Below are 57671 nucleotides of genomic sequence, written 5' to 3'. Positions count from 1 at the left end.
CCTGCGGCCTGATCCGCAGCACCTGCTGCCGGATCTGCGCCAGCAGATCCTCCTCGCGGGCCTCCTCCAGCGCCTCGTCTATGGCCTTCTTCTCGGCGTTCTTCTCCGCGCGCAGCGACTTGCGGTGCGCGCGGCCCCCCGCCGACTGCGGTTCGGCCCCGTCCCGGGCCCTGGCCGCCCTGCGGCTGCGGGACGCCTCGATGACGGCCTCGCGCTCGCGTTCGGCGCGCTCCTTGGCCAGCCGCCGCAGAGTCGTGCGGGTGCTGCGGCTGAGCGCGATGGGCTGGAGCAGCGGCAGGCTGTCCGCGACGGCGTCGGGCCCCAGCACGTCCACCGCGGTCGAGGCGGCGCGCTCGGCGCCCACCCGCAGCCCCAGCGTGGTCAGCAGCTGGGCGATGTCCATCCGCAGGATCAGGTCCCCGGCCGCGATCTCCCCGCCGCGCAGGTCCGTCAGGTAGACGGCGCCGGAGCGGTCCACCAGCAGCGCGTCGCCCACCAGCCTGCGGTGGGCGATCCGGCGCGACTGCAGTGCCTCGACCTGGCGCCAGGTCGTGCGCATCAGCCCGTCGGTGATCTCCTCGTCCGGCAGCGCGTCCAGGCTGCGGCCCCCGATGTGCTCGTAGACCAGCATCACCGCGTCCGGGCCGAGCTCCGAGGTGGCGATCAGCCGGGGCGCGTTGGCGCCCGCCGAGATGGCCGCGTAGGCGAGCAGCGCCTCCTGCTCCAGGGCCTGCCGCAGCGACTGGAGACTGCGGCGCTGGGTGATGCCGCGCAGGGCCAGCCGCCGCCAGACGCGGTAGAAGAAGCCCTGGGCCTGCTGCTCGCGATCGACGACGGTGACATCGAGCGGCGGCCCGTCCTCCAGCGTGACCCGGTAGCGGCGCCCCCGGTCGTTGTGGTCGCGCCGGTCGGCCTCCCCGGCGTCCTCCACCCGTACCGCGCTGACCGGGGAGAAGCCCACGCGGCGCAGTCCCGCCAGCAGCGTCTGGCCGGTGGGCCGGACGTTCGGGGTGCCGACGGCGTACAGCGTGCCGTAGGCGGTGGTCCAGCCGATCAGGACCGTCACCACGATGGAGAACGCTGTCGTGTACCCGGGCACCAGCACCGCGGTCGCGTTCAGCAGCAGCACGCCCCACAGCACCACACGCCAGCGCGGCCGCCGCGCCATGCCGACGGCGGTCATGTACGCGATGACCGGCGCGAGATAGCTGTGCACCGGGGTGGTGGCATCCTGCGGGGTGATCGCCTTGGTCAGCGCGTCCCGGATCGAGTCCGGCGCCGCCTGGGCGACCCACAGATCCACGGCGAGCGAGGCGCCGTGCGCCAGGACGGCGGACAGCACGCCGTCCGCGATCCGCAGCCCGTCCCGCTTGATCAGCCGTTCGATCGCGAACGCGACGGGCACCAGCAGCACGGCGATGCTGGACGCCAGCCCGGTCAGGCTGATGAGCAGATCGGGAGCTTCCGCGGTGCCCTTGTCGATGTCCTGTTCGAGTCCCGCCGTGGTGCCGTGTGCGAAGTTCGCGATGACCAGCACCAGCGCGATGCCCAGCAGCCCGAGCGCCATCCGCAGCAGATCGGAAGGGCGGTGCACCCGCGCCGAGAGCAGCGGTTCGTCGCTCTCGATCTCGACCCGGTCCCCCTCCGCGACGACCTCCAGCTTCTCCGGCGGCTCCTCCGCGGCCGGCGAGCCGCCTGCCCCCGACCCCGGCGCCCGCCCGGGCCGGGGCTCCGGCTCGGACTCGGACTCAGGCTCGGGCTCGGGCTCGGGCTCGGGCTCGGGCTCGGGGAGACCCTGCCGGGCGGACTCCCGACCGGTACCCGCGTCGGGCCGGGCAGCACTTCCGGCGGCGGGTGCGCCCTCCTCGGAGGCTCCGTCACCGTGCCGCTGTCCTGCCGCTGCCGTCTCGTCGTGGTCCCGTATCACTCGTCACCGCCCGGAAGATGGTGGCACGAGGGGCGGGCCGCCGGGAGCACGAGGGTGCATTCCGGTGGCGCGGGGGACGAATCGGCGCCCGGGCCCGGCCGCACCCGGCCGGAGCGGCGCCGCTGTCGGTGGCATGCGGCACCATGGCCCGCATGGCTGGAAACCCCCGAGAGGCGGAGCCGGACGGCGCCTCTGCCGCGTTTCGGGACACCGACGTGCCCGCGCTGCCCGATTACGCGGAGCGCGTACTCGAGGTCGCCGAGCTGATCCCGGCCGGACGAGTGCTGACATACGGGGACATCGCCGAGTGGCTGGAGGAGGGCGGCCCCCGCCAGGTGGGCAGAGCCATGGCGCTGTACGGCGGTGCCGTCCCCTGGTGGCGCGTGGTGCGCGCGGACGGGGTCCCGCTGCCGGGCCAGGAGCAGCAGGCCCTGGCGCACTACCGCGCGGAGGGCACTCCGCTGCGCGAGCCGGCCGCCGCATCCCGCCGCCGGGGCGAGGTCCCGCGTCTCGACATGCGCCGGGCCCGCTGGGACGGGACGGTCGGGTGACCCCGCGCTGCGGCTCCTCACAGTCCCCAGCTTCCGCCATGCCGCCCGGCCCGATGCGCTGGGCGGTCCGTACGGGGTACAGCAGCCGTACGGGGCACGGGAGCGAGGCGCTGCGACACGTGTGTCCGCAGGCGTAGCGTCTGTACCGCTCCGCACAGACTTCCCCCTAGGCGATCCACGTGAGTACCTCCCTTGCTGCCGACACGCGTCAGCGGTCCCGCGAGCCCGGTGCGTACCGACTGGTGCGCACCGGCGCGGGACCGGTCGATCTCCCTGCCTCTGACGCGGCCCAGCGTGCTGTGGTTGACCACCGCGGCGGCCCGCTGCTCGTCCTGGCCGGACCGGGCACCGGCAAGACGACCACCCTGGTCGAGGCGGTCGCGGCCCGGGTGCGGGAGGGCGTGGATCCGGAGCGCGTCCTGGTGCTGACCTTCAGCCGCAGGGCCGCCGTCGACCTGCGCGACCGGATGGCGGACCGGCTTGCCGCGGCTGCGGGATCGGCACCCGCCCGGCTGCCCCGGCAGACCCCGGGCCCGGGCGCGCCGGCGCGGCGAGCCGGCGGGGGCTCCCCGGGCGGCGCCCTGCGCGCTCCCGCCGCGACGACGTTCCACTCGTACTGCTACGCGCTGGTGCGCGCGCACCAGGACGCCGACCTGTTCGCCGAGCCGCTGCGCCTGCTGACCGGCCCGGAGCAGGACCTGCACATCCGCGAACTGCTGGAGGGGCAGCTCGCGCTGGCGGCGCGGGGGCGCGCGACGGTGCGCTGGCCCGACGAACTGCGCGCCTGCCTGACGACCCGGGGCTTCGCCGACGAGGTCAGGGCCGTGCTGGCGCGCGGGCGCGAACTCGGACTCGGCCCCGCCGCGCTCGACGCCTTCGCGCGCCGTGCCCGGCGCCCCGACTGGAGCGCCGCGGCCGGGTTCTTCGCCGAGTATCTGGACGTACTGGACATGCAGGGTGTGCTCGACTATGCCGAGCTCGTGCACCGCGCCGTCCTGCTCACCGAGCGCCCGGAGGTGGCCGCCCGGCTGCACGACGCGTACGACGCGATCTACGTCGACGAGTTCCAGGACACCGACCCCTCCCAGGTGCGGCTGCTGCAGGCCCTGGCGGGCGGCGGGGCCCGCACCCTGGTGGCGTTCGGCGACCCCGACCAGTCGATCTACGCCTTCCGCGGCGCGGACGTGAACGGCATCCTCCGCTTCCCCGACCTCTTTCCGCAGCGCTCCGGAGCCCCCGCGCCCGTCCGGGTGCTGCGCACCGCCCGGCGCTCCCGGCCCCGGCTGCTGTCCGCCACCCGCGAGCTGACCGCGCGGATGCCCCTCACCCGGCTGCCCGCTGAGACGGTCCGCGCCCATCGCGCCCTGCGTCCCGGGCCGTCCGGCGGCCGGGACCCGGTGGGCGCACCGGACCCGGCGGACGCGGACGGCCTCGACCCGGGCGCAGACGAACCGGTCGGGGCGGAAGCGGACGCCTCCGGCCGGGCCGGGGAGGGCGGGGACGCCTCCGGCCCGACCCGGGACGGCGCGCAAGCCCCCGGCCGGGTCGAGGTGTACACCTATGCCACCGCAGGCGCTGAGCTGGACAACGTCGCCGACCTGCTGCGCCGCGCCCACCTGGAGGACGGCCTCCCCTGGGGCGAGATGGCGGTCCTGGTGCGCGCGGGCGGGCGGTCCCTGCCCGTGGTCCGCCGGGCCCTCGTCTCCGCCGGCGTGCCCGTGGACGTGGACGGCGACGACGTACCGCTGCGCCACGAACCGGCTGTCGCGCCCCTGCTGACGGCGCTGCGCGTCGCGGCCACCGGCGCACTGGAGGAGTCCGCCGCGCTCGGTACCGAGACCGCGCTGACGCTGCTGACCTCACCGCTCGGCGGGATGGACGCCGCCGACCTGCGCCGCCTCGGCCGGACACTGCGCGAGGAGGAGCGCGCCGCCGGCGCCAAGGTGCCCCGCCCCTCCGACACCCTGCTGGCCGAAGCCCTCGCCGAGCCCGAACGCCTGGTTGCCCACACCCCGCACTCCGGCGCCGCGGCCCCGGCACCCGGCGGGCGCTCCGTCGAGGGCGCACACAGCCTCGGCCTGCTGCTGCGCAAGACCCGCGAGCTGCTCGCCGGCGGCGGCACCGCCGAAGAGGCCCTGTGGGCGCTGTGGAGCGGCACCGGCTGGCCGGACCGACTGGAGCGGGCCGCGCGCCGCGGCGGCCCCGCCGGCCGCAACGCCGACCGTGACCTGGACGCCGTCTGCACCCTGTTCGCCGTCGCGGCACGCGCCGAGGAGCGAGGCGGCGGCCGGGGAGCGCTCAACTTCCTGGAGGAGCTGGAGGCCCAGGACATAGCGGCCGACACGCTCGTCCAGCGCGCGGTGCGGCCCGAGTCGGTACGGCTGATGACCGCGCACCGCGCCAAGGGCCGCGAGTGGCGGCTGGTGGTCGTCGCCGGGGTGCAGGAGGGGCTCTGGCCCGACCTGCGACGCCGCGGCTCGCTCCTGGAGGCGGACCGCATCGGCAGGGACGGCATCGCCGAGCCCCTCTCGCCGGGAGCCCTGCTGGCCGAGGAGCGCAGGCTGTTCTACGTCGCGACGACCCGCGCCGAGCAGCGCCTCGTGGTGACGGCCGTGGCGGCCCCCGCGGAGGACGGCGACCAGCCCTCGCGGTTCCTGGGCGAGCTGGGCGTCCAGCCGCAGCCGGTCGGCAGCCGCCCCCGCCGTCCGCTCTCGGTGCCCGCGCTCGTCGCCGAGCTTCGCGCCACAACCGTCGACCCGGCGGCCTCGCCCGCGCTGCGGGACGCGGCCGCGCGGCGGCTGGCCAGGCTGGCGGCCGAACGCGACGAGGAGGGTTATCCGCTCGTTCCGGCAGCGCATCCGCAGCGCTGGTGGGGACTGGCCGAACCCACCCGCTCCGCAGTGCCGCTGCGCGAGCGCGAGGCGCCTGTCGCCCTGTCCGGCAGTGCACTGGAGCAGCTCGGGCGCTCCTGCTCCCTGCAGTGGTTCCTGGCCCGGGAAGTCAAGGCGGACGAACCGGCCACGGCCGCGCAGGGCTTCGGCAACGTGGTGCACGTACTGGCCGACGAGGTGGCCTCCGGCAGCAGCCCCGGCGACCTGTCCGCGCTCATGGAGCGGCTGGACGCCGTCTGGGACGGCCTGTCCTTCGAGGCGCCGTGGAAGTCGCGGCAGGAGAGGGAGAACGCGCGCGCCGCCCTGGAACGCTTCCTGCGCTGGCACGTGATGGAACGGGGAGAAGGCCGCGAGCCGGTCGGCAGCGAACACGGCTTCGATGTGACGCTGCGCGCCGGTGAGCACGCCGTCCGCATCCGGGGCAGCATGGACCGGGTCGAACGTGACGCGGCGGGCCGCGCCTACGTGGTCGACTTCAAGACCGGCCGCAGCCGCCCCACCGGGCCCGAGGTCGAGCGCCATCCCCAGCTCGCGGTCTACCAGCGCGCCGTGCAGGAGGGCGCGGCCGACGCCCTGTTCGACGGAGTACGGCCGGAGCCGGGCGGGGCCGAACTGGTGCACCTGCGGCTCGGCGCCGCCCGCCGCGACGGCGGGGACGCGCTCCCGGTCGTCCAGCAGCAGGAGCCTCCGCCGGAGCCCGGACCGGGACTGGAACCGGGACCGGGGCCGGGACTGGAACCGGGACCGGGGCCGGAAAGCACGCCGGAGCCCGGCGCAGCGTCGCAAAGCGGAACGGAAGGAGTATCCGGACCACAAGCCGCATCCGGGACAGCCGGGGACGGGGACGGGGACTGGGTCGGCGAGTTGCTGGCCACCGCCGCGGCACGGGTCCTGGACGAGCGCTTCACGCCCTCGCCGGGCCGGCAGTGCACGCACTGCGCCTTCCGCGCGGCCTGCTCCGCCCGCCCCGAGGGCCGCCAGGTGGTCGAGTAGCGGGCTCGTCCGGCCCCCGCGCACGCTGTCGGCCGCGGGCGCTAGCGTCTTACGAGTGCCCGCACCTCTCACCGACCCCGCACAGCTCGCCGAGCTGCTCGGGATCCCGTTCACCCCGGAGCAGACGGCCTGCATCACCGCGCCGCCCGCTCCGCAGGTGATCGTGGCCGGAGCGGGCTCGGGGAAGACCACCGTCATGGCGGCCCGCGTGGTCTGGCTGGTGGGCACCGGGCAGGTGGCGCCCGACCGTGTCCTGGGACTGACGTTCACCAACAAGGCGGCCGGAGAGCTGTCCGAGCGGGTACGCAAAGCACTGCTGCGCGCCGGGGTGAGCGATCCCGACCCGGCGGGACCCGACGGCGCGGAACCGGGAGAACCGCAGATCTCCACCTACCACGCCTTCGCCGGACGGCTGCTGACCGAGCACGGACTCCGCCTCGGGCTGGAGCCGACCGTACGGCTGCTGGCGGACGCCACCCGCTTCCAGCTCGCCGCCTCGGTGCTGCGCACGGCGCAGGGCCCCTTCGAGGCGCTCACCAAGTCCGTACCGGCGCTCGTGGAGGACCTGCTGGCGCTGGACGCCGAACTGTCCGAACACCTCGTCGCGCCCGAGGAGCTCCGCGCGCACGACGCGGAGCTCCTCGCGGACCTGGAAGGCGCCCGGCTGACCAACGAGAAGCTGCGCAAGGTGCCGCAGGCCGCGCTCGCCCGTCAGGAACTGCTCGGCCTGGTGGCGGAGTACCGCGCCCGCAAGCACGCGCAGGAGCGGATCGACTTCGGCGACCAGATCGCGCTGGCCGCACAGCTCGCCCGGATGCCGGAGGTCGGCAGGGCCCTGCGGGACCAGTTCTCCGTCGTCCTGCTCGACGAGTACCAGGACACCTCCGTCGCCCAGCGCGTCCTGCTGGCCGGACTCTTCGGACAGGGCACCGGCCATCCGGTCACCGCCGTCGGGGACCCCTGCCAGGCGATCTACGGCTGGCGCGGCGCCTCCGTCGCCAACCTGGACGACTTCCCCCGCCACTTCGCACACTCGGACGGCACCCCGGCCCGCCGCCAGTCGCTGAGCGAGAACCGGCGCAGCGGCGGCCGGCTGCTGCACCTCGCCAACACGATGGCCGCACCGCTGCGGGAGCGCCACGAGGGCGTCGAGGCGCTGCGCCCCGCACCCGGCGCGGAGCGGGAGGGACGGGTCCACGCGGCGCTGCTGGGCACGCACGCCGAGGAGATCGCCTGGCTGGCCGACTCCCTGGCACACCTGGTGCGCACCGGAACCCCGCCCGGCGAGATCGCCGTGCTGTGCCGCAGCGCCGGCGACTTCGCCGAGATCCAGGGCGCACTGGTCGAGCGCGACCTGCCCGTCGAGGTCGTCGGCCTGTCCGGACTGCTGCACCTGCCGGAGATCGCCGACCTGGTCGCCGTCTGCGAAGTGCTGCAGGACCCCACCGCGAACGCCGCACTGGTGCGGCTGCTGACCGGACCGCGCTGGCGGATCGGCCCCCGCGACCTGGCACTGCTGGGACGCCGCGCGGCGCTGCTCGTCGCACACCAGCGCGCACACCCGGACGACGGCCCGGACGAGCGGCTGGCAGCGGCCGTCGAGGGCGCCGACCCGGCCGAGCTGCGCTCCCTGGCGGACGCCCTCGACACCTTCCTGGAGTCCGACGGCCACGACGACGGCCTGCCGTTCTCCGCCGAGGCGCGGGTGCGCTTCGCACGGCTGGCCGCCGAACTGCGCGACCTGCGCCGCTCGCTGGCCGATCCGCTCATGGACGTACTCCACCGGGTGCTGGCCGTCACCGGCCTGGAGGTCGAGCTGGCCGCCTCCCCGCACGCGGTGGCGGCACGGCGGCGCGAGACGCTCGGCCGGTTCCTCGACATCGCGGCAGGCTTCGCCTCGCTGGACGGCGAGGCCACCCTGCTGGCCTTCCTGGCGTTCCTGCGGACGGCCGTGCAGTACGAGAAGGGGCTGGACAGCTCGCTCCCCGGCGGCGAGAACACCGTCAAGGTGCTGACCGCGCACAAGTCCAAGGGGCTGGAGTGGGACGTGGTCGCGGTGCCCGGCCTGGTCGCCAAGCAGTTCCCCGGTGAACAGGCCCGCGAGACCTGGCTCACCCAGCCCAAGGTGCTGCCGTACGCGCTGCGCGGGGACGCGGAGACCCTCCCGTCCCGGCCCGAGTGGACCGCGAAGGGCCTCAAGGACCAGGAGAACGCGCTGCGGGCCCACCAGTCGACGGAGGAGCTGCGGCTCGGCTACGTCACCTTCACCCGCCCGCGCAGCCTGCTGCTGGGCTCCGGACACTGGTGGGGGCCCGCGCAGAAGCGCCCGCGCGGCCCCTCTGCCTTCCTCGAGGCCCTGCGCACCCACTGCGAGGCCGACCCGGCGCACGGCGAGGTCGAGCACTGGGCCGAGCCGCCGGAGCAGGACGCGGTCAACCCCGCACTGGAGGAGCCCGCCGAGGAACGCGTGTGGCCGCTGCCGCTGGACGAGGAAGCGCTGGCACTGCGTCGTGCGGCGGCGAGGCGGGTACTGGCCCACCTCGCCGCCGCCGACGCCTACGACGCCGCCGCCGACGCCTACGACGCCGCCGCCGACGCCTACGACGCCGCCGCCGGACCGGAGACCGCCGGGGCCGCCGATGCGGACCCGGCCGCCGTTCCGGGCACGGAGGCGGCGTCGGACCGGGACGCGGGGCAGGCGATGGATCCGGACCCGAACGTGCCCGGCATCCCGGACCCGTCGGCCCTGGGGCCCGCCTCGGACCCGTCGGCCGCGGGCTCGGACCCGGATGCGGACCTGCCCGCCCCGGACCCGGACCCGGATGCGGACCCGGACGCGGCGGCCGCGCCCGGCGGCCTCGACCCCGAGGAGGCCCGGCTGGCCGCAGCCTGGGACCGGGACCTGGAAGCGCTCACCGGAGAGTTGCGCCGCTCCCGCGCCGCGGTACGCGACGTCCCGCTGCCGCGCACGCTGAGCGCCTCCCAACTGCTGCGCCTGGCCGCCGATCCGGAAGGCTTCGCCCGGGAACTGGCCCGCCCCATGCCACGCCCTCCGCAGCCCGCGGCCGCCCGCCGGGGCACCCGCTTCCACGCCTGGGTGGAGTCCCGCTTCGAAGAACTCCCGCTGCCACTGCTCGGCCCCGAAGAGCTGCCGGGCGCGGACGGCGAGGGCCGCTACGCGGGCGAGCCCCCGCAGATCACCGACGAGCGGGACCTGGCCGCCCTCAAGGAGGCGTTCGAGCGCACCCCCTGGGCACACCGGACACCCCACCGCGTCGAGGCGCCCTTCCAGCTCGCGCTGGCCGGACGGATCGTCCGGGGCCGGATCGACGCCGTCTACCGCAACCGCGCACCGGACGGCAGCGTGACCTTCGACATCATCGACTGGAAGACCGGCCGCAGCCGCGAGGCCGACCCGCTCCAGCTCGCCGTCTACCGCCTCGCCTGGGCCGAGCAGGAGGGCGTACCGCTCTCCTCCGTCGGCGCGGCATTCCTCCACGTGCGCAGCGGCGAACTGGTGCGGCCCGCGGAACTGCCGGACCGGGCCGGACTGGAACGGCTGCTGCTGGACGGCGCCCCCGCGCAGCGCGCGCACGACCCCCGGCAGCCCCCGCGGCACCCCGGTCACGAGCCTCCGGCCGACGGCTGACCCCGCCCGGCCCGATAGGCTCGAGGTCATGAGCACCACCCCCGCTCCCCCGGACAGCGCTGTCCGGACCTTCATCCAGGACCAGCGACCCGCCTTCCTCGGCGACCTGTGCGACTGGCTGCGCATCCCGTCCGTCTCCGCCGATCCGGAACGCGCGCCGGAGGTGCGGCGCAGCGCCGACTGGCTCGCCGCCGCGCTGCGCGCCACCGGCTTCCCCGTCGCGGAGGTCTGGGAGACCGAGGGCGCGCCCGCCGTCTTCGCCGAGTGGCCCTCCGACGACCCCGCGGCACCCACCGTCCTGGTCTACGGCCACCACGACGTCCAGCCGGCCGTCCGCTCCGACGGCTGGCACAGTGAACCGTTCGAGCCCGAGGAGCGGGACGGCAGGCTGTACGCGCGGGGCGCCGCCGACGACAAGGGGCAGGTCCTCTTCCACGTACTGGGCCTGCGCGCGCACCTGGCCGCCACCGGACGGAGCGCCCCGGCCGTCGGCGTCAAACTGCTCGTCGAGGGCGAGGAGGAGTCCGGCTCACCGCACTTCCCCGCGCTGCTGCGCACCCACGCGCTCAGGCTGGACTGCGACGCCGTGGTCGTCTCGGACACCGGCATGTGGGACGAGGACACTCCCACCGTCTGCACCGGGATGCGCGGCCTCACCGACTGCCAGATCGACCTGTACGGACCGGCCCAGGACGTGCACTCCGGCTCTTTCGGCGGAGCCGTCCCCAACCCGGCCACCGAAGCCGCCCGGCTCGCCGCAGCGCTGCACGACGAGGACCGCAGGGTCACCCTTCCCGGCTTCTACGACGGCGTCGTGGAGCTGACCGAGGAGGAACGCGCCCTCTTCGCCGAGCTGCCCTTCGACGAGGACGCGTGGCTGCGCACGGCGCACTCCCGCGCAGCGCTCGGCGAACGCGGCTACACCACACTGGAGCGGGTGTGGGCACGCCCCACAGCCGAGGTGAACGGGATCGGCGGCGGCTACCAGGGCCCCGGCGGCAAGACGATCGTGCCCGCCACGGCCGAGCTGAAGCTGTCCTTCCGCACCGTCGCCGGCCAGGACGAGGAGAAGATCCAGCAGGCGCTGCGCGACTGGGTCGCCGACCGGCTGCCCGCCGGGATCCGGCACGAGATCACCTTCTGGGGCGCCACCCGCCCCTGCCTCACCCCGCTCGACCACCCCGCACTGCGCTCCCTCACCAGGGCCATGGGACGCGCCTTCGGCACCCCGGTCCGCTTCACCCGCGAAGGCGGCTCCGGCCCCGCGGCCGACCTGCGGGACGCACTCGACGTCCCGGTGCTCTTCCTGGGCATCTCGGTCCCCTCGGACGGCTGGCACGCGCCGAACGAGAAGATCGAACTCGATCTGCTGCTCAAGGGCGCCGAGACCGCCGCGTACCTCTGGGAGGACCTCGCGGCACACTGGAGCGAGGGCTGACCCGGACGACACCCCGCCCGGGCGCCGCTCGCCGCGCCCCTCCGACCGACTCACGAACGCTCGCCAACCGCCCCCCGACCCGGCTGCCGGGCGGGGAGCCCCGACCCAGGGGGAGTAGGAAGCAGAAGTGACCATCCCGACCTCGACAGACCCCAGCGCCGACCCGACCGCCGAGCCCGGCGGCGGAGCCGGCCGGCCCGGACCCTCCGGCGACCCGGCCATCAGCCTCACCAGTACCGGAGGCATCGACCGGGCCTCCCACCACCGGCTGGACGAGGCATGGCTGGCGGCGGCCTGGAGCCACCCCAGCACCCGGGTCTTCGTGGTCTCCGGCGGACAGGCCCTGATCGAGGACCAGGAGGACGGCACGACGGAACTCGTCACGATGCCGTCCTTCGACGCCCCCTTCACCGAGGCCCATCGCTACTTCCTGGGCACCGACGAGGACGGAGTGCGGTACTTCGCGCTCCAGAAGGACTCGCTCCCGGGCCGGATGGACGACATCGCCCGCCCGGCCGGACTGCGCGAGGCCGGCGTGCTGCTCTCGGACCGCGACAGCGAACTGCTGGTGCACGCCGTCGGGCTGGAGAACTGGCAGCGCACCCACCGCTTCTGCTCCCGCTGCGGCGAGCGCACCGTCATCGCGGCAGCCGGGCACATCCGCCGCTGCCCGGCCTGCGGGGCCGAACACTACCCGCGCACCGACCCCGCCGTGATCATGCTGGTCACCGACGACCAGGACCGCGCACTCCTCGGCCGCCAGGTGCACTGGCCGGAGGGCAGGTTCTCGACGCTGGCGGGCTTCGTGGAGCCGGGCGAGTCCCTGGAAGCCGCGGTGCGCCGCGAGGTCGCCGAGGAAGCCGGGGTGGCCGTCGGGCCCGTCAGCTACGTGGCGAGCCAGCCCTGGCCGTTCCCCTCCAGCCTGATGCTTGGCTTCATGGCGCGCGCCACCTCGTCCCGGATCCAGGTGGACGAGGACGAGATCGAGGAGGCCCGCTGGTTCTCCCGCGAGGACCTGCGGGCGGCGATCGACTCCGGCGAGGTGCTCACCCCCTCGGGCATCTCGATCGCGGCCCGCCTGGTCGAGCTGTGGTACGGGCAGCCGCTGCCGCAGCCCCGGCGCCACGACTGAGCCGCCGCAGCCCCGGCGCCACGTCTGAGGCGGGCGGTGGGCCGGCCCGGTACGCCGAACCAGTCCCGCCGCCGCGGTCAGCTCCCGACCCGCTCCTTGACCTGGGCCAGCGAGGGATTGGTCAGCGTCGAACCGTCGGGGAACAGCACGGTCGGTACCGTCTGGTTGCCGCCGTTCGCCTTCTCGACGAAGTTCGCCGACTCGGGGTCCTGCTCGATGTTGATCTCCGTGTACGCGATGCCCGCGCGTTCCATCTGGCCCTTCAGCCGACGGCAGTAGCCGCACCAGGTGGTGCTGTACATCGTCACAGTGCCCGTCATCTTCTCCAGTGCTCCTTCGTCTCGTCCGGGTGCGGTATCTGAACGCGCGACGGCCCGGGGACATTCCCCCGGGACATCCTCCCAGGGCCCCCGCGCCGGAAGGGCAGCGCGATTCGTCGGACCGCAGGGGCACGGCTGTGGACAGCCGTGCCACCCCTCCCGGCCGGGCTGGCAGCATGGCGGGGTGACAGCAGCAACGGACTCCACTCTCTTCCCGCGGGTTCCCGACTCTCCCGACGCGGTGCTCGAGGGGCTCGACCCCGAGCAGCGCGCCGTGGCGACGGCGCTGCACGGTCCGGTGTGCGTGCTGGCCGGTGCGGGCACCGGCAAGACGAGAGCGATCACCCACCGCATCGCCTACGGCGTCCGCGCCGGCATCCTGCCCCCGGGAGGGGTGCTCGCCGTCACCTTCACCCAGCGCGCCGCCGGGGAGCTGCGCGGCAGGCTGCGCGAGCTCGGCGTCCAGGGCGTCCAGGCGCGCACGTTCCACTCCGCCGCGCTGCGCCAGCTCCAGTACTTCTGGCCGCGCGCCGTCGGCGGCGAGCTGCCGCCGCTGGTCGAGCGCAAGGCGCAGCTCGTCGGGGAGGCAGCGGCCCGGTGCCGGATCCGGCTCGACCGTAGCGAGCTGCGGGACGTCACCGGCGAGATCGAGTGGGCCAAGGTGACCCAGACCGTGCCCGAGGACTATCCGGCCGCCGCCGCGGCGGCGGGCCGCGCGGCCCCCCGCGACAGTGCCGAGACCGGCCGCGTCTACGCCCTCTACGAGCAGCTCAAGCGGGAGCGTTCGCTGATCGATTTCGAGGATGTGCTGCTGCTCACGGTCGGCATCCTGCAGGACCGACCGGACATCGCCGAGACGGTCCGCGGCCAGTACCAGCACTTCACGGTGGACGAGTACCAGGATGTGAGCCCGCTGCAGCAGCGGCTGCTGGAGTTGTGGGTGGGGGAGCGGGGTGGTCTGTGCGTGGTCGGCGACGCCAGCCAGACGATCTACTCCTTCACCGGCGCCACCCCCGATCACCTCCTCGATTTCCGCTCCCGCCACCCGGAGGCGACGGTCGTCAAGCTGGTCCGCGACTACCGCTCGACCCCGCAGGTGGTGCACTTCGCCAACGGGCTGCTCGCGCAGGCCCGGGGCCGTGCCGCCGAACACCGATTGGAGCTGGTCTCCCAGCGGGAGCCGGGCCCCGAGCCGGTGTGTGCCGAGTACGCCGACGAACCCGGCGAGGCCGAAGGGGTGGCCCGGCGGGTCCGGGATCTCATCGCCTCGGGAGTCCCCGCCAGCCAGATCGCCGTGCTCTACCGGATCAACGCCCAGTCCGAGGTCTATGAGCAGGCGCTGGCGGACCTCGGGGTCCCCTGCCGGCTGCGGGGTGCCGAGCGGTTCTTCGAACGCCCCGAGGTGCGGGAGGCGTTCGTGGCGCTGCGCGGAGCGGCCCGGGCCGGCGGCAACGACGCGCTGCTGGACGACGCGGTGGATCTGCCCTCGCAGGTGCGTGCTGTGCTCGGTACCAAGGGCTGGAGTCCGCACGCACCGTCCGGGTCGGGGGCCGTCCGGGACCGGTGGGAGTCGCTGGCGGCGCTGGTGCGGCTGGCCGAGGATTTCGCCGGGGCCCGGCCAGGTGCCGGGCTCGGCGATCTGGTCGCGGAGCTGGACGAGCGGGCCCGGGTCCAGCACGCGCCCACCGTGGAGGGCGTCACGCTGGCCTCGCTGCACGCGGCCAAGGGCCTGGAGTGGGATGCCGTCTTCGTGGTGGGTCTCACCGACGGGATGCTGCCGATCACCCACGCCAGGACCGAGGAGCAGACGGAGGAGGAGCGCAGACTGCTCTATGTCGGGATCACCCGCGCCCGCCGGTCTCTGACCCTCTCCTGGTCGCTCGCCCGCTCACCGGGAGGCCGGCCCAGCAGGCAGCCCAGCCGATTCCTCGCGGGGCTGCGTACCGGTTCCGGCGCGAGCGCTGCCCGGACCGGTGCGGGGACGGGCGGCAGCGTCACCGGCGGTGGGCGCGTTCCCGCTCCGTCCGGGAGCCGGGGGCGGGTGCGTCGTGCGCCGGCGCGGTGCCGGGTGTGCGGCCGGTCGCTGACCCAGCCCGGTGAGGTGAAGCTGATGCGTTGCGAGGACTGCCCCTCGCAGCTGGACGAGGTGCTGCACGAGCGGCTGCACCAATGGCGGGCCCGGCAGGCGGCGCTGCTGCGGCAGCCGGACTACTGCGTCTTCACCGACAAGACGCTCCTGGCCATCGCCGAGGCCGTCCCCGGCGACGCGGCGGAACTCTCCCGCATCTCCGGGGTCCGGCACCGCAAGCTCCAGCAGTTCGGTGCCGACGTGCTCGCGCTGTGCGCGGGGGAGGAGCTGCCCGCGGACCCGGACGAGGAGCCTCGGCAGGGGTGACGACCGGCAGCGGAGTGTGCGCGGGGCCCATGTCACAGAAGCTGTGACAGAAAGCCGTGAAAAATAGTTTGCGCGGGCCGTACGGAGCCTCATAGCCTTCCGGACATGGAGAGGGCGGGCCTTTTCGCTCTTCCTCTTCCATGCTGTACTACGTCCTGAACATCCACGGACCAGCCCCAGTGGCGGGTCCTCCGAGGCGCCGAGAGGAGGCGAGACCAGTGGCCACGATCATTTCGGAGATCAAAATGACCGATCACTCGGTCATTCGCGCCTGCCTGCTCGGCTCCAACCTCCACGGCACCGGTCTGTCCGGTGTCAACCCCGGCGGCAACGAGCGACCGAGCAAGGCACCCGAGGTAGCAGCACAGGCACAGGCAGCCGCCTTTGCCGGTGGCTCCGCGGCCAACGGTGCCGGCGAAGGACGCCAGAAGACGCAGCGCTACACCATGTGGGCCTTCCGTGGCCTCCGACCCTGGAGAGATCCAGCCTGATCGGCGAGATCAGGTCGGCACCTTCCAGGGCCGCGGAACCCACATCGGGATCCGCGGCCCTTCTGTTTGCCCCGGCCGGCCACCAGCCGGCCCGACACGACAACAGACATCCAACAGACAGGAAGAACCGCAGTGCACACCGAGACGCACCCTGACACGTTGCGCCCCGCGCCTTCTCTGCCGCCTGATCTCACCACGGAGGACTCCTTGACCGCCCCGCAGATCACCCTCACCGAGCTCGACGACGCCATCGAGCGGCTCGGCGTCGATGTTCCCTGCCGCTCCTACGACCCCGAGGTCTTCTTCGCCGAGTCCCCCGCGGACGTCGAGTACGCGAAGTCCCTCTGCCAGACCTGCCCGCTGCGCGAGGCCTGCCTCGCCGGGGCCAAGGACCGCCGCGAGCCCTGGGGTGTCTGGGGCGGCGAGCTGTTCGTACAGGGCGTCGTGGTTCCGCGGAAGCGTCCGCGGGGCCGTCCGCGGAAGAACCCGGTGACCGCATGAACCCCCGTCGCCGCCATGGATCGCCCGCCCGCCGCAAGGCGGTTGCCGGAACGATCGACAGCCCGTCGGCGCTGGATCCCCGTACGCGCCACCTCACGAAGCAGGACCCGACGATGACACCCGTCCACGAGACCACCGCACGTACCCGCTCCGACGCGACAGTCGTCCGCCAGAACAGGACCCGCGACATGCAACTCATGCCAGAAAGCCTGGCCAGAGCACAGATACAGCAACGAATGCACGAGGCCGAATCCGAACGCAGGGCGCTGCGGCTGAGGACCGCGCGGCGCCTTCAGCGGCGCGCCGAGCGTGCGACGCTCCGCGCGCGGCGTGCCCTCGCGATGGCCGTGATGCAGTGATCCGGTCCGTGTGACCTGAACATCCGGTCCGTGTGACCTGAACACCGGAGAGCCGGGGCGGAGCGCCCCGGCTCTCCGTCGTCACAGGCTCTCCTCGTCATCGCCTCCGCCGGGGCGTGCGCCGCCCCGCGGCCGGGACGCGGACCCTGCTCACAGGGCGATCTCCGGCTCCTCCTCGGGCTCTGCCGTCTCCCCGTCCGGCGGCTCCTCGGACCACCCGGGCTGCGGCGCCTCCGCGGTGGCGAACCCCGGGACCCAGGTCTCCATGTCGTGCCGCATCCCCACCGTCGCGCCGAGCTGGCACAGGACGCCGATGGTGCTGAGTGTCACCCGGTGGATCAGCAGATAGGACGGCGGCAGGTTGAGTTGCCGCCCCAGCTGGTGGGCCGCGGAGCGGGGGTCGGCGATCCGGGCTGCCTGTTCGCGCATCCAGTCTCTGCTGAAGGTGAACTCCTCCACGCATGCGGGCTCGACGATCGGCAGCAGATACTCCCGTACCGCTTCCGGTTCCAGCTCTATCTCCTGTTTGACGAAGCCCTCTTCGCGCAGCAGTGCGTAGGCCGTCTCCGCGTCGCCGTCGAGCATCATCCGCAGCACCTCGCCGATCGTCGGGGGCAGCCCTTCCGGCAGTCGGTCCACGGTGCCGAAGTCCAGCACTCCCAGCCGCCAGTCGGCGGATGTCCCGGTGTCCCCGGGGACCAGCCGGAAGTTTCCCGGGTGCGGGTCCGCGTGCAGCAGTCCGGTGCGTACGGGGCCGGAGAAGAGGAACCGACTCAGCAGCCGCCCGGCGCGGTCCCGTTCCTCCTGGCTGCCGTCGGCGATCACCTGGGAGAGCGGTACGCCCTCCAGCCACTGGGACACCAGCACCCTGTCGGCCTGGTGGACCACGTGCGGGACGACGACGTCCTCGTCCGCCTCGTACTCCTCCGCGTAGGTGCGCTGGGCCTCCGCCTCCAGGCTGTAGTCCAGCTCCTCCGCGATCCGCTCGTGCAACTCCGCGATGAGCGGTTTGATGTCCATTCCCGGTATCAGCGGGCTCAGCAGCCGGGCGAATCGGCTCAGTTGGGTGAGGTCGGAGACGAGGGCCTCGCCGGCGCCCGGGTACTGGACCTTGACGGCGACGTTCTGCCCGTCGTGCCAGACGGCGCGGTGCACCTGGCCTATGGAGGCCGCTGCGGCGGGTTTGTCGTCGAACTCGGCGAAGTACTCGCGCCACTCCTGGCCCAGCTCCTCCTCCAACACCTTGTGCACGGTGCCGGCGGGCATCGGCGGAGCGGCTTCCTGGAGTCGGGTCAGCGTGGCGCGGTAGGGGCCCGCCAGCTCGTCGGGGAGGGCGGACTCGAAGACCGAGAGGGCCTGCCCGAACTTCATTGCACCGCCTTTCAACTCGCCGAGCACCTTGAAGAGCTGCTCGGCGGTCCGCTGCTGCAGCTCCTGGCCGACGAGATCGGCGGAAAGGCCCCCGAGGCGCTTGCCGAGCCCCCATGCGGAGCGGCCCGCGAAGCCCAGCGGCAGGGCGGCCAGCTTGGCCGTCCGCGTCACCGCCTTGCGCGGAAGATCAGACATGCGTCCCTCCAACTCCCTGACAGCTCAACCGAGACAGCACCGAGGACGTCGGCCACCCGGTCATTGTCGCCTGCCGCCGGCCGTTCGCGGCCGTGCGGGGTGCGCGGTCACCGAAGCGGCACCGCACGGACACTCCGGATGCGCCGCGAACTGCTCGGTGTCCGGCAGCAGGTGGGGCAGTGCGAACCGCAGCCGATAGCCCACCGCGCAGGCTCCGTCCCCGTCCAGATAGCTCAGCGCGTAGGAGGTGACCGCGCCCGCCACCATGGTGGCCAGTGCCGTGTCGCAGGCGGGGACCCCCGTACGCCGTCTGCTCGCCGTCCGCCACTGGCCCACCAGCATCGGCCAGCTGGGCTCCCGTTCCGCCCGGGTGCGTGCCAGGCACTCCGCGCACGGCGCGGAGCCGGGGAGCACCAGGGGGCCCACCACTCCGGTGGCCTCGACCACGCCGCCGAACAAATGGGGTGTCCCTGCCTCCATGAAGCGCTCGGTGGCCTCCGGGTCGGGGGCGTAGGCGTCCAGGCCGTCCCGCGGTGTCACCACCACCAGGCCGGTCTCGGAGCGGGCGCCGCTACGCCGGGGGCGGGAGCGGCGGACCACGCCGCGGGCTGCCACATCGCGGCGCGTGCCCACCTGCTCCGCGGGCACCCCGCCCGGCGCGGTGTCCCACTCCTCCACCACGCCCCCGTCCGCCACGTCCACCTGGCCCACCCCCGCGGCCGACAGGGCGGCGGCCACCGTGGTGCCCACCCGGCCCAGTCCTCGCACCTGGACGCGCGCGGCCTGCCGGGCGGCGAGTCTGCGCACCCCGCCGCCGGGTTCGTGGTGCACCACGGACAGTGACGCCAGATCCGGCCGCAGCCGGTCGCTGACGTGCGCCGCGGCTTCGCGGTCGGCCGTCGCGTCGTCCAGCACCCCGGCAGCGCTGAGCCGCTCGGTGATCCTCGCCGGGGTCGGGGGCGCCAGGCCGAGCCGGTCTGCTTCCTGCTGGAGCCGCTCCATGCTGCGGGTTCCGTCCATCATCTCGATGAAGGCCGCCGCCGCGTCGCTCAACGGTCCCAGCAGGACCGCGTGCGCGGGCGCCACACCGCACTGCACGGTCTGCCTGTCGCGCCAGCCCCGCCGCAGCGCAGGCTTGATCATCGGGTGCACGTTCCCCCCTGACGTGCCGGGACTCGCCCCGGCTCGGCTGTCGATCACTGGGGACAGCATGCCGTCGCCGGTGGATTTCGCGGAGTGAGTTGTCCACAGGCGACGGCATCAGTCATACAAGCGTGAGCCGTTCGCCCTCGCCGTGCCCCCGTCCGTTGTCGCCTTTCCCCCTCGAACAAGCCTGGAGGCGGGACTTCCGCCGACCGCAGCGGGTAACGTCGTGGCGTGCCCGCCGACCCGCTGAACAGCACCAGCCGACGCGCGGTCGAGGTGCGCCGCAGCACCCGCCGACGCCGCACCGTCTCCGCCTACCGCGAAGGCGACCGCACTGTCGTGCTGCTGCCGGCGCGCATGACGGCGGACGAGGAGGCGCGCTGGGTCGGCGTGATGCTCGACAAGCTCGCCGCCCAGGAGAGCAGGCGCATGCTCGACGACAGCGACCTCGCCCGGCGCGCGGCGACCCTCTCCGAGCAGTATCTCGACGGGCATGCCCGGCCCGCCTCGGTGCGCTGGGTGACCAACCAGAACACCCGCTGGGGCTCCTGCACGCCGGCGGAGGGCAGTATCCGGCTCTCCCACCGGCTGCAGGGCATGCCCGAGTACGTCATCGACTACGTGCTGCTGCACGAGTTGTCACATCTGCTCGTGCCCGGCCACGGCCCGCGGTTCTGGCGGCTGCTGGAGGCGTATCCGCGCACCGAGCGGGCGCGCGGCTATCTGGAGGGGGTGGCGGCAGCCGAGCGGCTGCCGCACCAGCCCGTCAGGGGAGAAGGCTCCGGACCCGTCCCGGGGGAGGGCTCCGACACCGTCACGGAAGAGGGTCCCGGCCGGGGCTGACCGCGACGGCCGCGGCCGAGAGCCGGGCGAGCCGCACCACGGACTGGTCCTCGACCCCGGCCACCTCGTCGAAGCCGAACCAGCGCAGGTCCAGGGACTCCTCGCTGAGCGCCGCGACGGCGCCCTCGGGGGCGAGAGCCGCGTACTGCACATCCAGATGCCAGGCGCAGGGCGTGCGGTGCTTGTCGAGCCGGAGCGGGCCGCCGGGCAACAGGGAGAGCCCCGGGATGCCCGACTCCTCCGTGGCCTCCCGCAGCGCGGCACCGGCCAGGGTGGTGTCCTCCGGCTCGCAGTGGCCCCCCATCTGCAGCCATCTGCCCAGCTTGCGGTGGAGCGTCAGCAGCACCCGGTCCTTCCGCGGGTCGACGACCATCGCGCTGGCGGTGATGTGCCCCGCGGAGCACGCCTTCCACATGCCGTCCGGCCGGTCGGCGAGATGGCGCAGATACTCCTCGCGCAGCTCCTCCTGGGCGGGGTCGCCGTCCTTGCTGCGCCACCGGATCAGGACACGCTCCGCATCCGCGCGGAGGTCGCCGGGCGACGCGCTCACCGCGTGCCTTCGCCCTCGCCGCCCTCGCCGCCGTCGCTGTCGTCCGCGCCGGGCTGCTCCCCGGAGCGCTTCTCCTGCGACCGGTCGCCGGCGGAGGGCTCGTCCCCGGTGCCGCCCTCCCGCCTGCCGTCGGCGCCGGTGCCGCTGTCCGCGGCGGCCGCGTCGCCCAGCATCTTGTCCAGCTCGGAGAAGTCCGGCTGCTCGTGGTGGACGAAGGCGTCCGGGTCGTCCAGGTCGGCGGCCGTCGGCAGCATGTCCGGGTGCTCCCACACGGCGTCGCGGCCCTCGGCACCCCGCGCGTCGGCCAGCGAGGCCCACAGCCGGGAGGCGTCGCGCAGCCGCCGGGGACGCAGCTCCAGGCCGATCAGCGTGGAGAAGGTCTGCTCCGCCGGGCCGCCGGAGGCGCGCCGCCTGCGCAGCGTCTCGCGCAGTGCGGAGGCGGACGGCAGGTGCGGTTCGGCCGCTGCGTGCACCACCGCGTCCACCCAGCCCTCGACCAGCGCCAGCGCCGTCTCCAGCCGGGCGAGCGCCGCCTTCTGCTGCGGGGAGTCCTCCGGCTGGAACATGCCCTGCTGGAGTGCTTCCTGCAGTTCCTCGGGGCGCTGCGGGTCGATCTGCCCGACCACGTCCTCCAGCTTGGCGGTGTCCACCTTGATGCCCCGGGCGTAGCCCTCGACGGCGCCGAAGAGGTGCGAGCGCAGCCAGGGGACGTGCGCGAACAGCCGCTGGTGTGCGGCCTCCCGGAGGGCCAGGTAGAGGCGGACCTCCTCCAGCGGGATGCCCAGTCCGCCGCCGAGCGCCTCGATGTTGACCGGCAGCAGGGCCGCCTTGTTGGCGGGCCCCAGCGGGAGTCCGATGTCCGTGGAGCCGACGACCTCGCCCGCCAGCACGCCCAGTGCCTGGCCGATCTGGGTGCCGAACATGGCGCCGCCCATGGAGCGCATCATGCCGAGCAGCGGGCCGGCCATCGCCTGCATCTCCTCGGGCAGCACATCGCCCATGGCGGCGCCGACACGCTCGGCGACCGGGTCGACCAGGTCCTTCCAGACCGGCAGGGTGGCCTCGATCCACTCCGCGCGGCTCCAGGCCACCGCGGCGCCGGAGCCGGAGGGCAGGGAGGTCACTCCGTCCAGCCACAGGTCGGCCAGGCGTACGGCCTCCTCGACGGCCGCGCGGTCGTGCGGGCTGACGGAGGCGTCCTTGGAGCCGTCCTGGGCTCCCGACGCGACCGTCTGCCGTGCGATGTCCTTGGCCATGTCCCAGTTCACCGGGCCGCCCTCGTAGGAGAGCATCTGGCCGAGCTTCTGGAAGGCGGCGCCCAGGTCGCTCGGGTCGAGCTGGCCCTGTCCGCCGCCCAGCGAGCCGAACATCGCCGCCAGGGGGTTGTCGGCGCCGCCGGAGCCCGGGGCGCCGCCGAAACCGAACGGGTTCGGCTGGTCGCCGCCCGGCTTCTTCTCGCCGTCGTTCCCGTCCTCGGGCTCCTCAGGAGGTACGCCGAATCCGAATGGGGTGTCACTCACGGGTTTCCTCGGCTCTGTCTCGTAGGACGGTCTGGTGGTTCGTGGACGGTCTGCATGTCCTGGGTGCGGTCGGGTTCTGCGCCGGTATGTCCCGGGGGCATCTGCGGGCTCTGCCTCCAGCCTAGACACGAGTCAGGCAGGATGGAGCCTGCGCACCCCGTACCAGAAACAACCACTGGAGACGCCCGGTGAGTTCCTCCGAGTCCCACGTTCGCGCAGCGCGAACCCCGACCGTCGCCGTCACCGGCGCCGCCGCGGGGGTCGGCGCGCTGCTCACCGAGCGGTTGGCGGCGTCCGAGGAGATCAAGCAGGTCATCGCACTGGACGAGCGCAGGGGCGAGGTGACCGAGGCCCAGTGGCACACCCTGGACGTGCGGGACCCGGCCATCGCCGACCGGCTGCGCGGCGACGGCGACCCGGTGGACGTGGTCGTCCACCTGGCGCTCGATCTGGATCTGGAGACCGACCCGGTGGCCCGCACCGCCTTCAACGTGCGCGGCACCCAGACCGTGCTGACCGCCGCGGCGGCCGCCGGCGTCCGCCGGGTCGTGCTGTGCACCTCGGCGATGGTCTACGGAGCGCTCCAGGACAACGACGTGCCGCTCTCGGAGGACGCCGAGCTGCGGGCCACCGCGGACGCCACGGGGGTGGGCGACCTGCTGGAGCTCGAACGCCTGGCCCAGCGCGCCCCGCGGGCCCACCCGGGCCTCAACGTGACCGTCCTGCGCCCCACAGTGCTGGTCGGCGCCGGTACGGACACCACCCTCACCCGCCACTTCGAGTCGCCGCGGCTCCTGGTGGTCGCCGGATCGCGCCCCTGCTGGCAGTTCTGCCATGTCGAGGACCTGGTCAGCGCGCTCGAGTACGCCGCGCTGGAGAAGGTCGAGGGCGAGATGGTGGTGGGCTGCGACGGCTGGCTGGAGCAGGAGGAGGTCGAGCAGCTCACCGGGATGCGGCGGATGGAGCTGCCCTCCAGCGTCGCGCTGGGCGCCGCCTCCCGGCTGCACCGGCTCGGACTGACCCCTTCGCCCGCCGCTGACCTCGCGTACACCATGCACCCCTGGGTGGTCAGCGGCAGCAGGTTGCACGATGCGGGCTGGCGTCCGGCCTGGACGAACGAGGAGGTGCTCGCCGCGCTGCTGGAGGACGTCTCCGGCAGGCACACCGTCGCGGGGCGGCGGCTGGGCCGTACGGAGGCGGCCACCGCGGCCGGCGCCGCGGGTGCGACGGTGGCGCTTCTGGGCACCGCCGCGCTGGTGCGCAGGGCACGCAAGCGGCGCGGGCTGTGAGCGGCGCCCGCGGGCTGTCAGCGGCGCCCGCGGCCGCGGCCAGGCGGCGCGGGTACGACACGGCGGGCCCGGCAGGCGGGGTGTTCCGGATCCGGGGCAGGTAGGGCAGCATGACCGGCATGGCACAGACGTACGACGGCGAGCACGGCCCCGGGCACCGGCACGTGAACTCCGACCACCCCGGCGAACTGGGGGCCGAGGACCCGATCCGGCTGCTGGAGATCCGCGAGGACCCGCTGTCCGTGGACGAGGTCTTCGCCGCGGTCGGCGACCACGCCGCGGGTGGTACGGCGCTCTTCGTCGGCACCGTCCGCGACCACGACGGCGGGGCCGACGTCGCCCGTCTGGGCTATTCCTCGCACCCCACGGCCGAGGCCGAGCTGCGCCGGGTCGCCGAGAAGGTCGTCGCCGACCACCCGGTGCGCGCCCTCGCCGCGGTGCACCGCGTCGGGGACCTGAGGGTGGGGGACCTGGCGGTGGTCGTGGCCGTCTCCTGCCCGCACCGCGCGGAGGCGTTCGACGCCTGCCGCAAGCTCATCGACGACCTCAAGCACGAGGTCCCGATCTGGAAGCACCAGACGTTCGCCGACGGAGCCGAGGAGTGGGTGGGCGTCTAGGCGGCCCCCGCAGCCCCGGAATCGCTCCTGGACCGGGCCGGATCGGCGATCCCGCCGCGCACGCGGGTGCAGCTCGTTCCGGTTGCGTAACCGGCCCCTCGCCCCGACCGTTGAGACACCGACGGTTAATCTGCTCATCGGCCGGTCTGCCGGTCGCCGGGCCGTGTGCCCGGGAGGCACCTACGAGGGTCGGGAGGTTCCGGATGGCTGCTCTCGCCTGGTTGCTGATTCCGTTGGTCGCCGCTGTCGCCACGAGCATGTGGGGAAGCTGGGTCGGGCGGCGCCGGGTCAAGACGCCCGACGCCGCAGGGGTGGCCGGATACGAGCGCTTCCGGGTCGCCATGGAGCGCTCCCGCGCCGACGACGCCCCCGACGCCTCTGCGGTGGCCGACGAGCCCGAGGCCCGCAGGGACCTCCGGTGGTGGAGGCGGAAGGGGGATCTCGAACTCGCCTCCGCCGGGGCGGCGGCCCGCACGACCCCGGACGGACCGGCCCGGGAAGCAGGTTGACAGACCCTTCCCGTACTGTCGTGCCATGCCTCGCCGCACCGCGACCCTGCTGACCTCTGCGCTGCTGCTCATAACGATGTTCTGCGTAGGAGCGCTCCTGAACGTGCCCTATGCCGAGATGTCACCGGGTCCGACGGTGAACACTCTCGGTTCGCACGACGGGGATCCGGTGCTCAACGTCAAGGACGAGCCGGGCCGCAAGGGGCGTCCCGAGGTGTACGACACCTCGGGCAACCTCAATATGACGACCGTCCGCGTCACCAGCTCCCAGTACAAGATGACCCTCTTCGGGGCACTGTCCGGCTGGCTGCGCCATGACAGCCTGGTCGTCCCGCACCACACGCTCTATCCGGATGACAAATCGGCCCAGGAGGTCGACGAGGAGAACGCCGAGGAATTCACCGCCTCCCAGGAGAGCGCCAAGGCCGCAGCGCTGAAGGAGCTGGACCTCCCGGTCAGCACCCACATCCTGGTCGGCTCCGTGGAGAAGGGCGCCCCGGCGCACAAGCGGCTGCACGCGGGAGACGTCATCACGGCGGTGGACGGCACACCGGTCGGCGGGGCGCAGAGCGTGGGCAAGCTGGTCACCCGGCACAAGCCCGGTGAGAAGGTCACCTTCACCGTGATCCCGGCGGCCCGGGTGAAGGCCGCCCAGAAGCGGGGCGAGAAGCCGCCCGCCGAGGACGCCGAGAAGGTCACCGTCGGCACGCGCAAGGCCGCGGACGACGGCCGCGCGGTCGTGGGCATCCAGCCCGCGGTGGGGCACACCTTCCCGTTCGAGATCGACATCAAGCTCGCCGACATCGGCGGCCCCAGCGCCGGACTGATGTTCGCGCTCGGCATCGTCGACAAGCTCACCCCCGCCGACCTGACCGGCGGGAAGTTCGTCGCCGGGACGGGCACCATCGACGACGACGGCAAGGTGGGCGAGATCGGCGGCATCCAGATGAAGACCGTCGGCGCCCGCAAGAAGGGCGCCGAGTACTTCCTCACCCCCGCGGGCAACTGCGCCTCCGCCGCCAAGGACAAGCCCGAGGGCCTCACCCTGGTGAAGACCGCCACCATCGACGACGCACTCAGCGCGCTGAAGAAGATCCGCAGCGGCAGGACCGACGAGCTCACCCGCTGCAAGGCGCCCTGACCGCCGCACCGCGCGCCTGGGCGCGCTGAGGCGACCCCGGCCCCTCCGCCCCTCCTCCGTCCCCGCCGCGCGGCTCCTGCGGCCGCCCCCCGGGCCGGGCGGCGGCGCGGTGCGGCGCCGCCCTCCGGCCCCGGCTACTCCGCGAAGGTCGCGGCCAGCGCCTCCGCGAGACCGGGCACCAGATCGCCGCCGGTGAGCACCTCCGTGGCGGAGTCCTTCTCCCGCAGTCGCAGCGCCGACTCGCGCTCCCCGTCCCGCAGGACCGCCACCGTCATCCGCACCTCGCTGCGCTCGGGGTGCTCGGCGACCCAGCGGGCCAGCTCCTCCTCGCCGAGGTCCTGCGGCACCGCCGCCTCGGCAGACGGCGGCAGCATCAGCCGCTCCACGGTCACCGCGCAGCCGTCGACCGACGGGGGCCAGGCGATCGTCCCCAGGAACTCGTCCAGCGCCACGTCCGCGGAGATCTCGTCCTGCTCGACGGGGGTGAAGGAGGCCCCGCGGGCGCTGTCCGGCTGCCGGTCCAGCCCCAGCTGCCCGGCCAGAGTGGGCTCCTCGGCCCGCAGCCGCTCGGTGTTCACCAGCGCGAAGAGCCGTGTGGGCTGGTTCCAGCCCAGGCCGGAGGCGTATTCGTCGATCTCCAGTACCGCGCGGGTCAGGGGTCCGGAGGCGAGGGGCGTGCCCTCGGGAGAGAGGTTGTCCATCCCCATATCGTGCCGTCCCGGTGCCGGAAAGCGTGACTCGGACCCCGGAACCGGGAACTGGGTAAAGCTTCGTTAAGTTGCTTAGGTGGGCCTACGATGCGGGCCCAGCATCATCGCTTCATAAACTGCGAATCTTTGAGGTGCGCACCTTGGCTTTCCAGATGCCGGACCGGGGCTCAGGGGGTCCCTCCGGGCCACGGATCAGAGTGGGTCGGCCTTCCCGGCGCGCCCGGACGCTGTTGATGACAGCGGGCGTGCTGGTGGTCCTGGCGATGCTCTTCGTCATGTTCTCCGGGTTCTGGACGGACTGGCTGTGGTATCGCTCGGTCGACTACAGCTCGGTCTTCACCAAGACTCTGTGGACCAAGATCGGCCTGTTCGCGGTCTTCGGACTGCTGATGGCCGTGGCTGTCGGGTTCAACATCTGGCTGGCGCACCGGCTGCGCCCGCCGCTGAGCGCGATGTCGATGGAGCAGCAGAGCCTCGACCGCTACCGCATGGCGCTGGCGCCCTACAAGAAGTGGGTGCTGCTGGGGGCCACGGCCCTGATCGGGCTGATCTCCGGCGCCTCCGCGGCAGGCCAGTGGCGCACCTGGCTGATGTGGGTGAACGGCGTCCCGTTCGGCTCCAAGGATCCGCAGTTCCACAAGGACATCTCGTTCTTCGCGTTCGACCTGCCCTTCTACCGGTTCCTGCTGGGCTTCGGCTTCGCTGCCGCGATCCTCTCGCTGCTGGCCGCCGCCCTGGTGCACTACCTCTACGGCGGGCTGCGGGTGACGACCCCGGGCGCGCGGGCGACGGCGCAGGCGACCGGGCACCTGTCGGTGCTGCTGGGCGTCTTCGTCGCGCTGAAGGCGGTGGCCTACTGGCTGGACAGGTACGGCCTGGCGGTCAAGTCCGGCGACTTCAAGGCGACCGACAACTGGACGGGTCTCAAGTACGTCGACGCCAATGCCTACCTGCCGGCGAAGACGATCCTGTTCATCATCGCCATCATCTGCGCGCTGCTGTTCTTCGCCACGATCTGGCGCCGCACCTGGCAGCTCCCGGTGATCGGCTTCGGGTTGATGGTGCTCTCGGCCATCCTGATCGGCGGGCTCTACCCGGCGCTGGTGCAGAAGTTCCAGGTCTCGCCGAACGAGCAGGCCAAGGAGACGCCGTACATCAAGAAGAACATCGAGGCGACGCGCAAGGCGTACGACATCGACGACGCCGAGGAGCAGGACTACCGCGGCACCAGCAAGGCGAGCAACGAGAAGCTGCGCAACGCGGCCGACACCACCGCGAGCATGCGCCTGCTGGACCCTAACGTCGTCTCGCCGACTTTCCAGCAGAAGCAGCAGGTCCGCGGGTACTACCAGTTCCCGGCGACCCTGGATGTGGACCGCTACAAGAAGGACGGCAAGGAGCAGGACACCGTCGTCGGTCTCCGGGAGATCAACACCAACGGCATCCCGGAGAAGAACTGGATCAACGAGCACTTCAAGTACACCCACGGCTTCGGCATGGTCGCCGCCAAGGGCACCTCGGTGGACAAGGACGGCGCTCCGGACTTCACCGAGAAGGACCTGCCGCCGGAGGGCGACCTGGGCAAGTACCAGGGCCGGGTCTACTACGGAGAGAAGACGACGCAGTACTCCATCGTCGGCGGTCCGCAGAAGGAACTGGACTACGCGGACGACAACGGGGAGAAGACCTACACCTACAAGGCCGACAGCGGCGTCAACCTCTCCAACCCGCTCAACCGTGCGGCCTACGCGGTCAACTTCAACGAGCCGCAGATCCTCTACTCGGGAGCGATCGGCGAGGGCTCGCGGGTCCTGTACAAGCGCACCCCCAAGGAGCGCGTGGAGGCGGTCGCCCCCTGGCTGACCATCGACGGCGACCCCTACCCCGCGGTGGTGGACGGGCGCATCAAGTGGATCGTCGACGCCTACACCACCTCCAACGGCTACCCCTACTCGTCGCGGACGACCCTGGGGGACACCACGGAGGACTCGCTGACCGACGGGCAGCGCGCGGTGGTCGCCCAGCAGAACCGCGTCAACTACATCCGCAACTCGGTCAAGGCGACGGTGGACGCCTACACGGGCAAGGTCGAGATGTACCAGTGGGACAAGAAGGACCCGGTACTGAAGACCTGGATGAAGGCGTTCCCCGACACGGTGAAGCCCAAGAGCGCCATCAGTGGCGATCTGATGGACCACCTGCGCTACCCGCAGGACCTCTTCAAGGTGCAGCGCGACCTGCTGCAGACCTACCACGTGACCTCGCCGTCGCAGTTCTACAGCGGCAGTGAGCGCTGGCAGGTCCCGGACGACCCCACGCACAAGGGCAACGCAGTCCCGCCGTACTACCTGAGCATGAAGATGCCCGGCCAGAAGGAACAGCAGTTCCAGCTCACGACGACGTTCAACCCGAACAAGCGCGAGACGCTGGGCGCGTTCATGGCCGTCGACGCGGACGCGAAGAGCGGTGACTACGGCAAGCTCAGGCTGCTGAGACTGCCGCCCAACACCACGGTCGCCGGTCCCTCGCAGGTGCAGAGCAAGTTCAACTCCGACCCGGTGATCGCAGACAAGATCAACATTCTGAAGAAGGGCGACTCCGAGGTCGAGTACGGCAATCTGCTGACCGTGCCCGTGGAGGGCGGCCTGCTGTATGTCGAGCCGGTCTACGTCCGTGGTGCCGGCACCAACTACCCGCGGATGCGCAAGGTCCTCGTCGCGTACAACGAGCGCATCGCCTTCGAGGACAGCCTCGAGCAGGCGTTGAACAAGGTCTTCGGTACCGAGGGCCGGCAGCAGGACGGCGAGCGGACCGGCCCCGGCGACCAGGAGAAGGACAAGGGCAAGGACAAGGAGAAGAACCCGCCCAACGCCTCGGTCGCCGACGCGCTCAAGGACGCCCAGACCGCGTGGGACAAGAGCGAGAAGGCGCGCGAGAAGGGCGACTGGGAGGAGTACGGCAAGCAGCAGAAGGCTCTGGCGGACGCGTTGGACGAGGCGGCCGAGGCCGAGAAGAAGGGCAGTGGCGAGAGCGGATCCGGCAGTAGCGGGTAGCGGGTGAGACCACCCTGCCGAGTGGTGTAGAGTTGTACTCACAACGGCGCGGGGTGGAGCAGCTCGGTAGCTCGCTGGGCTCATAACCCAGAGGTCGCAGGTTCAAATCCTGTCCCCGCTACCACTCGGGAGAGGCCCGGAGTCAACAGACTCCGGGCCTCTTTCGCTTGTGCGGGGGACAGTTGGACCAGAGGGTTTGGGTAGTCTCTTCGTCGGGAAGTCGACAAACCTCTGAAGTGACCTCACCGGCTGCGGTATACGAGGTGTACGCGGGTTGCGGGTGGTGCGACGATGGAGCTTATGGGGGAGAAGGCAAGGCTGACGGACCCGGTGCGTCCCGGTCCGGGCCTGAGCGTGGAGGAGTACACCGAGCAGACCACAGCAGCCGTGCGGATCGCAGCAGTCGAGGAGACGACGGCAGTCGGGAGGACGACAGCGGACGAGAGCGCAAGGGCGCCGGCCGAGACGACCGCAGCCGACAGCGTGCTGGGCGCCCAACTGCTGCGCCGGGGGGACCTGAACGGCGCCGAACCGCATCTGCGCGCGGCCACCGCCGCGGGGGACCGCGCGGCCGCCAACAACCTGGGGGTGCTGCTGCACCAGCGGGGATACCCGGAGGAGGCCGCGGAGTGGTGGCGTACCGCGGCCGTCGCCGGCTCCGCGGCCGCCGCGCACGCGCTCGGCCGCTACCACCGGGAGCGCGGCGACGAGCCCGCGGCCTTCTACTGGCTGCGGCAGTCCGCCGAGTCCGGCCACGCGCTGGGCGCCTACGCGCTGGCGGACCTGCTGGAGCACCACGGGGAGGACGGCGCCGAGGAGTGGTTCCGGGCCGCCGCCGAGCGCGGGCACAGAGAAGCGGCCTACCGCGTCGCCCGGGCGGTGAACGCGCGGGCCGAGGGGCTGGCCGCCCGGAGCGGGCCCACGGCCGCCGCGGTGCGGGAGACCGCGGAGGAGGCAGAGCGCTGGTTCCGGCAGGCGGCCGCCCGCGGCCACCGCAGAGCGGCGCTCCGGCTCGGCGCGCTGCTGGAGCGCCGCGGCGAGCTGAAGGAGGCAGGCCGGTGGTACCTCACCTCCGCCAAGGACGGTGAGGCGCGCGCCGCCTGCGCACTCGGCTTCCTGCTGCGGGACGCGGGCGACGAGGAGAGCGCCGCCGTGTGGTGGCGCCGGGCGGCCGAGGACGGCGACGGCAGTGCGGCGAACGCGCTGGGCGCGCTGCACGCCGACCGGGGCGAGCGGCAGGCCGCCGAGCGCTGGTACCGCGTCGCGCTCGACGCCGGTTCCGACAACGGTGCCTTCAACCTCGGGCTGCTCTCCGCGGCCCAGGGCCGCACCGCGCAGGCCGAGCAGTGGTACCGCCGAGCCGCCTACGCCGGGCACCGGGAGGCCGCCAACGCGCTCGCCGTGCTGCTTCTCCAGCGCGGGGACGCCGAAGGCGCCGAGCCGTGGTTCTCCAAGGCCGCCGAGTCCGGCAGCGTGGACGCGGCCTTCAACCTCGGCATCCTGTACGCCGGACGGGGCGACGAGCCCACCGCCCGCCAGTGGTACGAGCGCGCGGCTGCTTCCGGCCACGCGGAGGCCGCCCTCCAGGTCGGCATCGCGCTGCTGCGTGAGGGCGAACTGCACACCGCGGAGCGGCATCTGCGCTGCGCCGCGGGCGGCGGCAGCGTCGAGGGCGCTTTCCGGCTCGGTGCGCTGCTGGAACGGGTCACCCGGCACGGCACGGGGGAGCTGGGGTCGGAGCACGAGCTCGGCCGTCCGGACGGCGCCAGACCCGAGTACGAGGAGTGGTACGAACGTGCCGCCGAACACGGCCACCGCCGCGCCCAGGTGCGGCTGGGCATGTGCGCCGCCGCGCGCGGCGAGGTCGTGGACGCGGCCCGCTGGTACCGCGCCGCGGCCGAGTCGGGTAGCCCGAACGGCGCGTTCAACCTGGGCCTGCTGCTGGCCCGTGAGGGCAGCGAGCCGGAGGCGGCCGTGTGGTGGGCCCGCGCAGCCGAGGCCGGGCACGGCAGGGCCGCGCTGCGGCTGGCACTGATCAGCGCCCGAGGCGGCGAGCTGGACGAAGGACAGTTCTGGTGCGCCCGTGCCATGGAGCTCGGTCCGGCCGAGGTGGCCGAACGGGCCGCGAAACTCCGTGAGGCCCTCCGCTCGGAGCTGACGGCCTGAGAGCTGAGGGCCGAGGGCTGAGGGCCTGGCGACCACCAGACGGCCCGGGAACCGGACGGCCTGAGGACCGGACGGCCTGAGGACCGGACGGCCTGAGGGCCTGACGGTCTGGGGCCTTCCCGTCCTCGCCCGGGGCCCATCCTCGCCCGGGTCCGTCCTCGCCTCCCCGTCCTCGTCGGGGCGGGGGGCGGGGATGTTCTCCCGCGGCCCAGGGCGGCGGCCCACCCTCGGCCGCTGTCGTGACGTCGGAGGCGGCAGCGGCGGCCCGGGGGCGGCCGGGATCGCCTCGGCGCACGGGCCTCGGCCGCCATCGGGATCTCGATTTGCGCTGGTCGTCGGGCCGGGTTAGAGTTGTGCACACAACGGCGCGGGGTGGAGCAGCTCGGTAGCTCGCTGGGCTCATAACCCAGAGGTCGCAGGTTCAAATCCTGTCCCCGCTACTGAAGGCGAAGGCCCGGATCCTGAGGATCCGGGCCTTCGCCCTTTTCGGTTGGCTTCCTCTTCTCCCGCCCCGGCGGCTCGGTACACGACGGCGAACGGCCCCGCACCCGGGCGGGGTGCGGGGCCGTTCGGGCCGTGAAGGGAAGCCTGCCGACTCCGTGTGACCGTCGGCCGGGAGCGCTCAGGCGCCGGCGCAGTTCGGGCAGACGCCCCGGTAGGTGACGGTGGCGTCGGCGATGGCGAAGCCGTAGCGCTCGTTCTCCGGGAGTGTCGCCAGCGGGTCGCCCGTGGGGTGGACGTCGCGGATCGTCCCGCAGCGGGAGCAGACCAGGTGCTGGTGGGTGTGTCGCGCGTTCGGGTCGTAGCGCTTGGCGCGCCCGTCGGTGCTCACCTCCAGCACCTCACCGAGGGCGACCAGCTCGCTCAGGGTGTTGTAGACCGTCGCGCGGGCGATCTCGGGCAGGCGGTCCGTCGCACGGGCGTGGACCTCGTCCGCCGTGTAGTGCACATGGTCGCCGTCGAGCACCTCGGCGACGACTCGCCGCTGTGCGGTGAGTCGCCAACCGCGATCGCGCAGCCGTTCCAGCAGGTCACTCATAGGCCCAGCCTAGCAGCGGCGGGTCCATGAGCAGAACCCGTACGGGTTTTGTCTTCATCTTGACTTGGACAATGTCCAATGTAGGCTGTCGAGTGGTTGGCCCACAGGACAGATGTGATGCACAGGAGGCGCACGTGACCGTGCAGGACGAGACGGCCGGACCCATGACGACGGAGGCCGGTGCGCCGGTCGCGGACAACCAGAACAGCCAGACCGCCGGAGTGGGCGGACCGGTGCTCGTCCAGGATCAGCACCTGCTCGAGAAGCTCGCCCACTTCAACCGCGAGCGCATTCCCGAGCGCATCGTGCACGCCCGGGGCGCGGGCGCGTATGGCAAGTTCACCGTCACGGCGGACGTGACCGAGTACACCCGGGCGAAGTTCCTCTCCGAGATCGGCAAGGAGACCGAGGTCTTCCTGCGGTTCTCCACGGTGGCCGGCAACCTCGGCGCGGCGGACGCGGTGCGTGACCCGCGTGGGTTCGCGCTGAAGTTCTACACCGAGGAGGGCAACTACGACCTGGTCGGGAACAACACCCCGGTGTTCTTCATCAAGGACGCCATCAAGTTCCCCGACTTCATCCACACCCAGAAGCGGGACCCCTACACCGGCTCGCAGGAGCCCGACAACGTCTGGGACTTCTGGGGTCTCTCGCCCGAGTCGACCCACCAGGTCACCTGGCTCTTCGGCGACCGCGGCATCCCCGCGTCCTACCGCCACATGAACGGCTACGGTTCGCACACCTTCCAGTGGACGAACGAGGCGGGCGAGGTCTTCTGGGTCAAGTACCACTTCAAGACCGACCAGGGCATCGAGAACCTCACCGCGGCCGACGCCGACGCGCTGGCCGGCAAGGACCCCGACAGCCACCAGCGGGACCTGCGGGAGTCCATCGAGAACGGCGACTTCCCGACCTGGACCGTGCAGGTCCAGATCATGCCCGCGGCGGAGGCGGCGCACTACCGCTTCAACCCGTTCGACCTGACCAAGGTCTGGCCGCACGAGGACTACCCGCCGATCGAGATCGGCAAGCTGGAGCTGAACCGCAACCCGCGGAACATCTTCGCCGAGACCGAGCAGTCGGTCTTCTCCCCGCACCACTTCGTGCCGGGCATCGGCCCCTCGCCGGACAAGATGCTCCAGGGCCGGCTGTTCGCCTACGGCGACGCACACCGCTACCGGGTCGGGATCAATGCCGATCTGCTGCCGGTGAACGAGCCCAAGGCGACCCAGGCGCGCACCTACGGCCGGGACGGCGTGATGTACGACGGCCGGCACGGCGGTGCGAAGAACTATGAGCCGAACAGCTTCGGCGCGCCGACCGAGACGGGCCGCCCGCTGTGGCAGCACGCCACCGTGAGCGGTACGACCGAGGACCACCCGGCGGCCGTACACGCCGAGGACGACGACTTCGTGCAGGCGGGGAACCTCTACCGGTTGATGTCCGAGGACGAGAAGCAGCGGCTGATCGACAACCTGGCGGGCAACATCGCCGGCGTCTCCCGCGACGACATCGCCCAGCGTGCGATCGAGAACTTCCGCAAGGCGGACCCGGACTACGGCAAGCGGTTGGAGGCCGCGGTCCAGGCCCTGCGCGGCTGATCGACCGCTCGCCGTACGAGCCCGGAGGGGCCGGACGCCATGGGGCTCCGGCCCCTCCGGTGCGTCCGGCCCCTCCGGTGTGTCCGTCCGGCGCGGCCGGTCCCGGTGGGGCCCGGCCCCCCCGGGTGCGCTAGACGGCGACCTCCTCGGTGGGCTCCGGCGCCGCCGGGACGCGCTGGTCCGACCAGGTGCGGACGATGTCGCGTACGGACAGGACGCCCACCGCCTCCCGTTCGTCGAGCACGATCAGATGTCGGAAGCCGCCGCGTGTCATGGCCTGCGCCGCCGCCTCCAGCGTCCAGTCCGGCGTGGCGAAGACCACGTCGTCGGTGGTGTGGTCGTGGGCCCGCTCCCGGTCCGGGTCCTGACCGGCGCCGAGGGAGTCGAGGATGTCGCGCTCGGTGAGGATGCCGAGCCCGCTGGTGTCGGGGTCGAGGACGACGGCGGCACCGACGCGGCGGGCCGACATCAGCCGGGCCGCCTGGCGCAGGGTGTGGGCGGGGCCGATGGTGAGGACGACGGTGCTCATGGCGTGCTGGACGTGTCCGGGCATGAGAGGGCTACCTCCTTGGCGGAATGCCTCCCGAGGGCCCGGCGAGCAGTCGGCCGGGACCTCGAGAAGCGATTCACAAGAGCACAAGCGAGCGAATTCTCATGTTCACATGTGCTGGAGGTCACAACAAGGACGTGTGTAGGGACCACCCGGACGAGGGGCGGGATCAGGCCGTCAGATAGCTCAGCAGCGTCTCGTGCAGCAGTCCGTTCGACGCCGCCGCGCTGCCGCTGTGCGGTCCCGGCTTCCCGTCCAGCCCGGTGAAGACGCCGCCCGCCTCCTCGACGATCACCGCGCTCGCCGCCATGTCCCACAGCGACAGTTCCGGCTCGGCGCAGATGTCCACCGCCCCCTCGGCGACCATCATGTACGGCCAGAAGTCGCCGTAGCCGCGGGTCCGCCAGCAGTCCCGGGTCAAATCCATGAAGCCGCCCAGCATGCCGCGCTCCTCCCAGCCGTGCAGCGAGGAGTAGGCGAAGGACGCGTCCCGCACCTCGGAGACCTTCGAGACCTCCATGCGGGTGGCCTTGGACAGGCTGCGGCCGGTGTAGGCGCCCGCGCCCTTCGCCGCCCACCAGCGCCGGTTGAGCGCTGGTGCCGAGATGACGCCGACCACCGGCCGGTCCCCGCCCTCGCCCATCTCCATCAGCGCGATCAGCGTCGCCCACACCGGAACGCCGCGCACATAGTTCTTCGTCCCGTCGATGGGGTCGATCACCCAGCGGCGCGGCCCATGGCCCTCGGTGCCGAACTCCTCGCCCAGTACCGCGTCGCGCGGCCGGGTGCGCTGGAGCGAGACGCGGATCAGTTCCTCGGCCGCCTTGTCGGCCTCGCTCACCGGCGTCATGTCCGGCTTGGTCTCGACCTCCAGGTCGAGAGCCTTGAACCGCTCCATGGTCGCGGCGTCGGCGGCGTCGGCCAGCACATGGGCGAGACGCAGATCATCGTGATAGTCCAGCATGTCCGAACAGTATCGAGCGGCGAAACCCCCGGCCACAGGGCCATGCGCGTGCGCCGCGTATTGACACCTCTTGGCGGTGCGTCAATTCTGTGCCGCACACCGGGCTGCCGGTCAGCCCGTCTGCGGACGCCTCGCGTGCACGGGCCGCCAGCACAGGCCGGGGCAGCGGGGTGCGGGCCGGGGAGGCGACGATGCCTGCTGCACGCGAGACCCTGCTGGACGCCGCCCATGTGGCGGTACGGGCGCGACCCTGGACGGCGGTGCGGATGGTCGACGTCGCCGCGGCCGCCGGGGTGTCGCGGCAGACGCTCTACAACGAGTTCGGCAGCAAGGAAGGGCTGGGCGCCGCACTGGTCGACCGGCTGCTGGACGACTTCCTGGACGGCGCGGGCCGAGCGGTGGCCGAGGCGTGCCGCAGCGGAGCCGACCCGGCGGCCTGCTGCGCCGCCGCCGCGCACTGGATCCTGCGGACGGCGCGGGCGGAGCCCATCGTCCGGGCGGCCCTCACCGATTGCTGGGGCGCGCGGATGCCGCTGCCCGCCCGTCCGGTCCCCGGCCACGGGCCGGGTGGCGAGCCGGGCGGACTCGCCGCGGTGCTGCGCAGCCGCGCGCTCGCCGGGCTGGAGCGGAGCGGGCGGGTCCCCGTGGGCGGTCCGGTGCCCGGCGGTCCGGCGCGGCGCGGCGCCGGGCGGCAGGAGTTGGAGCGCGCCTACGAGGCCGGGCTGCGGATCGCGCTCTCCTACGTCGTCGCGCCCGAGCACGGCGACGAGGAGCCGTGCGGACGGGTCGACGAGGTCGTCCGCGCCTTGCTGGCGGGCTGACCCGGTGCCCGCAGCGAGGGCACCGAGGCACCGGCCCGGGCCGCGAGAGGTGCTCGGGGCGGGCTCAGTGCGCGCTGCCGGAGAGCTGGAGGCCCATCACCCCGACGATGACCAGCGTGATGGAGACCAGCTTGAGCGCGGAGATCACATCGCCCATGAAGACCATGCCGTAGATCGCCGTCCCCGCGGCGCCGATCCCCGTCCAGACCGCGTACGCCGGACCGACGTCCAGCCGCTTGAGCGCGAGCGTCAGCAGGCCGAAGCTGCCCAGTGCGAAGGCGCAGAACGCGACCGTGGGCCACAGCCGGGTGAAGCCGTGCGAGAGCTTCAGGCACACAGCGAAGCCCGTCTCCAGCAACCCCGCGACCATCACCAGCAGCCACGCCATGTGCTCTTCCTCTCGTTGCTCCGGTGGGGCAGCAGGTCAAGCGCAGGAAGCCCAGTATGCAGCGGGAGCCGGGTGGAATCGGTCAGTCCCCTTCGCGCCTCTCCCGCGTCGCCAGCAGGCGGCGCAGCGAGTGCAGGCGGGCCGGATCGGCGTGCCCGTCGGCCACCCACTGGTCGAGCGCGCAGGCGGGCTCGTTGTGGCTGCACGCACGGGGGCACTCGGCGGCGCCCTCCTCCAGATCGGGGAAGGCGTGGATGACGCGCGAGAGCTGGATGTGGTTCAGGCCGAAGGAGCGCACCCCCGGGGTGTCGATCACCCAGCCGTCCGCACCGACCGGGGACGGCGGCAGCGGCAGCGCCAGCGCCGAGGTCGTGGTGTGCCGCCCGCGCCCGGTGACCGCGTTCACCACCCCGGTGGCCCGCTGCCGCTCCACCAGCGCGTTGACCAGCGTGGTCTTGCCGACACCGCTGTGCCCCACGCACACCGTGGTCCGGCCGCGCAGCAGCTCGCGCACCTCCTCGGCACCCGGGCCTTCGGCCAACTCCGCCCGGCTGGTGACGACATGGCGCACGCCCAGTGGCGCGTACGTCTCCAGCAGCGGACCGGCCGGTGCCAGGTCCGCCTTGGTCAGCACCAGCAGCGGCTCCAGCCCCGCGTCGAAGGCCGCCACCAGGCAGCGGTCGATCAGCCGGGGGCGCGGCTCGGGGTCGGCCAGCGCCGTGACGACGGCGAGCTGGTCGGCGTTGGCCACCACGACCCGCTCGTACGGGTCGTTGTCGTCCGCCGTCCTGCGCAGCACCGAGCTGCGCTCCGCCACCCGGACGATCCGGGCGAGCGTGTCCTTCTCGCCCGACAGGTCGCCGACCACGGCCACCCGGTCGCCCACCACCACCGCCTTGCGGCCCAGCTCGCGGGCCTTCATGGCGGTGACCGTGCGCTCCTCCACCAGGCAGGTCAGCCGGCCCCGGTCGACGGTCAGGACGAGGCCCTCGGCCGCGTCCTCGTGCTTGGGCCGGGTGTGGGTGCGCGGGCGGCTGCCCCGGCGCGAGGGACGGACCCGGATGTCGTCCTCGTCGGTGTGCTTGCCGTAGCGGCGCATCCCGGGCGCCCTCTCAGGCTCTCTCTCCGGTCCCGGACGGGAGTCCCAGCAGCTCGCCCCACATCCGGGGGAAGTCCGGCAGGGTCTTGTACGTCGTCGCGATGTTCTCCACCTCGACGCCCTCGACCGCCAGGCCGAGCACCGCGCCCGCGGTGGCCAGCCGGTGGTCGTCGTAGGTGTGGAAGACGCCGCCGTGCAGCGGGCGCGGCCGGATCCGCAGTCCGTCCTCCGTCTCGGTCACGTCACCGCCCAGGCCGTTGATCTCCTTGACGAGCGCCGCCAGCCGGTCCGTCTCGTGCAGCCGCAGATGCCCGACACCGCGCAGCACCGACTCGCCCTCGGCCAGCGCCGCGACGGCGGCGATGCCCGGCGTGAGCTCGCCCACCTCGCCCAGATCGATGTCGATGCCGTGGATCCGGCCGCTGCCGGTGAAGGTCAGGCCCCGCTCGTCCAGCACGCAGGAGCCGCCCATGGCGGTGAAGATCTCCCGCAGCGCGTCACCGGGCTGCGTGGTGTGCTCGGGCCAGTCCGGGACGGTGACCCGGCCGCCGGTCACCAGCGCCGCCGCGAGGAAGGGCTGCGCGTTGGACAGGTCCGGCTCGACCGTCAGGTCCCGGCCGAGCAGCGCCCCGGGCGTCACCCGCCACACGTTCGGCGCGCCCCCGTCCTGCGGCGCGTCCACCTTCGCGCCCGCGGCACGCAGCATGTCCACGGTCATCCGGATGTGCGGCATGGACGGCAGCGTGCGGCCGGTGTGCCGGACCTCGACCCCCTGGTTGAAGCCCGGACCGGACAGCAGCAGGGCACTGACGAACTGGCTGGAGGAGGACGCGTCGATCTCGACCGGGCCGCCCGCCAGCGAGCCGTTCCCGTGCACCGTCATCGGCAGTGCGCCGCGCCCCTCGTCCTCCACCCGGGCGCCCAGCGTGCGCAGCGCGTCGATGACGCCGTGCAACGGCCGTTCGTAGGAGCGCGGATCGCCGTCGAACCGGATCGGCCCCCGGGCGAGCGCCGCCAGCGGCGGCAGGAAGCGCATCACGGTGCCCGCGTTGCCGACGTCCACGGTCGCCGGGCCGCGCAGCGCCGTCGGGATCACCCGCCACGCCTCGCCCCCGGGGCGTTCGCTGTCGGCCGCGGTGGCCGAGTACGCCGAGTACGCCGAGGATGAGGACGAGACGGTCTCCTCGATCCCCACCCCCAGGGTCCGCAGCGCCTCCGCCATCAGCAGGGTGTCGCGCGAGCGCAGCGGGCGGCGCAGCCAGCCCGGTTCGGAGGAGAGCGCGGCCAGTACCAGGGCGCGGTTGGTGACCGACTTGGAGCCCGGCACGGTGACGGTCGCCTCGACCCGGCCCGGTGCGGTGGGTGCGGGCCAGAGTGCGGTCTCTGCGGGGCTGGTGCGCTGGTCGGTCATGGGGCCACTGTAATGGCTGGTGGCCGGCCGCCCCGCTGGTCGGCACCCTGTCCGCGGCGCGTGGCCGGGCCCCGGCTAAAGCCCCAGCAGCCAGCGTCCGCCGCCGACGAGGGAGCACAGCGCGACCGCGTGGAAGAGGAACAGCCACGCGGCTGCCGGGAGATGGCTCAGCCGGGCGAGCTGGTCGGCGTCCGAGTCCGGCAGACCGGGCCCGGCCGGGCCGCGGTGCGCCCCCTGCCGCCGCCGCTTGCCCTGCAGCTCGAAGACCGGCCGCACCCCACCCAGCAGCAGGAACCACACCACCACGTAGGCGAACGCCGCCTGCACCTGGGGGCCGGTCAGCCAGGAGATGAGCAGGAACGCGCCGCCGGTCAGGACGAGGGCGAGCACGCCGTAGGCGTTGCGGATCATCACCAGCATCGCCACCAGCAGCGCGGTGGCGCCCCACAGCAGTGCGGTGACGTGGTGGGAGGACAGCAGCCAGGCGCCGCACAGACCGAGCAGCGGGGGAGCGGTGTAGCCGGCGGCGGCGGTCAGCACCATGCCGAGGCCGTGCGGCTTGCCGCGCGAGACCGTCAGCCCCGAGGTGTCCGAGTGCAGCCGTATCCCGTCCAGCCGCCGCCCGGTGAGCAGGGCTATGAGTCCGTGTCCGCCCTCGTGCGCGATGGTGACCGCGTTGCGCGAGATCCGCCACACGCCGTGCGGCGCCACCGCGAGCAGCGCGACGAGACCGGTGACCAGCACCAGCCATTCCTCGGGGGGCTGCTGGCCGCCGACGACCCGGTCCCAGACATCCGTGATGCTCGCGTTGTCCATGTTCGGGGTGTTCTCCTCGTGTGCTCGGGGGCCGTACCGCCCCGCGTGCGGTCAACGCACGGCGACGGCCCGGCGTGCCGTGGCAGTCTTGCAGGCATGTGCGGACGGTATGCAGCGAGCCGGAGTGCCGAGGATCTGGTCCGGCTGTTCGAGGTGGAGAAGTGGGAGCCGACCGAGGCGGCGGGCCCGGACTGGAACGTCGCGCCCACCAAGCAGGTCCACGCGGTCCTCGACCGCCCCGTCAAGGGCAGCGACGACCCGCGGCCGGTGCGGCAGCTGCGCACGCTCAAGTGGGGCCTGGTGCCCGGGTGGGCCAAATCACCCGACGTGGGCGTCAAGATGATCAACGCCCGGGCCGAGACCGTGCACGAGAAGCCCGCCTACCGCCGCCCCTTCGCCGCCCGCCGCTGCCTGCTGCCCGCCGACGGCTACTACGAGTGGGTCACCGCGCAGGGCGAGCTGAAGCTCGAACAGGAGGGCAAGCGCAAGCGGCCCCGCAAGCAGCCCTACTTCATTTCCCCCGCGCCGGACGCCCCCGCGCCGCACGGCGCCCAGCAGGAGCAGCCGGTGATGGCGATGGCCGGCCTGTACGAGTTCTGGCGGGACAAGACGCTGCCCGACGACCATCCGCAGGGCTGGTGGGCGACGTGCACCGTCCTGACCACCGCGGCGGAGACCACACCGCTGGCCGACGTGGACGAGCAGAGCGAGGGCGGTCCCCGGTCGCTGGCCGACATCCATCCCCGGATGCCGCTGATGCTCACCCCGGACCGCTGGGACGCCTGGCTGGACCCCGCCCGAACCGACTCCGGGGAACTGCGGGAGCTGCTGGCCCCGCCGCCGGAGGGTCTGCTGCGGGCCTGGCCCGTCTCCACGGACGTCAGCAATGTCCGCAACAACGGCCCGCACCTCCTCAAGGAGCTTCCCGCACCGGAGGAGGAGACCCTCTTCTGAGCGTGCCGGGGTGTGCCGGGGCCGTGCCGGGCGATTCTCCGCGGGCCGCTGGCAGGATGCCGGTATGAGCACCCAGCAGCAGGCCCCGCAGCCGCGGGGAGCCGGACAACCCCGGACCGAGACCGTCGCCACCCCCGCCGGTGAGGCCAGGATCACCTGGCACGACGCGCGTCCGGCGCACACGGTGCTGGCCCTCGGGCACGGCGCGGGCGGCGGGATCGACGCCCGGGACCTGCGCGCACTGGCCGCCGCGCTGCCCGCCCATGGCGTGACGGTGGCCCTGGTCGAGCAGCCCTGGCGGGTGGCGGGGAAGAAGGTGGCTCCGGCGCCCCGCACCCTGGACGCCGCGTGGAGCGCCCTGTGGCCGGCGCTGGCGCTGCCGGGACTGCCGGTGATCGCCGGCGGGCGCAGCGCGGGGGCCCGCGTCGCCTGCCGCACCGCGGGGGCGCTGGGCGCCTGCGCGGTGCTGGCGCTGTCCTTCCCGCTGCACCCGCCGGGCAGGCCGGAGAAGTCCCGCGCCGAGGAGCTGACCTCGGTGGAGCTGCCGGTGCTGGTGGTGCAGGGCGGCCGTGACCCGTTCGGCCGCCCCGAGGAGTTCCCGGCCGGTACGGCTCCGGTGGAGGTGCCCGGCGCCGACCACGGCTTCGCCCTGCCGAAGTCCGCCGAGCTGACGGAGGCGGCGGCGATGGAGCTGGTCACCGGTGCCGTCACCCGATGGATCACCGGCCGTCGGGCGGAGTGGCGCAGCCACGGGTGAGCGGTTCCTGCGCGGCCCGGGAATGATCGGCGCACCCGGATGGTTGCACGGGGTGTCCGGCTGCGGAGGGAATCCGCGGCCGGGAAGAGTGTGAGATGCAGCCATACCCTCCATGAGGAAAGGGAGCCGCCCCGATGGGTTCTGTCGCTTGCCCCCAGCGTCCGCGGGCCGCTGACCTGGACTGGGCCACGGTGGCGCTGTCCTCCGGCGCGAAGATTCAGGCGGCGGGCGGTGGCGGTCGTCGTCTATTCTCCGATTCGGGCGGGTCTTCGTTCGGGCTCGCCACCACGTTGGAGGAGGTGGGTCCGGTCACCGGGACCGAAGGCGGCTCGAGCGCACAGCAGGAGACAGCGGCGTCGGAGACGGTGGAGCAGCGCAGCGCGCGCTTCGAGCGGGACGCGCTCGCGTTCCTCGACCAGATGTACTCCGCCGCGCTGCGGATGACGCGGAACCCGGCCGACGCCGAGGACCTGGTGCAGGAGACCTACGCGAAGGCGTACGCCTCCTTCCACCAGTTCCGAGCGGGTACCAACCTCAAGGCGTGGCTGTACCGCATTCTGACGAACACCTTCATCAACTCCTACCGCAAGAAGCAGCGCGAGCCCCAGCGCAGCGCCGCGGAGGAGATCGAGGACTGGCAGCTGGCGCGCGCCGAGTCGCACATGTCGACCGGACTGCGCTCGGCCGAGGCCCAGGCCCTCGACCACCTGCCGGACTCCGACGTGAAGGAAGCACTCCAGGCCATCCCCGAGGAGTTCCGCATCGCCGTCTACCTCGCCGATGTGGAGGGCTTTGCGTACAAGGAGATCGCCGACATCATGGGGACACCCATCGGTACGGTGATGTCCCGTCTGCACCGCGGACGGCGCCAGCTTCGCGAGATGCTGGAGGGCTACGCGCAAGAGCGCGGCCTGGTCCCGGCCGGTGCCGCGGCGGACGGGTCGCAAGACCGGAAAGGCTCGGGCTCATGAGTTGCGGAGAGCCGCACGAGACGGACTGCTCCGAGGTCCTCGACCACCTCTACGAGTACCTCGATCGGGAGATGCCCGAAGGCGACTGCGCCAAGTTCCAGGAGCACTTCGACGAGTGCTCGCCCTGCTTCGAGAAGTACGGGCTGGAGCGCGAGGTCAAGAAGCTCGTCAAGCGCTGCTGCGGCCAGGACGACGTCCCCTCCGACCTGCGGTCCAAGGTCATGGGGCGGATCGAGGTGATCCGCCAGGGCGAGGCCCGCGAGGGCACGGACGCCGGTTCGGGCCAGGAGGCGGGCCCCCGGTCCGCATCCGGCGGCGCGGCGGCGGAGACCGCCGACGCGGTCGGCTCCGGGGACGACAAGAACCCCGGCTGACCGCCACGCGGCGCACCGCCCCGGGCTGAGCACCGAAGGCGCGCCCGTCCGCACCTCCGCCGAGCACCGGAGGACGCCGAGAAGGCGGCCCGTGTCCGGAGTTCGCGCCGCACGCGACACGTCGACGGCTCTCCCGTACGAGAGGCGTACGGGATCCGGACGGGATCGACCTTTCTCCCTCCTTCGGGTGAGGAAGGACTGTCTCGTACGGGGGAACCTGCCGGAGTGCCGTGAGCCGCCCCGCGCACTGCTCCTAGTGTCCCCGCCATGCAGCAGGCGGGGAGGAGGCCGCGGATGCGGCTCACGAGGAGCAGGCCACAGGCGGCGGCCGCCGAGGGGACGGCGCACGGGTCGGCGCCCGCACGGACAGCCGGGCCCGCCCGGACGGCGCAGGGCAACCGCGCGGCACTTGCGCTGGCCGGTGTGCTGACCGTGCCGGTGGCCGTCGTCCTGTGGCGCAGCGCCTACGGTCCGCTCGCCGCGCTCCCCGCGCTGGGGCCGGTGTGGCTCGGCTGGTGGGGGCTGCGGTGGTGCCGCCCCGAGCGTGCGGCCCGACAGGCCGCGGTGCGGGCGCTCTCCCAGGCCGTGCAGATCAAGGACCACTACACCCGCGGCCACGGCGAACGAGTCGGCCTCGCCGCCGTGCTGATCGCCCGCGAACTGGGGCTGGACGAGGAGCGCACCGAGACGCTGCGCTGCGCGGGCGTCCTGCACGACATCGGCAAACTCGGCGTCCCCGCAGGGCTGTTGTGCAAAGCCGGCCCGCTCACCCCCGCCGAGCGCCGCGTCATGGAACGGCACCCCGAGCACGGGGCCGAGATCGTCCGCGGGCTCGACTTCCTGGGGGAGGCCCGGGCCGCAGTCCTCCACCACCACGAGCGGATGGACGGGACCGGGTATCCGCGGGGCCTGGCCGGAGCGCAGATCCCGGAGGCGGCCCGGATCGTCGCCGTCGCCGACGCGTTCGACGCGATGACCTCCACCCGCTGCTACCGCCCGGGACGGCCCGTCGCCGCGGCGCTGGAAGAGCTGGAGCGCTGCGCGGGCTCCCAGTTCGACCCTCGGATGGTCGCGGCCCTCGGCCGGGCGCTGAGCCGGCACGGCTGGCCGTTCGCCGAGGTCTCCGGGGCACGCGCGGCGGCGCCGCTGCCGACCGGCCGCCGGAGCACGGCGCCGGCGGCCGGGGCGCGGATCGACGGCGTCGCGGTATGACCCGGAGCACGGCGGCACGGCTGGTCGCCGCCTGCGACGCGGCGGCCGCACTGGTGGTGTGCGGCGCCCTGGGCACCGTCCTGTGGTGCGGCCTCGCCCGGCCCGGTACCGCGCTGGCCTTCGGACTGCTGGTCGCCGCCGGGGAGTTGGCCCGGGTGCGGCTGCCCGAGGAGCGCGCCGAGGTCCGTCCCACCGGGCTGCTCTCCGGTGCCGCGGCACTCGGCTACGCGCTCTGCGGCCAGGTGGCCGGCGCGCCCGCCGGACACGGTCCCGCGCAGGCCGTCGCGGTGGCCGTCGTCGGCTCCCTCGTCGGACTGACCCCACAGGTGGCACTGGGGCAGGCGCCGCCGCCGCAGGCCCTGGCCCGGTTCGTGCTCGGGGTGGGCGCGGCGGCCCTGTGCTGCCAACCGCTGTACGACCGGGGCCGGTCGGACGGCGCCGCCGTGCCGGACGCCTTCCTGCCGCTGTGCCTGCTGTCCGTGGCCCTGGCCGTCGGCTGCCTCGACGCGCTCCTGGCCGCTGCCGCCGTGCGTGCCGACGGCTCCGGGGCCGCTGCGGCGGGGCACCGCGGCCGGGCCGCGCGGCACCCGTTGCGGTCCCAGCTGGCCACGGTGCCCGCCCTCGCCGCGACCGCCGTGCTCTTCGCGCTGGCCGTCGCCGTCGCCGGGCTCCCGGCGCTGCCACTGTGCTGCGCCCCCGTCCTCGTCATCCAGTTCGCCCTGCGCCGCCGTGCCTCCGCACGGGCCACCCACCGGCCCACCCTCGCCTCCCTCGCGCGGGCCCCCGAGGTGGCGGGCTGCACCCCGCGCGGGCATGCGCGCCGGGTGGCGGACCTGAGCCGTGCCGTGGGGCGGGAGCTGGGCCTGACCGGCGGGGAACTCACCGCGCTGGAGTACGCGGCCCTCACGCATGACGTGGGGCAGCTCTCACCGGCCGACCCGGTGCCCGGCGGCGCGACGGCGGTGCTGGACCCCGGCAGCCAGCGCCGGGTGGCCCTGCTGGGCGGCGCGGTGCTGCGGCAGGCGGGCGTCCGGCGCCGGGTGGCCTCCGCGGTGGAGGCACAGGCCGATCCGTACCGGGAGCAGCCGGTGACCGCGCGGGTACTCCGCACGGTCAACGCCTACGACGACCTCGTGGGCGACAGCGGGACAGCCGGTGCGGTGGCCCGTTCGCGGGCCCTGCACCGGCTCCGCGCGGCCGGTCGGGATCACGAACCACGCGTGGTGGAGGCCCTGTCACGGGTCGTGGCGAGGGCGGCGGAGGCCTGACGCACGGGTAATGAGCGGGCACCCGAGCGGGCATGGTTGGATGCGAAGGGGGAACCGCGAGAGGCGAGGACGGGCGCGCGGCGTCCGGAGTGCACAACCCCATCGGCAGACGGCGGGCCGGGCACGGGCCGGGCCCGAGGACAGGCGGAACGGCGGGATCGGCGGGAGCACATTGAGGATCTTCGGCAAGGTGCGGCACCGGCCCTCCGCCTCATGGCGGCAGGCGACGGACCGGGCTTTCACGCTTATCGGCGACGGGCGCTACGAGGACGCGGGCGCCCTGCTCACCCGTGCCGCCGACCTGGAGCCGTGGCTTTCGGAGTCCTGGTTCAATCTCGCGCTGCTGTACAAGTTCCGGCACGACTGGGAGCAGGCCCGCACGGCTGGGCTGCGCGCCGTGGCGCTGCTGGACCGCGAGTCCGGGGCGCCCGACTGGTGGAACGTGGGCATCGCGGCCACCGCGCTCCAGGACTGGCCGCTGGCCCGCCGGGCCTGGCAGGCGTACGGGCTGCACGTGGCCGGCCCCTCGCACGGCGCGGCCACCGCCGAGGAGCCCACCGGGATGCAGCTCGGCAGCGCCGCCGTACGGCTTTCCCCGGAGGGCGAGGCGGAGGTGGTGTGGGGGCGCCGTATCGACCCGGCGCGGATGGAGATCCAGAGCATTCCGCTGCCCTCCTCGGGGCGCCGCTGGGGCGAGGTCGTGCTGCACGACGGCGTCCCGCACGGCGAGCGCACCACGGCGGCCGGGCCGTCGTACCCGGTCTTCGACGAGATCGAGCTGTGGGCCCCCTCGCCGGTGCCCACCTGGGTGGTCCTGCTGGAGGCGGCCACGGAGAGCGACCGGGACGCGCTGGAGCGGCTCGCGGCCGACGCCGGGTTCGCTGCCGAGGACTGGTCCTCCTCGGTGCGGCTGCTGTGCCGGGCCTGCTCGGAGAGCGCCATGCCGGCCGACGAGGGCGACGGCACCGTCCATCTGGATCCGCACGACCACAGTTCGCCCGGTCATCCCGGACCGCTGGGCCATATGACGCAGGGCGGACCCGGTGAGCTGTGGGTGCCCGAGCGCGAGTGCGGGCTGGCGGCACCGGCCGCGCTGGTGCACGGGCTGCTGGACGGCTGGGTCGCCGACAGCCCGGACACCCGCGAGTGGCGGGATCTTGAGGAGGTCTGCTGAGCCGTCGGCGGCGGGCCCGTACCCTGTAGGGCGGGCCCGTACGGGGCCCAGCCGGATCACCGGCCGCTCTCAGCTCTCACGGGTCGCAGGAAGGCGTACGACGGCATGGCGCAGCAGCAGGAAACGACGGCCGGGGCGGCCGCTGCCCCCGAGGGCGAGTTCGTCGACGACGTGACGGACGCGGCGGCCCGCGAGGAGGCGCACACCGAGCGGGGCACGGCCCGGCCGGTCACCGTCGTCGGCAACCCGGTGCTGCACCGGGAGTGCCAGGAGGTGACGGAGTTCGGCGACGAGCTGGCCGCGCTGATCGACGACATGTTCGCCAGCCAGCGCGCCGCCGAGGGGGTCGGCATCGCCGCCAACCAGATCGGCGTCGACCTGAAGGTGTTCGTCTACGACTGCCACGACGACGAGGGCGTACGGCACGTGGGCGTGGTCTGCAACCCGGTGCTCGACCAGCTTCCCGCCGAGCGGCGGGTGCTGGACGACGGCAGCGAGGGCTGCCTGTCGGTGCCCGGCGCCTACCACCCGCTGGCGCGGCCCGACCAGGCCGTGGTGCGGGGCCAGGACGCGCAGGGCAAGCCGATCGCCGTGGGCGGCACCGGCTACTTCGCCCGGTGCCTGCAGCACGAGACCGACCACCTGAACGGCTACCTGTACATCGACCGGCTCTCCAAGCGCGAGCGCAAGGACGTGCTCCGGCAGATGGCCGACAGCACGCCCCGCTACGAGACGGTTCCCAACGAGTGAGCCGCGCGGCCCGGGCCGAGTGCCCGGGTCGCCGGTGCGGCAGCGGAAACCGGGCGGGAGCCTGGGCCACCTGGCCCCCGCCCGGGGTCTGTGGGGCGTTCCTCAGAACTCGTCGTCGAAGGAGACCGACCCCTCCACCGCCACCTGGTAGGCCGAGGGGCGACGTTCGAAGAAGTTCGTCAGCTCCTGGACGTTCTGCAGCTCCATGAACGAGAAGGGGTTTCCGGATCCGTAGCGCTCCGGGAAGCCCAGCCGGCGCAGCCGCTGGTCGGCGACCGCCTGGAGATACTCGCGCATGGAGTCGGTGTTCATCCCCGGCAGGCCGTCCCCGCACAGGTCGCGGGCGAACTGCAGCTCCGCCTCGACGGCCTCCTCCAGCATCGCCGTGACCTGCTTCTCCAACTCCGCGTCGAAGAGGTCCGGCTCCTCCTGGCGCACGGTGTCCACCACGTCGAACGCGAAGGACATGTGCATCGACTCGTCGCGGAACACCCAGTTGGTCCCGGTGGCCAGCCCGTGCAGCAGTCCGCGCGAGCGGAACCAGTAGACGTAGGCGAACGCGCCGTAGAAGAACAGCCCCTCGATGCAGGCGGCGAAGCAGATCAGGTTGAGCAGGAAGCGGCGCCGGTCCTCGCGGGAGGCCAGCTCGCCGATGTTCTCCACGGCGTCCATCCAGCGGAAGCAGAACTGCGCCTTCTCCCGGATGGAGGGGATGTTCTCCACTGCGGCGAAGGCCGCCGCGCGCTCGTCGTGGTCGGGCAGATAGGTGTCCAGCAGCGTCAGATAGAACTGGACGTGCACGGCCTCCTCGAACAGCTGCCGGGACAGATACAGCCGCGCCTCGGGCGAGTTGATGTGCTTGTAGAGCGTCAGCACCAGGTTGTTGGCCACGATCGAGTCCCCGGTGGCGAAGAACGCCACCAGCCGGCTGATCATGTGCTGTTCGCCGGGGGTGAGCTTGGCCAGGTCGGCGACGTCGGAGTGGAGGTCGACCTCCTCCACGGTCCAGGTGTTCTTGATCGCGTCGCGGTAGCGCTCGTAGAAGTGCGGGTAGCGCATCGGGCGCAGCGTCAGTTCGAAGCCCGGGTCGAGCAGGTTCTTGGCGGCTGTCGGGTCGCTCGTCGTCATTACTGGCATGCCTCGCAGGACTCGGGGTTTTCCAGGGAGCAGGCGAGGGCCTCGTCGGCCGTCGCGGGAGCGGGGGTGGGGGTGGGCGCGTGCACCGAAGCGGTGGCCCCGGCCGCCTGCGCGATCCGGGTCGCGGGGCGCGAGCGCAGGTAGTACGTGGTCTTGATGCCGCGTTTCCAGGCGTAGGCGTACATCGAGCTGAGCTTCCCGATGGTGGGCGAGGACAGGAAGAGGTTCAGCGACTGGCTCTGGTCCAGATACGGGGTGCGGGCCGCGGCCATGTCGATCAGCGCCCGCTGCGGGGTCTCCCAGGCCGTCCGGTAGAGCGCGCGGACCTGCGCGGGTACCCACTCCAGCTCCTGCACCGAGCCGTTGGCCTCGCGCAGCGCCTCGCGGGCGCGCGTGTCCCACAGCCCCAGCCGCTTCAACTCCGCGACCAGATAGGTGTTCACCTGGAGGAACTCGCCGCTGAGCGTCTCGCGCTTGAACAGGTTGGAGACCTGCGGCTCGATGCACTCGTACACCCCCGCGATGGAGGCGATGGTCGCCGTCGGCGCGATCGCCAGCAGCAGTGAGTTGCGCATCCCGGTCCGGGCGATCCGCCGCCGCAGCGCCTCCCACCGCTGCGGCCAGGCCCGTTCCCCGGCCGTCGCCGGATAGTGGTCGGGGTGCAGTACGCCGCGCGCCGTGCGGGTCGCCTCCCACGCGGGCAGCGGCCCGTGCCGCTCGGCCAGCTCGGCGGAGGTCTCGTAGGCGGCCAGCATGATGCGCTCGGCGATCCGGGTGGACAGCTCGCGGGCCTGTGGGGAGTCGAAGGGCAGCCCGAGCCGGAAGAAGACGTCCTGCAGGCCCATCACTCCCAGGCCCACCGGCCGCCAGCGGGAGTTGGAAGCGGCGGCCTGAGCGGTCGGATAGAAGTTGATGTCCACCACGCGGTCCAGGAATGTCACAGCTGTGCGGACCGTGGCGTCCAGCCGCTCCCAGTCCATCCGGTCCGTCAGCGGGCCGCCGTCGTCCTCGCTCAGGTGCGCGGCCAGGTTCACCGAGCCCAGGTTGCAGACGGCGGTCTCCCCGTCGTCGGTGACCTCCAGGATCTCCGTGCACAGGTTCGAGGAGTGCACGATGTTGCCGGGTTCCGCGGTCTGGTTGGAGGTGCGGTTCGCGGCGTCCTTGAACGTCATCCAGCCGTTTCCGGTCTGTGCGAGGGTGCGCATCATCGCGCCGTACAGCTGCCGCGCGGGCAGCCGTTTGACCGCGCGCCCCTCGGCCTCGGCGCGGCGGTAGGCGGCGTCGAACTCCTCGCCCCACAGGTCCACCAGTTCCGGTGTCTCGGACGGGGAGAAGAGCGACCACTGCTCGTCCGCCTCGACCCGGCGCATGAACTCGTCCGGGATCCAGTGCGCCAGGTTGAGGTTGTGGGTGCGGCGCGCGTCCTCCCCGGTGTTGTCCCGCAGCTCCAGGAACTCCTCCAGGTCCGCGTGCCAGGTCTCCAGGTAGACGCAGGCCGCCCCCTTGCGGCGGCCGCCCTGGTTGACCGCGGCCACGGACGCGTCCAGCGTGCGCAGGAACGGCACGATGCCGTTCGAGTGGCCGTTGGTCCCCCGGATCAGCGCTCCGCGGGAGCGGATCCTGGAATACGACAGGCCGATGCCGCCCGCGTGCTTGGACAGCCGCGCGACCTGCTGGTAGCGCTCGTAGATCGAGTCCAGCTCGTCCTGGGGGGAGTCGAGCAGATAGCACGAGGACATCTGCGGGTGGCGGGTGCCGGAGTTGAAGAGTGTGGGGGAGGAGGGCAGGTAGGCGAGGGAGCTGGTGAGCCGGTAGAAGTCGGCCACCTCCGTGAGGGCCTGCGGCGACTCGTCAACGGCCAGTCCGCAGGCCACCCGGAGCAGGAAGTGCTGCGGCGTCTCGACCGGGCGCCGGGTGAGGGGGTGCCGGAGCAGATAGCGGGAGTGGACCGTCCGCAGCCCGAAGTACCCGAACCGGTCGTCGGCGCCGTCCTCGACGGCCTCCCGCGCCAGCGCGTCCAGCCGGTCGGCGTGCCGGCGGACGAACGCGTGCGTGCCGTCCGCGATCAGCCCCTCGGCGTGGCCCAGCGCCACCGCGTCGGAGAACGAGACGACGCCTTCCACGGCCGCCTCGTCCCGGATCGCGCGGGTCAGCAGCCGCGCCGCCAGCCGGGAGTACGCGGGGTCCTCGCTGATGCGGCTGGCCGCGGACTCGATGGCCAGGGTGCGCAGTTCCACCGCGTCCGCGCCCGGTTGCCTGCCGCGCAGCGCCGCGGCCAGTACCGGTGCCGGGTCCGCGTCCGGGAGGTCGGCGGTGAGCGCGGCGAGGGTCGCGCGCAATGCGGCGGCCGAAGGGTCCTCGCCGGCCTCGTCCCCCGTGGCGGTGCCGGGGGTGGCGGGTGCCGGAAGGGTGGGGGCGGTGGTGACGGTCACGCGGTGCTCTCCCTCGCTGCTCACTGGCCGTGGGCAGCGGCACGGAGGGAGAGGCGCGCGCCCGGCCGCCCCGCTCTGGCACCGAGCCCGGTTCCGGGCCCGGAACCCTGTTCAGGGCACGGCGCGCTCCGCCCACCGGTCCAACCCACGAGACCTGGACGTTCATCAGGCCGCCGCCGGCAGGTACTCGGACTCGCGGGCGGGCTCGCGCCGGCCCCTCACCGTTGCGGGACAGTTCCGGATTCGCACCGGATTCCCCTGCGTCGAGGGCGACAGCCGTGAGACACCATACATCTTGTGCTCGACCTAAGCAGGCACCCCATATCTTGTGCCGTCCTGGGTCGTGTCGGGAACCGGTGCCGGCCCCCTGCGGCGCCCCTGGCGCGGCGCGGGGTGCGGGCACGGAGACCGGTCACCCGGGCCGGGCGCGGCGCGTGGCCCGGGCGGGGAAGCGTTCACAGGCGCAGCGCGTAGGCCCACAGGGTGACGCCCGGGACCGGACTCCAGTCCCGATCGGGGTCCCGGCGGAACCCGAGGCGCCGGTAGAGGCGGTGGGCGGCGTGCATGGTCGGCTGGGTCGAGAGCACCAGCCCCGAAAGCCCCAGCGCGCGGGCCCGCTCCGAGCAGGCTGTCACCAGCGCCTCCCCGACCCCGCGTCCGCGTGCCGACTCGCGCACGCCGAGCATCCGGAACTCGCCCTCGCCCTCGCGCGCCCGCTCCGCGAAGGGCCCGCCGCGGCCGACGAAGGTGACGGTGCCCAGCAGTTCGCCCTGGTGCCCCTCGGCCACGAGCAGTTCCGCGTGGTCGGCGCGGCCCGCCGCGTCCCGCAGGGTCTCCAGATACGGGTCCGCCTCGCCGAGGTCCAGCAGCCCGCCGCTCAGGTAGGCCCGGGCGACCAACTCACCGAGCTCCGGGTACTCCTCGGGCCTGGCCGTTCTCACGGTGATGTCCATGCCGGTCATCATCCGCCACACCACCGACACCGCGGCCCGCCGCCGGCTGCCGCAAGGCGTAGCCGGGGTGGCCGGCGGCGCCGCTCGACCGCACCCGGCGGGCGCGTGCTCAGCAGCAGCGGAAGCCCTCGCGCGGGTCGCCCTCGCGGGCGTCGGTGCGGCGCCGCTCGAACTCCTTCCTGCTGGGGACCTCCGCGTCCGGGCCCTGGTGCCGGCGCACATGGGCCACATACCGGTCGTAGGCGCTCTCGTCGGTCAGCTCGCGCAGGTACCAGCGCACCCAGCGTCCGGCCCGCAGCACCGGGCGCACCATCCGGTCGGCGGCGGCCGCGCTCACCGGGAGCCCCCGCCGTCTCCGCCGCCGGACGGCCCGGCGGCGGCCGCCTCGGCCAGCTCGGCCTTCTCCTCCTTGGTGGCGATCAGCCCGGCGGGCGCCGTCAGCGTCGACTCCCGGTACGGCGCCTCGTGCATCCTCGTGCCCTCCGGGTCGCGCACCGCGCGCACGCAGGTCCGGGCCGCGTCGGCGAGGACGACGATGACCAGCAGCGCGAAGAGCGCCGAGAGGACCCCGTCCACGGTCGAGTTGGTGACCACCGTGTGCATGTCGTCCATGCTCTTGGCGGGGGCGATGACCTTCCCCTGGTCGATGGCCTCCTGGTAGTCGGCGCGCTGCTGGAAGAAGCCGATCTTCGGGTCGGTGGAGAAGACCTTCTGCCAGCTGGCCGTCAGTGTGACGACGGCGTCCCACACCAGCGGTACGGCGGTGACCCACGCCCACTTCAGCCGGCCGGACTTGACCAGCAGCGTGGTGCAGACCGCGAGGGCCACAGCGGCCAGGAGCTGGTTGGCGATGCCGAAGAGCGGGAAGAGCTGGTTGATCCCGCCGAGCGGCTCGTGGACGCCCACCCACAGGAAGTAGCCCCACAGCGCCACGATGACGCCGCTGGACAGCAGCAGGCCCGGCCACCAGCTCACCCGGCGGAAGGGCTTGTAGACGTTGCCGAGCATGTCCTGGAGCATGAACCGGCCCACCCGGGTGCCGGCGTCCAGGGCGGTCAGGATGAACAACGCCTCGAACATGATGGCGAAGTGGTACCAGAACGCCTTCATCCCGGAACCGCCCACGACCTCCGAGAAGATGGTGGACACCCCGATCGCCAGGGTGGGCGCACCGCCCGTCCGGGAGAGCAGCGACTGCTCCTCGACGGCCTTGGCGGCGGCGGCCAGCTGGTCGGGGGAGATGCTGTAGCCGAAGCTGCGCACCGCCTCGGAGGCGGCCTGCACGTTGTCGCCGATGACGCCGGCGGGCGCGTTCATCGCGAAGTAGAGGCCCGGGTCGATGATGCTGGCGGCGACCATCGCCATGATGGCGACGAACGACTCCATCAGCATGGAGCCGTAGCCGATCATCCTGATCTGGGTCTCCTTCTGGATCATCTTCGGCGTGGTGCCCGAGGAGATCAGCGCGTGGAAGCCGGACAGGGCGCCGCAGGCGATGGTGATGAAGACGAACGGGAAGAGCGAACCTGCGAAGACCGGCCCGTCGCCCACTCCCGCGAAGTCGGTGATGCCGGCCATCTTCAGCGTCGGCATCGTCACCACCACGCCGACGGCCAGCAGCCCGATGGTGCCGATCTTCATGAACGTCGACAGGTAGTCGCGCGGCGCCAGCAGCATCCACACCGGCAGGATGGAGGCGATGAAGCTGTAGACCAGGATCCAGATGACCAGGGTGCCGGGCTCCAGGGTGAAGGTCTCCGCCCAGGACGACTCGGCGACCCACCGTCCGGCCACCAGGGCGAGCAGCAGCAGCGCGATGCCGATCAGCGAGACCTCGGTGACCCGCCCGGGGCGCAGCACCCGCAGATAGAACCCCATGAACAGCGCGATCGGGATCGTCATACCGATCGAGAAGGTGCCCCAGGGCGACTCGGCCAGCGCGTTGACGACGACCAGCGCCAGCACCGCCAGCAGAATGATCATGATGGCGAGGACGGCGAGCAGCGCCGCCGCACCGCCGACCGGACCGATCTCCTCGCGCGCCATCTGCCCCAGTGACTTGCCGTCCCGCCGCATGGAGAAGAAGAGCGTCACCATGTCCTGGACGGCGCCGGCCAGGATCACGCCGACGACGATCCAGATGGTGCCCGGCAGGTATCCCATCTGGGCCGCCAGCACCGGGCCGACCAGCGGTCCGGCGCCCGCGATGGCGGCGAAGTGGTGGCCGAGCAGCACGCGCCGGTCGGTGGGGTGGAAGTCGATGCCGTTGTCGAGCCGCTCGGCGGGTGTGGCCCGCGTCTTGTCGACGCGCAGCACCCGGGTGGTGATGAAGCGCGCGTAGAAGCGGTAGCCGATGGCGTAGGAGCCGAGTGCGGCCGCCACCATCCACGCGGCGGAGACCTCCTCGCCACGGGCGAGCGCCAGCATGGCCCAGCCTGCCGCGCCGATGAGCGCGACGACGGTCCAGACGGCTATGGACCGTGGACTGAGCTTGCCGGCCGGATGTGCAGTGCTGGGCACGCGCGTCCCTCCTCGACCTCACCTGCGCACCATTCGAGGTGGCGCGCCTACCACGACGGCAGGCCGACCGTAGAGCACCGACTTGATCAGCGCCATACCTCAGGAGGGGGGAACCGCGATTCGCGCCCCGGAACGGGGAACTCGCGGCACCGTCCCGCTGGTTGCGGTGGCCGGTGGCCGGTGGCCGGTGGCCGGTGGCCGGTGGCCGGTGGCCGGTGGCCGGTGGCCGGTGGCCGGTGGCCAGTCAGGCCGTGGGGCGCTGGAGGTTGGCCACGAACTTGTAGCGGTCGCCGCGGTAGACCGAGCGCACCCACTCCACGGGCTCCCCGGTGGTGTCCCGGGAGTGCCGCGAGAGCATCAGCATCGGCAGTCCGACGTCGGTGCCCAGCAGCCCGGCCTCGCGCGGGGTGGCCAGCGAGGTCTCGATCGTCTCCTCGGCTTCCGCCAGGTGGATGTCGTAGACCTCGGCGAGCGCGGTGTAGAGGGAGGAGTACTTGACCAGGCTGCGGCGCAGCGCGGGGAACCGCTTCTGGGACAGGTGGGTGGTCTCGATCGCCATGGGTTCGCCGCTGGCCAGCCGGAGCCGTTCGATGCGCAGGACGCGCCCGCCCGCGGGGATGTCCAGCAGCACGGCGAGCCGGTCGTCGGCGGTGACGTAGCCGATGTCCAGCAGCTGCGAGGTGGGTTCGAGTCCCTGGGCCCGCATGTCCTCGGTGTAGGAGGTCAGTTGCAGCGCCTGCGAGACCTTGGGCTTGGCGACGAAGGTGCCCTTGCCCTGGATGCGCTCCAGGCGCCCCTCGACGACGAGTTCCTGGAGCGCCTGCCGCACGGTGGTGCGCGAGGTGTCGAACTCGCTGGCCAGCGTCCGCTCGGGCGGTACCGGGGTGCCCGGCGGCAGGGTCTCGGTCATCTCCAGCAGGTGCCGCTTCAGCCGGTAGTACTTGGGCACGCGCGCGGTGCGGGCCGCCGATCCGTTGCCGCCCGCGGATCCGGTGTCCGCCGCGGCCGGCGCGACCGCGCCGCCCCCGTCCGTGCTCATGGCCCGCCTTCCCGACTCCTGTGGTGCTGCCGTCACCGGCTTCCTCCGTGTTACGTAGCGGCTCACATCGTGGCACGGCCCCGGTCCGGGCGGGCGTCCCAGCTCAGATGTCGTTCCGATAACGGAACCGACAGCGAGCTTTATACACCGTTGACACCCCTAAAGGTCTAGGCCAAGCTCTCTTCATCTCATTGGTCTAAACCAACTCCGTCCGGAAGCCACTCCGGATTTGCGGTGCGGAGCGTTCCAGTGTGCAGGGGAGAATGCTGTGGTACGCATACATAGGGGCCTCATTGCCGCGGCCGGTGTCGCGGCGCTGATGGTGAACGTCGCGGCCTGCGGGTCGGACGGCGACAAGAAGGACGGCCCCGAGAGCTTCAAGGGCCAGACCCTGACCCTCTGGGCGATGGACGGCTCCACGCCCGATCAGTGGACCAAGGACGTCAAGGCGGCCTTCGAGAAGAAGACCGGTGCCAAACTGAAGCTGGAAGTCCAGCAGTGGAACGGCATCCAGCAGAAGATCACCACCGCCCTCTCCGAGTCCGACCCGCCGGATGTGATCGAGGTCGGCAACACCCAGACCCCGGCGTACGCCCGCACCGGCGGACTGGCCGATCTCAGCGACCTGAAGAAGGGGTTGGGCAAGGACTGGACGTCCTCGCTCAACAAGTCAGCGGTCTACGACGGAAAGCAGTACGCGGCACCCTGGTTCGCCGTCAACCGCACCGTCATCTACAACAAGAAGATCTGGTCCGAAGCGGGCATCAAGGGCACGCCCAAGACCCGGCAGGAATTCTTCGACGCGCTCGAGAAAATCGACAAGAAGACCGAGGCCGAGCCCCTCTACATGCCCGGCCAGAACTGGTACTTCCTGGACGGCCTGCTCATCGGCCAGGACGCCGACCTGGTGAAGAAGAAGGGCGGCAAGTGGGTCTCCAACCTCGCCGACCCCAAGGTCGGCAAGGCCATGGACATCTACAAGAAGTACGCCTCCTACTCCGAGGCGCCCAAGGACAAGGACGAGGCCACCCCGCAGCAGGCCGAGGTCTTCGCCAAGGGCAAGACCGGCGCCTTCATCGGACTGAGCTGGGAAGCGGCCACCGCGATCAAGGCCAACAAGAAGATCGAGAAGGACATCGGCTACTTCACCATCCCGGGTGAGACCGCCGACGAGCCCGAGGGCGTCTTCCTCGGCGGTTCGAACCTCGCCGTCGCGGCCGGCAGCGAGAAGCAGGAGCTCGCCAAGGAGTTCCTGAGGATCGCGCTGTCCGACAAGTACGAGGGCGAGCTCGCCAAGGAGGGCGGGGTCATCCCCAACAAGGCGGCGCTGCAGAGCAATCTGAAGGGCAACCCCGCCGCCGAGGCCGCCGCGCCCGCGGTCGAGGGCGGCGGCCTCACACCGCTGATCCCGGAGTGGGGTGCCGTGGAGAACCCGCCCAACCCGATCAAGACCTATATGACGTCGGTCCTGAAGGGGAAGTCCCACGAAGAAGCCGCCAAGGCTGTCGAGGGCGAGATGAACAAGAGGCTGTCGCAGAAGCAGTGACCCGTTCGCCAGGGCGGGGGTGGGGGGGGGGGGGGGGGGGGGGCCCGCCCCCCCCCCCGCGGGGGGGGGGGGGGGGGTGGGGAGTCTAGATCGGGGGGCGCGACCACGGGACGGGCCGCACCACGGCGCGCGGCGGGG

General features: G+C 72.8%; 46 protein-coding genes, 2 tRNA genes, 1 pseudogene and 1 riboswitch (1 of these 50 cut by a window edge). Of the genes and pseudogenes, 29 read left to right on the top strand and 20 right to left on the bottom strand.

Annotation, left to right across the window (positions count from 1 at the left end; translation table 11 throughout):
* A protein-coding gene (locus ACFYNS_RS11105; RefSeq protein WP_388602182.1) for a YbhN family protein crosses the window boundary here: on the bottom strand, positions 1–1927 show its 5' portion. It extends 944 nt beyond the left edge of the window; 1927 of the gene's 2871 nt are visible here — the first part of the coding sequence; the start codon lies at positions 1925–1927; its stop codon lies off the left edge, out of view.
* A 143-nt stretch (positions 1928–2070) separates the two neighbouring features.
* Here ACFYNS_RS11105 and ACFYNS_RS11100 point away from each other — a divergent pair, with 143 nt between their 5' ends.
* The 5 genes from ACFYNS_RS11100 (at position 2071) to nudC (ending at position 12581) form a co-directional block, all read left to right on the top strand.
* The gene (locus ACFYNS_RS11100; protein WP_388602181.1) at positions 2071–2478 is read left to right on the top strand and encodes an MGMT family protein; all 408 of its coding nucleotides are present in this window, start codon (positions 2071–2073) and stop codon (positions 2476–2478) included.
* Positions 2479–2651: 173 nt separating this feature from the next.
* The gene (locus tag ACFYNS_RS11095; RefSeq protein ID WP_388602373.1) at positions 2652–6362 is read left to right on the top strand and encodes an ATP-dependent helicase; all 3711 of its coding nucleotides are present in this window, start codon (positions 2652–2654) and stop codon (positions 6360–6362) included.
* Positions 6363–6417: 55 nt separating this feature from the next.
* Positions 6418–10011, top strand: coding sequence for an ATP-dependent DNA helicase (locus tag ACFYNS_RS11090; protein ID WP_388602180.1), 3594 nt, complete (start codon positions 6418–6420; stop codon positions 10009–10011).
* 28 nt (positions 10012–10039) lie between these two features.
* On the top strand, positions 10040–11449 hold the full coding sequence (locus ACFYNS_RS11085; protein ID WP_360293192.1) for a M20/M25/M40 family metallo-hydrolase: 1410 nt from the start codon (positions 10040–10042) through the stop codon (positions 11447–11449).
* Between the two features lie 220 nt (positions 11450–11669).
* A complete protein-coding gene (gene nudC / locus ACFYNS_RS11080) occupies positions 11670–12581 on the top strand; it encodes an NAD(+) diphosphatase (protein ID WP_360293247.1) in 912 nt (303 codons plus the stop codon).
* A 77-nt stretch (positions 12582–12658) separates the two neighbouring features.
* On the opposite strand, the gene ACFYNS_RS11075 is transcribed toward nudC, so the two are convergent.
* The gene (locus tag ACFYNS_RS11075; protein WP_360293195.1) at positions 12659–12901 is read right to left on the bottom strand and encodes a mycoredoxin; all 243 of its coding nucleotides are present in this window, start codon (positions 12899–12901) and stop codon (positions 12659–12661) included.
* A 184-nt stretch (positions 12902–13085) separates the two neighbouring features.
* Between ACFYNS_RS11075 and ACFYNS_RS11070 the strand changes: the two genes are divergently transcribed.
* The 4 genes from ACFYNS_RS11070 (at position 13086) to ACFYNS_RS11055 (ending at position 16647) form a co-directional block, all read left to right on the top strand.
* Entirely contained in the window at positions 13086–15296 is a 2211-nt protein-coding gene (locus tag ACFYNS_RS11070; protein WP_360293198.1) for an ATP-dependent DNA helicase UvrD2, read from the top strand.
* 218 nt (positions 15297–15514) lie between these two features.
* The gene (locus ACFYNS_RS11065; protein ID WP_360293201.1) at positions 15515–15787 is read left to right on the top strand and encodes a hypothetical protein; all 273 of its coding nucleotides are present in this window, start codon (positions 15515–15517) and stop codon (positions 15785–15787) included.
* A gap of 159 nt (positions 15788–15946) precedes the next feature.
* On the top strand, positions 15947–16288 hold the full coding sequence (locus ACFYNS_RS11060) for a WhiB family transcriptional regulator (protein ID WP_037705804.1): 342 nt from the start codon (positions 15947–15949) through the stop codon (positions 16286–16288).
* Positions 16285–16647 carry a hypothetical protein gene (locus ACFYNS_RS11055; RefSeq protein ID WP_360293204.1) on the top strand — a complete coding sequence of 121 codons (363 nt, stop codon included), beginning with the start codon at positions 16285–16287 and terminating at the stop codon, positions 16645–16647. Before ACFYNS_RS11060 ends, ACFYNS_RS11055 begins: the two co-directional genes overlap by 4 nt.
* Before the next feature lie 150 nt (positions 16648–16797).
* Here the strand turns inward: ACFYNS_RS11055 and ACFYNS_RS11050 are convergent, their stop codons facing one another.
* Positions 16798–18213 carry an AarF/ABC1/UbiB kinase family protein gene (locus ACFYNS_RS11050; protein WP_360293207.1) on the bottom strand — a complete coding sequence of 472 codons (1416 nt, stop codon included), beginning with the start codon at positions 18211–18213 and terminating at the stop codon, positions 16798–16800.
* Between the two features lie 60 nt (positions 18214–18273).
* Complete coding sequence (locus ACFYNS_RS11045) at positions 18274–19356, bottom strand: ThiF family adenylyltransferase (RefSeq protein WP_388602176.1); 1083 nt, start codon at positions 19354–19356, stop codon at positions 18274–18276.
* A 234-nt stretch (positions 19357–19590) separates the two neighbouring features.
* On the opposite strand from ACFYNS_RS11045, the gene ACFYNS_RS11040 reads away from it, so the two are divergent.
* Complete coding sequence (locus ACFYNS_RS11040; protein ID WP_360293212.1) at positions 19591–20202, top strand: M48 family metallopeptidase; 612 nt, start codon at positions 19591–19593, stop codon at positions 20200–20202.
* On the opposite strand, the gene ACFYNS_RS11035 is transcribed toward ACFYNS_RS11040, so the two are convergent.
* Both ACFYNS_RS11035 and ACFYNS_RS11030 read right to left on the bottom strand, forming a co-directional pair.
* Positions 20174–20752 (bottom strand): NUDIX hydrolase, encoded by a 579-nt coding sequence (locus ACFYNS_RS11035; RefSeq protein WP_360293215.1) that lies wholly within the window; start codon positions 20750–20752, stop codon positions 20174–20176. The genes ACFYNS_RS11040 and ACFYNS_RS11035 overlap by 29 nt on opposite strands.
* The gene (locus tag ACFYNS_RS11030; RefSeq protein WP_388602173.1) at positions 20749–22272 is read right to left on the bottom strand and encodes a zinc-dependent metalloprotease; all 1524 of its coding nucleotides are present in this window, start codon (positions 22270–22272) and stop codon (positions 20749–20751) included. The genes ACFYNS_RS11035 and ACFYNS_RS11030 overlap by 4 nt, the downstream gene beginning before the upstream one ends.
* Positions 22273–22460: 188 nt before the next feature.
* Here ACFYNS_RS11030 and ACFYNS_RS11025 point away from each other — a divergent pair, with 188 nt between their 5' ends.
* The 4 genes from ACFYNS_RS11025 to ACFYNS_RS11010 all read left to right on the top strand — a co-directional run bounded on the left by ACFYNS_RS11025 (position 22461) and on the right by ACFYNS_RS11010 (position 25828).
* Positions 22461–23561, top strand: coding sequence for an SDR family oxidoreductase (locus ACFYNS_RS11025; protein WP_360293221.1), 1101 nt, complete (start codon positions 22461–22463; stop codon positions 23559–23561).
* Between the two features lie 119 nt (positions 23562–23680).
* On the top strand, positions 23681–24178 hold the full coding sequence (locus ACFYNS_RS11020; RefSeq protein ID WP_360293224.1) for a molybdenum cofactor biosynthesis protein MoaE: 498 nt from the start codon (positions 23681–23683) through the stop codon (positions 24176–24178).
* A 203-nt stretch (positions 24179–24381) separates the two neighbouring features.
* Complete coding sequence (locus tag ACFYNS_RS11015; RefSeq protein ID WP_360293226.1) at positions 24382–24687, top strand: hypothetical protein; 306 nt, start codon at positions 24382–24384, stop codon at positions 24685–24687.
* Between the two features lie 25 nt (positions 24688–24712).
* Positions 24713–25828 carry a PDZ domain-containing protein gene (locus ACFYNS_RS11010; protein ID WP_360293229.1) on the top strand — a complete coding sequence of 372 codons (1116 nt, stop codon included), beginning with the start codon at positions 24713–24715 and terminating at the stop codon, positions 25826–25828.
* 134 nt (positions 25829–25962) lie between these two features.
* On the opposite strand, the gene ACFYNS_RS11005 is transcribed toward ACFYNS_RS11010, so the two are convergent.
* Positions 25963–26529: a PPA1309 family protein gene (locus ACFYNS_RS11005; RefSeq protein WP_360293232.1), complete on the bottom strand. Its 567-nt coding sequence runs from the start codon at positions 26527–26529 to the stop codon at positions 25963–25965.
* 140 nt (positions 26530–26669) lie between these two features.
* Here ACFYNS_RS11005 and ACFYNS_RS11000 point away from each other — a divergent pair, with 140 nt between their 5' ends.
* The 4 genes from ACFYNS_RS11000 to ACFYNS_RS10985 all read left to right on the top strand — a co-directional run bounded on the left by ACFYNS_RS11000 (position 26670) and on the right by ACFYNS_RS10985 (position 32197).
* Positions 26670–29591, top strand: coding sequence for a UPF0182 family protein (locus ACFYNS_RS11000; RefSeq protein WP_388602170.1), 2922 nt, complete (start codon positions 26670–26672; stop codon positions 29589–29591).
* Between the two features lie 47 nt (positions 29592–29638).
* Positions 29639–29715, top strand: a tRNA-Met gene (locus tag ACFYNS_RS10995).
* 167 nt (positions 29716–29882) lie between these two features.
* On the top strand, positions 29883–31757 hold the full coding sequence (locus ACFYNS_RS10990) for a tetratricopeptide repeat protein (protein WP_388602167.1): 1875 nt from the start codon (positions 29883–29885) through the stop codon (positions 31755–31757).
* A 366-nt stretch (positions 31758–32123) separates the two neighbouring features.
* A tRNA-Met gene (locus tag ACFYNS_RS10985) sits at positions 32124–32197 on the top strand.
* A gap of 182 nt (positions 32198–32379) precedes the next feature.
* Here ACFYNS_RS10985 and ACFYNS_RS10980 read toward each other — a convergent pair.
* The gene (locus ACFYNS_RS10980) at positions 32380–32796 is read right to left on the bottom strand and encodes a Fur family transcriptional regulator (RefSeq protein ID WP_360301852.1); all 417 of its coding nucleotides are present in this window, start codon (positions 32794–32796) and stop codon (positions 32380–32382) included.
* 134 nt (positions 32797–32930) lie between these two features.
* On the opposite strand from ACFYNS_RS10980, the gene ACFYNS_RS10975 reads away from it, so the two are divergent.
* The gene (locus ACFYNS_RS10975) at positions 32931–34397 is read left to right on the top strand and encodes a catalase (protein ID WP_360301855.1); all 1467 of its coding nucleotides are present in this window, start codon (positions 32931–32933) and stop codon (positions 34395–34397) included.
* Positions 34398–34527: 130 nt separating this feature from the next.
* Here the strand turns inward: ACFYNS_RS10975 and ACFYNS_RS10970 are convergent, their stop codons facing one another.
* Positions 34528–34950 (bottom strand): CBS domain-containing protein, encoded by a 423-nt coding sequence (locus ACFYNS_RS10970; RefSeq protein ID WP_360301858.1) that lies wholly within the window; start codon positions 34948–34950, stop codon positions 34528–34530.
* A 166-nt stretch (positions 34951–35116) separates the two neighbouring features.
* On the bottom strand, positions 35117–35911 hold the full coding sequence (hisN, locus tag ACFYNS_RS10965; RefSeq protein WP_360301861.1) for a histidinol-phosphatase: 795 nt from the start codon (positions 35909–35911) through the stop codon (positions 35117–35119).
* Between the two features lie 191 nt (positions 35912–36102).
* On the opposite strand from hisN, the gene ACFYNS_RS10960 reads away from it, so the two are divergent.
* Complete coding sequence (locus ACFYNS_RS10960) at positions 36103–36732, top strand: helix-turn-helix domain-containing protein (RefSeq protein WP_360301864.1); 630 nt, start codon at positions 36103–36105, stop codon at positions 36730–36732.
* Positions 36733–36796: 64 nt separating this feature from the next.
* On the opposite strand, the gene ACFYNS_RS10955 is transcribed toward ACFYNS_RS10960, so the two are convergent.
* The 4 genes from ACFYNS_RS10955 to ACFYNS_RS10940 all read right to left on the bottom strand — a co-directional run bounded on the left by ACFYNS_RS10955 (position 36797) and on the right by ACFYNS_RS10940 (position 40446).
* A complete protein-coding gene (locus ACFYNS_RS10955) occupies positions 36797–37120 on the bottom strand; it encodes a multidrug efflux SMR transporter (RefSeq protein ID WP_360301867.1) in 324 nt (107 codons plus the stop codon).
* Positions 37121–37202: 82 nt separating this feature from the next.
* Positions 37203–38219: a ribosome small subunit-dependent GTPase A gene (gene rsgA / locus ACFYNS_RS10950; RefSeq protein WP_360301870.1), complete on the bottom strand. Its 1017-nt coding sequence runs from the start codon at positions 38217–38219 to the stop codon at positions 37203–37205.
* A 13-nt stretch (positions 38220–38232) separates the two neighbouring features.
* Positions 38233–39630, bottom strand: coding sequence for a 3-phosphoshikimate 1-carboxyvinyltransferase (aroA, locus tag ACFYNS_RS10945; protein WP_360301872.1), 1398 nt, complete (start codon positions 39628–39630; stop codon positions 38233–38235).
* Positions 39631–39705: 75 nt separating this feature from the next.
* Positions 39706–40446, bottom strand: a complete 741-nt coding sequence (locus ACFYNS_RS10940) for a M50 family metallopeptidase (RefSeq protein WP_360301875.1) — start codon at positions 40444–40446, stop codon at positions 39706–39708.
* 96 nt (positions 40447–40542) lie between these two features.
* Between ACFYNS_RS10940 and ACFYNS_RS10935 the strand changes: the two genes are divergently transcribed.
* From ACFYNS_RS10935 to def, 8 genes and pseudogenes are all read left to right on the top strand, one after another.
* Complete coding sequence (locus ACFYNS_RS10935; protein WP_388602162.1) at positions 40543–41400, top strand: SOS response-associated peptidase; 858 nt, start codon at positions 40543–40545, stop codon at positions 41398–41400.
* 64 nt (positions 41401–41464) lie between these two features.
* The gene (locus tag ACFYNS_RS10930; RefSeq protein ID WP_388602160.1) at positions 41465–42157 is read left to right on the top strand and encodes an alpha/beta family hydrolase; all 693 of its coding nucleotides are present in this window, start codon (positions 41465–41467) and stop codon (positions 42155–42157) included.
* A 299-nt stretch (positions 42158–42456) separates the two neighbouring features.
* A complete protein-coding gene (locus ACFYNS_RS10925) occupies positions 42457–43128 on the top strand; it encodes a sigma-70 family RNA polymerase sigma factor (RefSeq protein WP_360303093.1) in 672 nt (223 codons plus the stop codon).
* On the top strand, positions 43125–43502 hold the full coding sequence (gene rsrA, locus ACFYNS_RS10920) for a mycothiol system anti-sigma-R factor (RefSeq protein WP_360303091.1): 378 nt from the start codon (positions 43125–43127) through the stop codon (positions 43500–43502). Before ACFYNS_RS10925 ends, rsrA begins: the two co-directional genes overlap by 4 nt.
* A gap of 375 nt (positions 43503–43877) precedes the next feature.
* Positions 43878–44714: pseudogene (locus tag ACFYNS_RS10915) on the top strand (HD-GYP domain-containing protein); the annotation flags it as partial.
* Positions 44711–45982, top strand: a complete 1272-nt coding sequence (locus tag ACFYNS_RS10910) for a hypothetical protein (RefSeq protein ID WP_360303089.1) — start codon at positions 44711–44713, stop codon at positions 45980–45982. The pseudogene ACFYNS_RS10915 and the gene ACFYNS_RS10910, both read left to right, overlap by 4 nt.
* Positions 45983–46154: 172 nt before the next feature.
* Positions 46155–47156: a tetratricopeptide repeat protein gene (locus ACFYNS_RS10905; protein ID WP_276477904.1), complete on the top strand. Its 1002-nt coding sequence runs from the start codon at positions 46155–46157 to the stop codon at positions 47154–47156.
* A 105-nt stretch (positions 47157–47261) separates the two neighbouring features.
* Positions 47262–47906 carry a peptide deformylase gene (def, locus tag ACFYNS_RS10900; protein WP_388602158.1) on the top strand — a complete coding sequence of 215 codons (645 nt, stop codon included), beginning with the start codon at positions 47262–47264 and terminating at the stop codon, positions 47904–47906.
* A gap of 102 nt (positions 47907–48008) precedes the next feature.
* On the opposite strand, the gene ACFYNS_RS10895 is transcribed toward def, so the two are convergent.
* The 6 genes from ACFYNS_RS10895 to ACFYNS_RS10870 all read right to left on the bottom strand — a co-directional run bounded on the left by ACFYNS_RS10895 (position 48009) and on the right by ACFYNS_RS10870 (position 55987).
* A complete protein-coding gene (locus ACFYNS_RS10895; RefSeq protein ID WP_360293743.1) occupies positions 48009–49034 on the bottom strand; it encodes a ribonucleotide-diphosphate reductase subunit beta in 1026 nt (341 codons plus the stop codon).
* Complete coding sequence (locus ACFYNS_RS10890) at positions 49034–51475, bottom strand: ribonucleoside-diphosphate reductase subunit alpha (RefSeq protein ID WP_388602154.1); 2442 nt, start codon at positions 51473–51475, stop codon at positions 49034–49036. Before ACFYNS_RS10890 ends, ACFYNS_RS10895 begins: the two co-directional genes overlap by 1 nt.
* Positions 51476–51635: 160 nt before the next feature.
* Positions 51636–51771, bottom strand: a riboswitch (cobalamin riboswitch).
* 159 nt (positions 51772–51930) lie between these two features.
* On the bottom strand, positions 51931–52428 hold the full coding sequence (locus ACFYNS_RS10885; RefSeq protein WP_360293749.1) for a GNAT family N-acetyltransferase: 498 nt from the start codon (positions 52426–52428) through the stop codon (positions 51931–51933).
* A 109-nt stretch (positions 52429–52537) separates the two neighbouring features.
* Positions 52538–52741, bottom strand: coding sequence for a YbdD/YjiX family protein (locus ACFYNS_RS10880; RefSeq protein ID WP_360293806.1), 204 nt, complete (start codon positions 52739–52741; stop codon positions 52538–52540).
* Between the two features lie 20 nt (positions 52742–52761).
* The gene (locus ACFYNS_RS10875; protein WP_388602152.1) at positions 52762–54948 is read right to left on the bottom strand and encodes a carbon starvation CstA family protein; all 2187 of its coding nucleotides are present in this window, start codon (positions 54946–54948) and stop codon (positions 52762–52764) included.
* Between the two features lie 244 nt (positions 54949–55192).
* A complete protein-coding gene (locus ACFYNS_RS10870; RefSeq protein ID WP_360293752.1) occupies positions 55193–55987 on the bottom strand; it encodes a GntR family transcriptional regulator in 795 nt (264 codons plus the stop codon).
* 277 nt (positions 55988–56264) lie between these two features.
* Between ACFYNS_RS10870 and ACFYNS_RS10865 the strand changes: the two genes are divergently transcribed.
* Complete coding sequence (locus ACFYNS_RS10865) at positions 56265–57533, top strand: extracellular solute-binding protein (RefSeq protein ID WP_360293811.1); 1269 nt, start codon at positions 56265–56267, stop codon at positions 57531–57533.
* Positions 57534–57671: the final 138 nt, after the last annotated feature.

The sequence above is a fragment of the Streptomyces sp. NPDC006925 genome, from assembly GCF_042869575.1.
GTDB lineage: Bacteria > Actinomycetota > Actinomycetes > Streptomycetales > Streptomycetaceae > Streptomyces.
Note: the sequence above shows the minus strand (reverse complement) of the source record. Positions and strands in the feature narration are given on the sequence as shown.

What these genes read in the sequence shown, in the direction of transcription:
- ACFYNS_RS11100 (WP_388602181.1), top strand. Translation starts at nt 2,071, where the DNA reads ATGGCCCGCATGGCTGGAAACCCCCGAGAGGCGGAGCCGGACGGCGCC.
- ACFYNS_RS11085 (WP_360293192.1), top strand. Translation starts at nt 10,040, where the DNA reads ATGAGCACCACCCCCGCTCCCCCGGACAGCGCTGTCCGGACCTTCATC.
- ACFYNS_RS11075 (WP_360293195.1), bottom strand. Translation starts at nt 12,901, where the DNA reads ATGACGGGCACTGTGACGATGTACAGCACCACCTGGTGCGGCTACTGC.
- ACFYNS_RS11055 (WP_360293204.1), top strand. Translation starts at nt 16,285, where the DNA reads ATGAACCCCCGTCGCCGCCATGGATCGCCCGCCCGCCGCAAGGCGGTT.
- ACFYNS_RS11050 (WP_360293207.1), bottom strand. Translation starts at nt 18,213, where the DNA reads ATGTCTGATCTTCCGCGCAAGGCGGTGACGCGGACGGCCAAGCTGGCC.
- ACFYNS_RS11045 (WP_388602176.1), bottom strand. Translation starts at nt 19,356, where the DNA reads ATGATCAAGCCTGCGCTGCGGCGGGGCTGGCGCGACAGGCAGACCGTG.
- ACFYNS_RS11020 (WP_360293224.1), top strand. Translation starts at nt 23,681, where the DNA reads ATGGCACAGACGTACGACGGCGAGCACGGCCCCGGGCACCGGCACGTG.
- ACFYNS_RS11015 (WP_360293226.1), top strand. Translation starts at nt 24,382, where the DNA reads ATGGCTGCTCTCGCCTGGTTGCTGATTCCGTTGGTCGCCGCTGTCGCC.
- ACFYNS_RS11010 (WP_360293229.1), top strand. Translation starts at nt 24,713, where the DNA reads ATGCCTCGCCGCACCGCGACCCTGCTGACCTCTGCGCTGCTGCTCATA.
- ACFYNS_RS11005 (WP_360293232.1), bottom strand. Translation starts at nt 26,529, where the DNA reads ATGGACAACCTCTCTCCCGAGGGCACGCCCCTCGCCTCCGGACCCCTG.
- ACFYNS_RS10990 (WP_388602167.1), top strand. Translation starts at nt 29,883, where the DNA reads ATGGAGCTTATGGGGGAGAAGGCAAGGCTGACGGACCCGGTGCGTCCC.
- ACFYNS_RS10980 (WP_360301852.1), bottom strand. Translation starts at nt 32,796, where the DNA reads ATGAGTGACCTGCTGGAACGGCTGCGCGATCGCGGTTGGCGACTCACC.
- ACFYNS_RS10970 (WP_360301858.1), bottom strand. Translation starts at nt 34,950, where the DNA reads ATGCCCGGACACGTCCAGCACGCCATGAGCACCGTCGTCCTCACCATC.
- hisN (WP_360301861.1), bottom strand. Translation starts at nt 35,911, where the DNA reads ATGCTGGACTATCACGATGATCTGCGTCTCGCCCATGTGCTGGCCGAC.
- ACFYNS_RS10960 (WP_360301864.1), top strand. Translation starts at nt 36,103, where the DNA reads ATGCCTGCTGCACGCGAGACCCTGCTGGACGCCGCCCATGTGGCGGTA.
- ACFYNS_RS10955 (WP_360301867.1), bottom strand. Translation starts at nt 37,120, where the DNA reads ATGGCGTGGCTGCTGGTGATGGTCGCGGGGTTGCTGGAGACGGGCTTC.
- rsgA (WP_360301870.1), bottom strand. Translation starts at nt 38,219, where the DNA reads ATGCGCCGCTACGGCAAGCACACCGACGAGGACGACATCCGGGTCCGT.
- aroA (WP_360301872.1), bottom strand. Translation starts at nt 39,630, where the DNA reads ATGACCGACCAGCGCACCAGCCCCGCAGAGACCGCACTCTGGCCCGCA.
- ACFYNS_RS10940 (WP_360301875.1), bottom strand. Translation starts at nt 40,446, where the DNA reads ATGGACAACGCGAGCATCACGGATGTCTGGGACCGGGTCGTCGGCGGC.
- ACFYNS_RS10935 (WP_388602162.1), top strand. Translation starts at nt 40,543, where the DNA reads ATGTGCGGACGGTATGCAGCGAGCCGGAGTGCCGAGGATCTGGTCCGG.
- ACFYNS_RS10930 (WP_388602160.1), top strand. Translation starts at nt 41,465, where the DNA reads ATGAGCACCCAGCAGCAGGCCCCGCAGCCGCGGGGAGCCGGACAACCC.
- rsrA (WP_360303091.1), top strand. Translation starts at nt 43,125, where the DNA reads ATGAGTTGCGGAGAGCCGCACGAGACGGACTGCTCCGAGGTCCTCGAC.
- ACFYNS_RS10910 (WP_360303089.1), top strand. Translation starts at nt 44,711, where the DNA reads ATGACCCGGAGCACGGCGGCACGGCTGGTCGCCGCCTGCGACGCGGCG.
- def (WP_388602158.1), top strand. Translation starts at nt 47,262, where the DNA reads ATGGCGCAGCAGCAGGAAACGACGGCCGGGGCGGCCGCTGCCCCCGAG.
- ACFYNS_RS10895 (WP_360293743.1), bottom strand. Translation starts at nt 49,034, where the DNA reads ATGACGACGAGCGACCCGACAGCCGCCAAGAACCTGCTCGACCCGGGC.
- ACFYNS_RS10885 (WP_360293749.1), bottom strand. Translation starts at nt 52,428, where the DNA reads ATGGACATCACCGTGAGAACGGCCAGGCCCGAGGAGTACCCGGAGCTC.
- ACFYNS_RS10880 (WP_360293806.1), bottom strand. Translation starts at nt 52,741, where the DNA reads ATGGTGCGCCCGGTGCTGCGGGCCGGACGCTGGGTGCGCTGGTACCTG.
- ACFYNS_RS10870 (WP_360293752.1), bottom strand. Translation starts at nt 55,987, where the DNA reads ATGAGCACGGACGGGGGCGGCGCGGTCGCGCCGGCCGCGGCGGACACC.